Origin of the sequence: Anabaena sp. CA = ATCC 33047 (assembly GCF_963870205.1) — a bacterium.
Lineage (GTDB): Bacteria > Cyanobacteriota > Cyanobacteriia > Cyanobacteriales > Nostocaceae > Trichormus.
In genome coordinates this window covers 199199-250977 of the sequence record NZ_CAWMSA010000057.1, presented here as the reverse complement: position 1 = coordinate 250977, position 51779 = coordinate 199199, and the positions used below count along the sequence as shown (strand labels likewise).

The window sequence follows — 51779 nt, the reverse complement described above, 5'->3', positions numbered from 1 at the left end:
TGGCGCGAGCTATCGAGTGTGAACAGGCTAACATTCATCGCCAGCAAATGTGCGAACAAATCGAACAAGAAGCCGTTACCCTTGTAGAGACGCAATTTATTAATTCTTTATCAGAAGACCGAGTATTAGTCATTATCCAACCGAATTGGCATCATGGTGTAATCGGGATTGTTGCCTCCCGCTTAGTAGAACGTTACGGCGTACCCGTATTCATCGGGACTTACGAAAACGACACCCAAATCCGTGGTTCAGCCAGAGGAATTCCTGAATTTCACGTATTTGAGGCGTTAGAATATTGTCACGACTTGCTGGGTAAATTTGGCGGACACAAAGCGGCGGGGGGATTTTCCTTACCAGCAGCCAATTTACAGAGGTTGCGATCGCGTTTATCTGAGTTCGCTAACCAATGTCTCGAACCGCAACACCTCAAGCCGTTACTGCAAATTGACGCTGAGGCTAATTTTCATCAACTGCATCGAGAACTGTACCAACAGTTAGATAGTCTGCATCCCTGCGGTATTGATAACCCCGATCCAGTATTTTGGACACCGAACGTGAAAGTTGTCGAGCAGCGAATTGTGGGTAAAGGTCACATTAAACTCACCCTCAGCCAAAATATTCAGGGGCAAGAGTATAAAATTAAAGCGATCGCTTGGCGTTGGCGTGACTATTATCCCCTACCCTCGCGATTAGATATCGCCTACAAACTCCGAGAAAATCACTTTAACGGTAACACTACCCTAGAAATGGAGTTAGTCGGGGTGAGATTACCCAAGGATAATTCTATACAATCATCCCCATCAAGAAATACCCCGTATTTACAGCTATTTTATCAACCAAGTACGAAATTAAGAACCAGTTTCGAGTATAATCAACATCATTATACTTGCGGTATCTATCAACATGGTTCTCATCCCGAACTGAGAATTAAAAACTCTGAAGGTAAAGTCTTAGTGATGCAACCAGGGAGTAAAATCGGTTTACTTGGTACTAACCGTCAAGACGCAAAGGAGATTGACCTATCTTTACCCCAGTATGACTGTATTATTCAAGCTGCGCTCACAGCTTTATCATCTGTAAGTCCTGAGTCTTGAGTTTGAAATTGCCTAATCACTCATGACCCAGAACTCAGCAATTTTAATTATAGGTTGCCGTTGCGGAATGCCAGGACAAAAATTACAGCCGGGCCAGCAATGACGATTAATGCAACAGAGGTTAGCTGGAAAACAACTTCCCAATTGATGTTAGCAATAGCGTCAAACATTGTTTTTGATTCCTCCCAATGGTCTTAAAAATTTAATTACTCAGTTGCAATATCCGCATTTAATCATATCTGGCGATCGCCAGTGACATTTAATTTACTTAACAAAAGTATAGGAAAAAACATAAAATGGCAAACTGGCAATGTGTCAAGCAATGTGGAGCGTGCTGTCATCTTGATCCGACAGACAGACCAGAATTAGCAGATTATCTCACCCCTGAAGAATTAGAAATGTACCTGAGTATGGTAGGGGAAGATGGCTGGTGCATTAATTTCGACCATATTACAAGAGAATGCCGCATTTATGCCCAGCGTCCCCGGTTTTGTCGGGTGGAAACAGAGACATTTCAGGATATGTATGGAATTGAACCAGAAGAACTGAATGATTTTGCTATTGACTGCTGTCGTCAGCAGATAGAAGCAGTGTATGGCGATAGAAGTTTAGAAATGCTGCGTTTTGACAAAGCTGTGGGAATTTAAAGTTATGTGAAGTTGATTTTAATCTGAAAGTCACTAACACGCATTGATGGCAACTAATTTGATTATCCCCATGTTTCACGGAAAATAGTTGCAATTTATGACAACCATCTGAGAAAATGAGAAGAATATGAAAATAATCTAGTAAAAAAACTACTGCCTGTGAAACTTGACTCTGCACCTGTTACCGTTTCTCGCATATCTACTTCTGACACCCAGCCAGAACTAACAGCCAGCAATGAATCTCTTGCAACTACGATTCTTGAGCCTGTAGCTAGTGCTGAAAGTCATCAAAAGCAGGACTCACCATTTGTGGTTTTCGGTACTACTTTTATAACTATTTTTCTCGCAGAAATAGGTGATAAGACCCAGTTATCCACGTTGTTAATGAGTGCAGAATCTCATTCACCGTGGATAGTATTTTTAGGTTCGGCGGCTGCTCTAATTACTACCAGCTTATTAGGTGTACTTTTAGGTAGTTGGATTTCTAAACAACTCAGTCCCAAAACCCTAGACAAATCAGCAGGGGTAATGTTGCTATTCATTGCCGTCATGTTGTTCTGGGATGTATTCCAGGGTTAGGTAAGTTTTCACAATTTGGAATTTTGAATTTTTATTATGGATTGGCATCTTTTAGGACTGAGTTTTATTACAGTTTTCATTTCAGAATTAGGCGACAAAAGCCAGTTAGCGGCGATCGCACTTTCTGGTCGTGGTCAGTCAGTGCGTGCAGTCTTCTTTGGTAGTGCTGCTGCATTACTGTTAGCTAGTTTTCTCGGTGCATTAGCTGGGGGTGCAGTTGCAGAGGTATTACCCACCCGGATATTAAAGGCGATCGCAGCTGTTGGTTTTGCTATCCTGGCTGTACGTCTGTTGTTCTTTAACAATGAAGAATCCTCCGAGTCCGAACCAACAGCTTAAATCTACAAGATAAACAAAACAAAACCCTGGTTTCTCCAAGAAACCGGGGTTATTTATTTGTGCTTAGGGAACACCAAAAAATAAATTATCTAAATCGACTATTGGTAGGGTGCGTCAGTATGAATATTTTCTTGGTGTAGTAGGGGCAGGTACACAAATACCTTAGTTGAGCAATCCAAGATATTTATAAACCCGCCCCTACTAGGGGTTCTCGTACTGACGCACCCTACATTTTGGATATTTTTTGATCTGGATGTCCCTTATCTAAACAGTGTTGCTCTATAGGATTTTTATTTGATTTTCGCAAAAATTCAGTACAAGCAACCCAGAAATGAGAATCAAAGTAATTTGAGTAGCTTGCCATCAGGAAAATAAAAATAGTTATACAATTTGGGTAATGTTGTTTTACAACCTTGCCAATATGGAACAATTAATAATTAGAGTCGCTGATAAGGAAAAAGCAGAAATGCTAATGAAGATTCTTTCTGCTTTAGATTTCGTTAGCTCAGTAGAAGTAACCGCAGATAAAACGAATATAAATGATAAAGCGGGATGAATATCCACCCCGCTAACTTAAAAAATCACTTTCGAGGAAACCTAGCCAAGCTTTTTGGGGTTTTTACCTGTCCTACTTAATAATGACTGGCTTCAACTTCTTGCTTCCAGCAACGCATAAACAAAGTACCACCAGCTAATAACTTAATTACCTCTAGGAAGAAATAACCACCGTGCAGTAGATTCATTTGTGGGGGAATTGTCGATACTGTGTCAAATAAATTGAGATGAATTCCCGCCGCACACATTTGCGGTGTTAATAAATAGGTGTCAAAAAAAGCGATCGCTAACAGTGTCACACCCAAAACAACACAGCTAATGTTCCACTGCTCATGAGTTTTGTTCCACACCAGTACACCAGTCAATACTATAGCCGCAAATAACAACTCTAGGCGATTAAACACCCAAAAAATTACATAACCTGCGGTAGCGAAATCCGCTTGTTTCATCATCCCAGATAGGTAAAGACTAGGCATAACTACCCAATCTAACAATAGACTAGCACTCAGCCAAAAAGCCAGCGCAAATAAGACCGCAGCTTGCCAACTTGGCCGCTTGTATTCCAGTTTAGAAATAGTATCCATAAGAATAATTGCCTGTGTTATATCTTTAGTTTGTATCTTTAATAGTAAACTTGACAACAGATATCAATTATCTTTAACAAAGTATAGGTAGCTTTATGTAAGCATCGTGATTTTTGCTATGTATTAATAACAAATATTAAATTTATTGGAAAATCTTTAACTAATAGTCAAAAGTGTAATTGTTGTCTAGTAGATTTATATAAGTCAAGCTATGCGCCTTGCTGTTGTCTTGGGTAGAGCGATCGCCACCACAGCAATCATCACTGGATACATCCCTCAGCCAAGTCAAGCCATTCAATTACAAGATGGCACAGTTTATTTTGCTCAACCGCCACGTTTAGTCGCAGCTACCACCACTTATAATGAAGTCTATGCTTGGGGTGCAAAATATTATTTTACAATCAGCGTTCCAGAAAACGCTGGCGAACCATTACAAAAGATTACAATTAACCAGCGTGAGGGAGTAGACCATATTCATTTTGACCTGAAAAATAGCTTTGCCTTTGTTGGGACACGGGCAAACAAAGGAGAGAAAATTAAATTAAAAGATGTCACCAGCGACAGGAACACCAGAACTATTTCCATCAACTTTGAACCACCAATATCGCCAGGAAAAACCATCACCATAGGTTTAAAACCCTGGCGCAACCCAGCCGTTGCGGGTGTGTACTTATTTGGCGTGACAGCTGTTCCTTTGGGAGAGAAAACCCACAATCAATTTTTGGGTTTTGGCAGATTGCATTTTTATCAAAATAGAAGTAATTATTTTCCGTTTCTATATGGCTGGTAATTGCCGAATTAGTCTCACCCCAGTAGTTATTTTTCCTGAAAAGTCCAAACACCCTCATCCCATTCAGAAGGAGTTGGGGGTGACTGTAACCAATGCTGACAACGCAGCAGGTGGAGAATAGCAGCTTTATCATCCTTATCCACGGCGAGAACTTGGGCAAATTCTGCCCTAGCTCTACTAAACTGTTTTTGCAGATAATACTGACGACCTTTGTGATAATGCTCAATTACTTCCATTTTGTCACTATTAATAGAGTCGGAACGTAAACCCACTAATTCGTAGATAGATACTGGCTCACTCCTACCTTTGACGCGAATGTAGTCTAGTTCTCGCGCCCAAACATTGTTTTGACAAAGTTTGTAAGTGTTATCACTAATAATAATGTCGCAACCGTACTGCTTACTGATGCTTTCGAGTCGAGAGCCGAGATTTACACCATCACCAATAGCAGTAAATTCCATGCGTTTACTAGAGCCGATATTCCCACTAATCACGGTATCAGAATTAATGCCGATACCAATATTGATTTTTTGTTTATGAGCAGCTTGACGACGGTTGTTAAATTCCCGTAAGCGATGGCGCATTTCTACGGCTGTTTGTACTGCCATCCAAGCGTGGTCTGCTAGGGGGAGAGGCGAACCAAACACCGCCATAATTGCATCACCGATGTATTTATCCAGAGTTCCTTTGTGTTTGAAAACTGCATCTACCATTGACTCAAAATAGTCGTTGAGCATACTGACCACTTCTTCCGCTTCCAGATTTTCTGTCAAAGTGGTGTAGCCACGAATATCGGAAAATAAAATCGATACTTCCTTGCGATCGCCTCCCAGTTTAGCATCATCCAATTTCAGCAATTCTTCCGCTAACTCTTGAGTCATGTAGCGGTACATGGTACTTTTGAGCCGTTTTTCGTCGCTGATATCTTCCATCACCACCAGCGCACCACGCACTCGCTGCACGTCACTAGCATCAGCAATGGAATTGATTGATAAATTAATACTATGCTGTTCCTTTTCTGGGTCAGCACCTAAAAGGGTACGGTCTGGGTAATATTGCTGACGGTGTTTGGGGTCTTGTCCCTGTAAAGCTTCTGCACACCACTGACTAAAGTTACCTTCTTTGATGGCGATCGCTTCATTAATGAGTTTACCTTCCAAACGGTCTTCATCTGCCATCCCCAACAAACGTTTAGCACTTTCATTGGCTGCAATAATTGTCCCCGTCTGGTCTGTGGAAATCACACCATTAGAAAGACTGCGTAAAATATCCCTTTGCAATTGCTCTTGTTGCTTGACTGTGGCAAACAACTTAGCATTTTGTAATGCTACTCCCGCTTGAATATTAAAAGCTTCCATGAATTCTTCATCATTGCGGTCAAAACTCGCTTGAAAGCATTCAGGAGCTTCCGGCCAGTCAACTGGATTATAAGGACAAATATCCCCGGATTTCTTTTTATTTACCAATTGGGTGACACCGATTAACTCTTGATCAGCGTTAAAGACTGGCATACACAATAAACTACAGGTACGGTAGCCATTTTGCTGGTCAAGTTGTCTAGCGGTTTCCGAGTCAGGATGGTTGTACAAATCAAAGGGAATATTCAGTTTTTGACCAGATGCGGCGACTTTTCCCGCAAACCCCTTACCAATGGGAACTCGTAACTCCTTAGTCGAACCATCATCTTGAGTAATTTTAGTCCAAAGTTCCTGGCGATCGCTGTCTATTAACCACAGGGTACTACGGTCAGCGTTCATCAGTTCCTTAGCTTCATCCATCACCCGTTTCAGGGTATCTTCCAAGTCCAAGCTGCTTTGACTTAAAGACTTAATCGCCTTCATCATCGCAGCTGCGGCTCTTTGTTTTTGAGTTGCTATGTAAAAAGAGCGGGAAGATTCTAAAATCAGACGAATCGAAGGCGCAAATTCCTGAAATAATTCTTCATCAGCATGAGTAAAGCCGATAGTATCAATACGTTCTGCTAAAGGCGCATCAGGATTGTATACAGATTTTAATTTATTCAGTAATTGTACTACTGCTACTAATTGCCCTTGTTGATTGAGTAGCGGTAAAGCCAGCATCGTGTAGGTACGATAGCCGGTAGTTTTTTCTTTTTCTTGAGCAAATTTAGAACGGGGATCACTATAAAAATCAAACGGAATATTGATGACTTGCTTGAAAGTAGCGACTTCCCCAGCGATTCCCTTATCGGCGGGAATGCGAATTTCCAGAGAGCGATCGCCCTCTCCTTCTGCTACTATTGACCATAGTTCCTGCTTTTCTTCATCTAATAAGAATATCGTTGTCCGATCTGCGCCCAACAATTCCCCAGTTTTTAAGGTAATTGAGTGCAACATTTCTTGCAAGATTTTCTCAAACCCCTGAGAATCCAGCATGGCTAGGGTTTGATGCACAATCTGTAGTTTCTGCTCAACTCCTGTCACAACTTGTTTAAAACTCTCTTGAGTCAGGGGAGCCAGAAAGGTAGAAATCGTACCTTGCCTGTGAACTAAAGCTTCCACTGAAGAAGAATGTACTGGCAAATCTTGATTTTCGTGGTTGTGAACACCGATAATCAAATCAGACTTCTCCCCAAAACTACGCTGTTGCGCTGACATAGTGAATTGTTGATATAGCGGAATAAGATTTTAGAAATTTATCTTTTGTGTTGCTGGAGGCAAAAAGCCCAAGACATTACCCACAGTTTAATCTGTTGTGAGGTTAACGTCATCCTCTTCTAATCATTGTTTAAGCTCGTCTCTCAAATTGTTTACTCAACACCAAATCACTCACAGCTAATCAAACAGCCGTGAGTGAAGAGAAGCGATCGCTTTATTTGTATACTATTCCCTTGAGCTATCACGGAGTTAACTGCATCGGCTTGTGGAAATATTACGTATATCATTCCCTAGAATTCCTGTAAACTAACAACTCTCTTAGCTAATTTCCCTTGGTGGCAGAAACCGATAAAACCATCAGTTTATGAAATCATTTAGATAATAGACTTCATCCTTGTAATTAACAACAGAGGTATTAATGAACTGGATTCAAGTTCTTTCTCAAGATGAACTCCCACCTAATGAGCGTAAAGTTGTCAAAGTCGAACAACGCAAAATCCTACTCATTAACCACAATAACCAAGTTTTTGCGGTTGAAAATTCCTGCCCACACATGAAATTACCCATGCAAAAAGGTAAAATTACTGATGATGGTGCTATAGTTTGTCCCTTCCACCGTAGCGCGTTTGACTTATCCTCTGGTGAACCTACCGAATGGACTCCCTTTCCTCCCGGTATTGGGAAATTAATGGGGATGATTTCCCCAGAAAAAACACTACCCGTTTTTGCTACCCGTGTAGAAGAGGGTAAAATCTGGGTGAGGGTGTAAAGTAGTTCCAATTTCCCACCACATTATCCCATCCTGCCATCTTTTCCCCTATGATTGCTGGCAGGGGTGGGATACACCTATTCTCTGCTTCAACAGATATGATCATAGTCAGCACCAGAACCAAACCGCCAAGCATCAACCCAGCGATGCCAATAATATTGTTGTGTACTGGATAAATTCTTGATCCCAGGTTCTAAGATGGGAGTCATACTAGACAAAGCAGAGTAAAATCCTAAATTGCTATAATGTACCAGCCAATCTAATAAATTAATTAAACCCACCTGTGGTATAGTCTGCGCCACTAAAACCGGATGATTTAAACCTGTTTTGACGAGAGTTTGTGTCAGGGCGGAAAACTGGACGATATCTTGTAAAAACGGTTTTAATACTGGTGTCCCTAGCTGCTGCATTTCTTGAAAAACTGCCGACAATAATTGATTAATTTGCTGTGGTGGAATTGTTTGATTCACACCCACACTCATCGCCTTTTGAAATAACCAAGTTACACTCAAACTCGGTTGGTACGGTTGCAATAATGCCAATGCTTTTGCAGATAGTTGCTCGGTTTGTAGTGCTTCTGAAATACCAATAGTTAACCGCTTCAGATGGCGTACCATTGCACCAAAACCGCCAAAACTCAGAGGGGACTGATTCCCACTACTATCACCAACTGGTAAAATGCGATGCCAAGGGGTTTGCAGGGGACTTTGGCGATAGCTAGGAAAGAAACCAAACAAGGCGCGTTGAAATTTTAGCTGTTGTAATTCTACACCTTGATATTCTGGCAATAGACGCAGATATTCTGTAAACAAATCTTCTAAGCTCAAGCGTTGGGGATGAGCATCCATGTAGGTAAATAAGTATGTAGTTCTGCCATCCCTCGCCGGGAAAGCTTCCCAAAAATATTGACATTGATGCTGCAAAGATGTAAAAGATAAAAGTATATCGCCAGAATTGTTTTCTGCAAATCCTTGAGTGCAACTACCCACAACTAAGCATAAAGCATCTGGTTTTTTTCCTTGCCTTGCTTGTTGAGTAATGGGTGAAAGATTTCCCATTGCGTCGAGTAATAATTTACCTTTGTATTGATTATTAACTATCACCCCGTCTGGGTGGACTACGGCTTGTTGAAAGGGTATGTTTTCTAAGAGTTCACCACCAGCCGCTAGAAATTTAGTTTTGAGTGTAGCTAAGAGATAAACTGGATCTACACCAATATTCAAGACATCGTTTACCCAAACTGCTGCACCGTCTTGAAATTTCACCCTAGCGGGATTGTATTCTGTAGCGATCGCTCGCGTCAATTCTGCCTCAGTCAGCAGATTTAATTCCACAAATACTTCTAACTCTTGCCGGGAAATATTCCACTCCTGTTCCCTCCCCCGCAAAATACCCCGTTCTAACAACGCTACTCGCAATCCCCGCACCGCTAAAGCGCAACCAATTAAAATTCCCAGAGTACCACCACAGATAATTACATCCCAATCTACAACACCCAAAGCCTGTTGACTTTGTTTCACGACTGTGGGTATAGGTGCTGTATTTTCTCTGATAGACTTGAGGATGCTGTCAGCACGACGCAACCCACCTAAAACATCCCCTGGTAATTGGGAAAGAATTTCTTCAGTTAGGGACATACACATTCACCCCAGCAGAGTTACTATGACTAATTTTAACTTTTTCAGGGTATATTCATCAGTGCATTAATTTTAACTCTATTTTATTTTGTACATCATCTAGAATTAACCAAGGTTAATTAGCAAATATAATCTTGTTTTTAAAATTACATTTATTCTGCTTTTTTATCCAATACATAGATGATTAAGTGTTATTTACCAACTAAATATTAAGAGTTTATTCCCGCATTAATACAGTTTAATCATGTTTTCTTGGCGCAACTTTGGCAGAAATTTTGAAAAATATATCTACAGGAATATTATTGATTTTTTATATTGATTGATAGAAAATTCCAATATATGATTAATCATGTTGTTTAAAGGACGAAAAAACACATGTAACAGATAAATTTAAAATTTAAAAACGTCTGGATGTTTAGTTAAATAATCCTAATTTTTAGGTAAACAGCTATGAGAATTGCGTTTATAGTGGGAAATTTTCCTGTTATATCAGAAACATTTATTGTCAACCAAATTATAGGTTTGATTGACAGAGGACATGAAGTAGATATTTATTCTTTGGGAACTTCCAGTATAGCTAATCATGCTAAATTACATCCAAATGTGGAAAAATATCAACTGCTTGAACGTACTCATCGTCATCCCTTAGTTCCTCAAAATTACTTATGGCGTTTTTTAAAAGCTCTAGGTTTAATAATTACTAATATTCACAAGTATCCTGTAGTGATATTGAGAACAATAAATTTTTTTCAGTATGGTAGAAAAGCAGTTTCTTTGCGCTTAATTTACTTAGTTATGTGGCTAATTAAAGCCCCATCCTACGATATTATTCATTGTCAGTTTGGGGAATTAGGACTGGAAGGAATGATTTTACAGGATATAGGTGCTATGAAAGGGAAATTAATTACTTCATTTCGTGGCTACGATATCAGTCGATTTCTTGAAGAAAAAGGAAAGAATGTTTATGATTCACTATTTGCTAAAGGTGACTTTTTCCTAGCTAACTGTGAATATTTTAAAACAAGAGCCATTAAACTAGGCTGTCATCCTCACAAAATTGTAGTACATGGTTCAGGAATAGATTGTAACCGCTTTCCTTTTAAACAAAGACATCCTCATGTAGATGGTAAAATTCGCATCGCGACAACTGGTCGTTTAGTGGAAAAAAAAGGGATAGAATACGGTATTTTAGCTATTGCTCAATTAAATAAATTTTATCAAAATATTGAATATAATATCATTGGAGATGGTGAGTTAAAAGAAAAATTACAGCAACTTATCACTTCATTGAATCTCAATGAAAAAGTAAAATTGCTTGGATGGAAAACCCAGCCAGAAATTATTGAAATTCTGGAGCAAGCGGATATTTTCATGGCTCCTAGTGTGACAGCTAAAGATGGTAATCAAGATGCACCAGTTAATACTTTAAAAGAAGCAATGCTTATGGGTTTACCAGTGATTGCTACGGCTCATGGAGGTATTCCTGAATTAGTTCAAGATGGTATTTCTGGGTTTTTAGTTCCAGAACGAGATGCTGATGCTATTGCTGAAAAATTAACTTACCTGATTGAACATCCAGAAAACTGGTTTGCTATGGGTTATGCTGGTCGGAATTATGTAGAAAAAAACTACGACCTCAACAAGCTAAATGATGAGCTAGTGCAAATTTATTACCAAGTCATCAACAATGATTTATTATTCCAAGATTCAGCTTTACTGCCAGCAATAAGTATGCAGTAGGAAGCAATGAAATAAATTTATGACAGGATATTGATTAACATGATCAATTCATCAGCGATCGCTACCCCGGATGTTACCATTATTGTTTCCCCCAGAGAACGGTTTAGTTGTACTTGTGAAGCCTTAGAAAGCATTTACGAATACACAGATTATCCTTTCCAATTAATTTATATAGATGGTGGTTCGCCAAATCACATTCGGGATTATTTAGCCACACAAGCACAACATAAACAATTTCAACTGATTCGCACAGACTATTATCTCTCCCCCAACCACGCGCGTAACCTTGGGTTGTCTCAAGTCAGCAGTAAATATGTTGTGTTTATTGATAATGACGTTGTAGTTACTCCGGGTTGGCTGAAGCCTTTGGTTGAATGTGCAGAAGAAACAAGTGCAACTATAGTTAGTCCCCTCATTTGTCAAGGTACACCTTTACACACAGAAATACACTGTGGTGGCGGAGAATCTGGAATCAAGGAGGAGACTAAAGGCGAAACTACCAGACGGCGAATCATTGAAAAGATATATAAACAAGGTCGCAAAGTTGCAGATGTGCAACCCCAGTTACAACGCCAAAAAACAGGGTTAGCAGAGTTTCACTGCATGATGGTAAGAACCGAGATATTTCAACAAATTGGTTTGTTAGACGAAGCACTGCTTAACACCAAAGAACACGTTGATTTGTGCATCTTGGTAGCAGAGGCTGGTGGTACAGTTTACCTAGAACCTCAATCTCTGATGACCTATGTGACAAGCAAACCACTAGAACCAACAGATATACATTACTATATGCTGCGTTGGAGTGACGCTTGGATACTAGCCAGCCTTGAACGCCTACGTGAAAAGTGGAATCTCACCGAAGATGAATATTTTCACCATAAATACAAACGTTTGGGATGGCGGCGACATAAATTAATTATCAATCCCCTAGTGCGTAAACTGCCCATTGGTAGGGGAATAACTGAGAACATTTTATTATCTATAGATAAGGTAGTCAACCGTTACATTACTAACCGCTACGCACAACTACATTCTGATCATCTATCAAAGACGAAATCAACATCTGCGATCGCAACATCATCTCATATCATATCCGTTTGAATAGTTATCATATCTGTTGGGCTAGGGAACAGGGAACAAGAAAAGAGAAAAGATTCAGCATCGAAAACTGATCATAAGTAATTAGCCGGACATAATATCAGCAGATTTCCGCAATAGGAAAGTGATTTGTGGCAACTTTTTATGCAATCTGCGCCCATGAATACTTGCAATTTCTGGGATAAAGGACAAAAAATATTGAAGCGACATCAACATCAAAGATTTAATTCTCAGCTACCTCAAGTTATTTATACACCTGAAAGTCAGTTGAGACATCCCCTAGACTTACTCCGACAAATGTGGCGAGACTTGTTAGCTGCGCGTGAACTAGCTTGGCGGTTGATGGTGCGAGATATCAGCGCGCAATATCGACAGTCATTTTTAGGTATAGCTTGGGCTTTTTTACCACCAATTGTGATGGCTGTTAGTTTTACCCTTGCCAATCAAGCCAAAGTTATTAATGTTGGTGTCACAGATTTACCCTACCCAGCTTATGTGATGTTCAGCACTGCATTATGGCAGACTTTTGTCGAAGCTTTAAATGCTCCTGTGCAAGCGGTGACAGTCGCAAAACCGATGTTAGCCAGGGTGAATTTTCCACGGGAAGCATTAATTTTGGCAAAAATCGGGGAAGTATTTTTTAATTTTACCATCAAGCTGATTTTAATAGCAGGATTGTTTATTTGGTTTCGCATTCCTGTGAGTTGGACAGTAATTTTATCCCCAATACCATTAATTCATTTAGTTTTACTAGGAACATTTATTGGAATTTTATTAGCTCCTTTGGGAGTATTATATCAAGATATTTCCAAAGGTTTAACGTTGATTACAGGTTTTTGGTTGTTTCTTACGCCTGTAATTTATCCTGTCCCCACCGAGGGAACCTTTGGGTTATTAGTACGATGGAATCCGGTAACACCTTTATTAGTAACAGTGCGAGATTTAGCTACAACAGGTGTTGTTTCAGAACCTTTTGGTTTTTGGTTGGTGAGTGCAATTACTTTAGTAGGTTTACTCCTAACTTGGATTGCATTCCGTCTAGCTATGCCTTTTGTGGTTGAAAGAGTAAGTTCATAATCATGACTGAATTAATCGAGCCAAAAATTTTTGTTCCACCGGAAGATGCTGAAGTAGTGATTTCAGTTAATCATGTTTCTAAAAAATTTTGTCGAAATTTAAAGCAGTCTTTAGTTTATGGTGTGCAAGATATTGCTACCGAGTTATTAGGAGGTAATCGCAAAGGTGATACTTTGCGCCGCCAAGAGTTTTGGGCAATCAAAGATGTCAGCTTTCAACTAAGACGGGGAGAAGCTCTTGGTTTGGTGGGTTCAAATGGTGCTGGTAAAAGTACATTGCTGCGGATTATTAGTGGTTTAATTAAACCGGATACTGGCTGTGTCAAAGTCAGAGGTAGGGTAGCTCCATTAATTGCTTTAGGAGCAGGATTTAATCCTATTTTGACGGGGCGAGAAAATATTTATGCTAATATGGCAATTCTCGGTTTATCTACCCAGAAAATCAAAAATATATTTCAAGAAGTCATAGATTTTTCTGAAATTGGTAATGCTATTGATGCACCTGTACAAACTTATAGTTCTGGGATGGCCGCTAGACTGGGGTTTGCTTGTGCGGTTCATGTAGAACCAGATATTTTATTAATTGATGAAGTGCTAGCGGTAGGTGATATAAAATTTAAAATGAAGTGTCACAGGAAATTAGCACAACTGCGCGAAAAAGGCACAGCTTTTATTTTAGTTTCTCACAATTCCCATAGCATTCTTAATGTTTGTGAGTCATCAATTTATTTATCACAAGGTGAGTTGATTACATCTGGTGAAACAGAAACAGTAATTCGCAAATATGAGGAAGACTTGTGTTTAAGTGGCACTGAAATAGCTTTAGGAAGACTGGTTTTACCGGAAAAGCCAAAAGCTGAAAGTTTAGGCGTAGATATTACCTCTGTATTTTTTCGGGATGAGCAGGGTAATTTACTAGAAGCACCGCTTTCTGGTGAACCTGCTTATTTATGTGTGGAATGCAAATCTTACCAAAAAATTGAGCAAGCTAATTTAGGTTTATTAGTCACAGCTTTATCAGGAGAAAATGGACTGGTTCAGTATATAACCTCTAACTGCGATCGCGAGGATTTAACTATCCTCCCAGGAACATCAGAAATTAGCATGTATATGCCATACTGTTCCTTTGTTCCTGGTGTATATAGTGCCAAAATCTATATCAGAAGAAATGTACAAACTTTTGATGTAGTTGAATCTTTTAGATTTACTGTCAAGACTAATAAAACTATCAGTAAATGTTTATTTTATCAACCACGTAAATGGCAAGTAATTCATCAATAAAGGCAGGTATTGAACATGAGTCAGCCCCTACTTAGCATCATTATTCCTACTCACAACCGACCTCACCTAGTAAATTATGCTGTTAAAAGTGCGCTAGAGCAAACTATGGAGGATTTGGAAGTAATTGTAGTTGATGATGCTTCTACACAACCGATAGATTTACCCAGTCATCCTAAATTACGGATAATTCGCCTATCGCAGCCTCATGGTGGTGCGGGAACTCGGAACGTTGGATTAGAAGCCGCTTTCGGACGATGGGTAACATTTCTTGATGATGACGATCGCTTGTTGCCCCAGATGGCAGAGGTATCATTAGAGGGGTTATCGCAAACATCCTTACCTGCACCTGTGGCGGTAATCTCTGGTATAGAGACAGTTAACTCTCAAGGAGAAATCCTCAGTCAGCGTTTACCGCCACCAGTACGACTACGTGGCGCACATTTCTTTCTGGAAGAACTAGAACCCGGAAAATCTTACAATACCAAGCAAACCCTAGTAGTTGAACGTGAGGTACTGCAAAAAATTGGTGGTTGGGATAATGATATGCGATCGCGTGTCCACTCAGAACTTTTTTTAAGACTTAATCCTGCCTGTTCAATTATTGGTTTACCCATCGTTACCTACCATTTATATAACCACGAGGGGCTAAGAGTTTCACGCAATCCCATGCTTCGCCAAGAAAGCTTTTTACGTCTAGTGCATAAACATCAAGCACTTTTCCATGCCCATCGGCAAATGTTTGCTAAGTTTGTCTATGAACACGCTCGCAAATGTTACGAACTTGGTTTAAATCGTGAAGCTTTCTATAATTTATGTTGGGCTATGCAAATAGATCCACTACACATATTTCCTCTTGTTTCTGCTAGATTTTATCCAGCAAAAATAAAATTATTTTAATAATAACTTATACATAACCAGTCTTCATAAATTGGGCAATGCCGACAATGTAAAAATAATTTCTTGAAATCATATCAGCTTTTTAATATGAGTTTATTCGCAATGATAAACTGTATTGAATCTAATTTATTGATGACATCTAGTATCATATATGATTTGTAAATAATTTAAGACTTTTAAAAATTAAAAAATATTTTTGTTTATTTGATTTTCCAGTAAATATTATTAAATTAAGCGATGAAAATTATAGCTTTTATCTGTAATTTTGTCTATTAAGGATTATTGTATATGCCAAAAAAAGTTTCTGTAATTATACCTTGCTTCAATGCTGAAAAGTGGCTAAAAGAAGCAATTAATAGTTGCTTAGAGCAAACCTATTCCAATCTTGAAATTATTGTGATTGATGATGGCTCTACAGATAATTCTTTAGAGATTATCAAAAGCTATGGCGATAAAATTATTTGGCGGAGTTTGCCCCATCAAGGAGGTAATTATGCTCGCAATCGCGGTTTTGAGTTATCGCAAGGAGAATATATTCAATACTTAGATGCAGATGATTATATTTGGCCTGAAAAGATAAAAAGACAAGTCAGTTTTTTAGAAACTACAGACGCAGATGTTATTTATGGTGACTGGAGACACCAACGACATTTACCTAACGGTTCGAGTTTTTTAGACAAGAGAGAAATTTCTGGAACACAAGCAGATATTTTAGCGGCTTTACTAGCTAATTGGTGGGTGGCTTTGGCTGCTTTAATGTATAAGAGAAGCGCAGTAGAAAAAAGTGGGGGATGGGATGAAAAGTTAACCGCCGCACAGGATAGAGATTTTTTCCTTTCTGTTGTGATGGCTGGAGCTAAAGTTGTATATCAGCCTGGCTGTTATTCTGTCTACAGAAGATACGGCGCGGTAACAGTTTCAACTGGTTCTAAAAATCGTTGGTTAAAAAACCACCATCTAGTATTAAAAAAAGTAGAGCAACAACTGTTGCAGAAAAACCGACTTTCTCAAAGTTATCGTCAGGCTTTAGCCAAATCCTATTTTGAACTAGCGAGAGAAGCTTTATTTTTTGACTATAGCCAATACTTAATGTTTTTAGACGAGGCTTTGGTAATGTTTCCAGATTTCAAAGCTAATAGTAAGAGAATATTTTATAGGTTAGTGCAAGATATTTTAGGCTTTCGGCAGACTGAACGCATTGCTTGTAGTATCTTGTTCGCCAAAAAGTTTGTTACTGCTAGCCTGGCTTATCCAAAAGCAAAACTTGGCATGACATCATAAGGCTTTGCGTCAGCTTAATTAACTAGCGTCGGGGTTGATGGGGAACAGAAACAATAACTTATATCATGTCCGTTTGAATAGTTATCATATCTGTTGGGGTAGGGAACAGGGAACAGGGAACAGGGAACAAGAAAAGAGAAAAGATCAGCATCGAAAACTTATCATAAGTAATTAGCCGGACATGATATTACAGGCGATCGCTTAAAATTAAGGAACACCAAAAAATTAATTATCCAAATTGACTGTTAGTAGGGTGCGTCAGGATGAATATTTTCTGGGTATACCTGGGGTTGCTCGTACTGACGCACCCTACATTTTGAATATTTTTTGATCTGGAAGTCCTTTATCTGAGAACTAACTATCGTAAACAGATTGATTTTGCCCTTGGCTGTGGCAATGTGGATATAGGTACAGACTCACAATTCACATTGTAGGAAATAATCATGAGTAATCAACTTCCAGACTATAATCCCAGTGGCGTAGGTGAAGTCAATGGGAATCTATTAGGTTTACCCTTTGATTACGAGTCGGCAAACTTAATTGTGTTTGCTGTGCCTTGGGAAGTTACAGTTTCCTATGGTGCAGGTACAGCTAACGGCCCCCAGCGTATTCTTGATGCTTCTATTCAACTAGATTTATTCGACTTTGACAACCCCGATGGTTGGAAACAGGGAATTTATCTGGTAGAAATTCCTGAAGATATTTTAGAAAAAAACCATTACTATCGCAACTTAGCAGCACAAATTATTGAACGACTCGCACAAGGTAAAGCTTTAACAGATACACCAGATTTAACACCTGTTTTAACAGAAATTAATCAAGCTTCTCAACAGGTGAATGAATGGCTATTTACCCAAAGTCAGGCAGCAATGAACAAGGGTAAGCGAGTTGCAGTGATTGGTGGTGATCATAGTTCACCTTTGGGTTACTTTCAAGCTTTAGCCGCTAAATACCCTGACTTTGGCATTCTGCATATTGATGCACACGCAGATTTACGCGACGCTTATGAGGAATTTGAATTTTCTCATGCTTCCATCATGTTTAATGCCATGAAGATACCGCAAATTTCCAAATTGGTACAGGTAGGTTTGCGTGATATTTGTCAGGATGAAGTAGATATGATTAACCAATCAAATAATCGGATTGTGGCATATTATGACCCAGCCATTAAACAAAAGCTATATTCAGGAAGCACTTGGATGAATTTATGTGAAGAAATTATCAACCATTTACCCGAATATGTTTACATTAGCTTCGATGTAGACGGTTTAGATCCGAAACTTTGTCCAACAACGGGGACTCCTGTTCCTGGGGGATTGGAATTAGAACAAAGTTTTTATCTATTCCGAGAATTGGTGAATAGTGGCAGAAAAATCATTGGTTTTGATGTCTGCGAAGTTGGTGACGCTGAGTGGGATGGTAATGTTGGTGCGCGGATTGTTTACAAACTGGCGAATTTAATGGATTTGTCTCAGCGTCAGCAGTAGGAGGTTGGGGGAGTGGGGAGTGGAGAGGATGAGGGGGATGAGAGAGAATTTTGATAGTATGCCCAATGCCCATGTATTGCTTATTACCACCGTTAATGTCATTAATAGATTGATAACAAGTTACAAGATTTTCTGAGGCAATTTTTAGATAAGGGTGAAGGGAAGATAATGAGCCAAATGTTTCAAGAACAAGAGCTTTTAATTGCGATCGCAGTTAGACAGCAAAACCCGACAATTTTAACCGCAGATTTCCTTAAATATACTGGCATCATTCCTAGTGACTGGGAATTGGCTAAACCACCTGTGATGACTAACAATGCGGCTCAAGTAGTTTTCCAAAATGGTGTAAGTGTTATTGCTGAGGTAAATAGAATTATTTTTGCTGAAGCTATTGCTAATAAAGAACCTCAAGACGTACAAGCCCCCGCCATAGCACACAAATATATTGAGACAGTCAAACAGGTAAATTACCAAGGTATTGGGATTAACTTACGCGGCTTTGTACTAGGCGAGTCAAACAATCAAAGCGGACGTAACTACATTTTTAACCAGCTACTGCAACCCGGCGCATGGCAAAATTTTGGTTCGGCTCCTATGCAAGCTTCGATGCGGTTTGTCTACACTCTGGATGAAACACAGCTTTTTCTAGAGGTGAATGAGGCTCAGTTGCAATATCCAGATCAAACAACTAAGCCAGCCGTGCTATTCTCTGCTAATTTTAGCCGAGCGATCGCTCAAGAACAACCTACAGAACGTTTAGCTGCTATCAGTGCAGTCATTGACGAGTGGCAAACCGATTTAGCAACATTAAAGTCACTTGTTGATACCAAGTTCTTTAATGCCGAAGGTTATGCTATCAATACAGCTGCCACTGACACAATTCAGTTTCCCTCAATGGTAGCAGAATAATTTCATGTGACTCAACAATGCACAATTGCTTAACACTTAATTTAGCAATTGTGCATTAAATTTTTCTATCTCAACTTTTATCGGAATTGCAGTGATTTAGGATGCTTGAGGATTTATTTTGCCGTTGACTATGGCAATGTGGATATAGAACGCTATCACATCCAACTCAGGAAATACTCATGAATCGCTCAAAAGTAGTAGCAATTATTACAGGTGCAATTTCTATCTTGCTAGCTGTTGCTTATCTAATTATCGTCCAAATCCTAGATTACCGGGATATGCAACCTGCTCCTATCAGCCACCTACAGCAATTATCCACTGTGCTGGCTTGTATAAATTTATTTTAATTTCAAAAACATACTAAAATCTACTTGTAGGCTGATTCAAATTACAGTAGATTTTGATAAGATATTATGTTTCACCTAGTTACTCACGCAACATCTCGGTGAGATTCAACCATAGACTATAGTCTATGGTTAAAATAAGATATTCATATATATAAGAATTACTTACAGTAAATATCGTTGATTTATTTTGTTTAATAATTCCTTTTTGGGAAATATGAAGGTAAGCTAAATTATAAGAATATTAAGCAAACATAAATTTACTTTATCTACAATACTTAGCTTGACTGGGAGCAAAGTTAAGTTTGCCCCCAGAGTAGCTAATTTTTGCTACAAATCCAGAGGTTAATTTCATGGCTCAGTTTCTACTAGAGACTGTTTGGCTAGTCCCGTGCTATGCCTTAATAGGTGGGCTTTTGGCTATTCCTTGGTCGCCGGGCATTATTCGCAAAACCGGGCCAAGGCCAGCAGGTTATGTCAATATATTAATGACATTTTTGGCGTTGCTTCATAGTGCCATTGCCTTACAAGCGACCTGGAATCATCCACCGCAAGAAGTATTTATTCCGTGGTTATCCACCGCAGGTTTAAACCTCACTATTACTTTAGAAATATCTTCAGTGAGTGTGGGGGCGATGCTAGTAGTCACTGGCTTAAATTTCCTCGCGCAAATTTTCGCCGTAGGCTACATGGAAATGGATTGGGGCTGGGGACGCTTCTATTCTTTGTTGGGATTATTTGAAGCGGGATTATGCGCTTTAGCCTTGTGTAACAATCTGTTTTTCAGCTATGTAATTTTGGAAATCCTGACGTTAGGAACTTATCTGCTAGTTGGCTTATGGTTTAGTCAACCTTTGGTAGTCACTGGTGCCAGAGATGCTTTCTTAACCAAGCGGGTAGGCGACCTATTTTTACTGATGGGAGTCTTGGGATTATGGACTCTTTCAGGAACTTGGGATTATACAGAATTAGCCGCATGGGCGGCTACAGCTAAGGTTGATCCGACTGTGATCACATTAGTAGGTTTAGCATTAGTAGCTGGGCCGATGGGTAAATGCGCTCAGTTTCCTTTGCATCTGTGGTTAGATGAGGCGATGGAAGGGCCGATTCCTAGCACAATTTTGCGGAACTCGGTAGTAGTTGCTAGTGGTGCGTGGATACTAATTAAACTACAACCTGTATTAAGTCTGTCGCCTGTAGTTTCGTCGTTTATTGTCGCCATTGGTGCAGTTACCGCATTAGGTGGTTCTTTAATTGCGATCGCCCAAATTGACGTTAAACGCTGCTTATCTTATTCTGTCAGTGCTTACATGGGCTTAGTGTTCATTGCTGTAGGCGCACAACAAGACGAAGCTGCATTATTGTTGGTACTCACCCATGCTTTAGCATCAGCTATCTTAGTGATGAGTGTGGGCGGAATTATCTGGAACAGCGTCACTCAAGACGTAACCCAATTAGGTGGACTGTGGTCACGTCGTCCCATTTCAGGAATATCCTATATAGTTGGGATTCTAGGCTTAATTGGTCTACCACCTTTAGGTAGCTTTTGGGCATTACTCAAATTAGCCGATGGACTCTGGGAAAATCATCCTGGTTTAGTGGGAATTATCATTGCTGTGAATGCCTTAACCGCCTTTAGTTTAACCAGAGAGTTTGGTTTAATTTTTGGTGGTAAAGCTAAACAAATGACCGAGCGATCGCCTGAAGTTCTGTGGCTGATGGTGTTGCCAATGGTAATATTATTAGGCTTTATCCTCCATCTACCTTTGGTATTACAAAGCTTATCACTACTACCCAGTTGGGCAGAACTCAATAAAGATGTTGCCCTCTTACTAATTTGGTCAAGTATTTTTGGTTGCAGCATTAGCGCAGTCATTTATCTGGGCAATATTCCCAAACCAGTACGTCTACCTTTGAAACCCTTACAAGACTTATTGGCTTACGACTTTTACACCCCTAGACTCTATCGCATGACAATTATTTTCGGTGTAGATCAACTCTCCAAATTCGCCGATATGATTGACCGCTTCGTGGTAGATGGTATCGTCAACTTTGTGGGTTTATTTTCGCTGTTAGGCGGCGAAGGTTTGAAATATAGCACCAATGGACAAACTCAATTTTATGCCTTCACTGTTCTCCTAGGCGTAGGTGTTTTAGGTGCATGGATAACTTGGCCATTCTGGGGAGTCCAGTTTTTAAGTCTGATTTACTAGCACGGGAATTTAGAACAGGTGGGTAAACACCCACCTGAAAACCCAAAGGAAACTTAGATTTATACACAACAAACTTCCTGGGTTTTCTTATTTTGAATTTTGAATTTTGAATTTTGAATTGTTATGCTCAGTGCTTTAATTTGGATACCAATTCTGAGTGCTATAGTTATCGGGTTTTTACCTGGTAAAGTCGTCCCAGCTAGTCGAATTCGATTAGTATCTTTAACTATAGCCGGCGTAGTCTTACTGTGGAATTTGTTTATTCTGCTGAAATTCGACATCAGCAACCCAGGAATGCAATTTCAAGAGTATATACCTTGGAATGATACCTTGGGTTTAAATTATCAACTAGGAGTTGACGGCTTATCAATTTTGATGTTGGTTCTCAATAGCCTCCTCACCTGGATTGCAATTTACAGCAGCAGTAAAGAAACGGAACGCCCCAGACTGTTTTACTCACTAATTTTATTAGTTAGTGGTGGCGTTGCTGGAGCATTCTTAGCCGAGAACTTGTTATTATTCTTCTTGTTTTACGAGCTAGAATTAATCCCCTTTTATTTATTAATTTCGATTTGGGGAGGGGAAAAACGGGCTTACGCTGGTATCAAGTTCCTGATTTATACTGCGGTTTCCGGTGCTTTGATTCTCGCAACCTTCTTAGGCATGGTATTTTTAACTGGTGCTAGCAGTTTTGCCTTTGATGCGGTATCTACTCAGACTATTTCCGCCGGGTTGCAATTCGTGCTTCTAGCAGGAATTATCTTAGGCTTTGGGATTAAAATTCCCCTCGTTCCCTTCCATACATGGCTACCGGATGCTTACGTTGAAGCTTCCGCACCCATTGCGATTTTGTTGGGTGGTGTGTTAGCAAAGTTGGGAACTTATGGACTGTTGCGGTTTGGGATGGGGATGTTTCCCCAAGCTTGGAGTGTAGTTGCACCAACCTTAGCAATTTGGGGGGCAATTAGTGCGATTTATGGGGCAGTAATTGCGATCGCCCAAAAAGATATCAAGCGCATGGTAGCATATAGCTCTATCGGTCACATGGGCTATGTATTACTCGCTAGTGCTTCCAGCACAGCTTTAGCCTTGGTGGGTGCTGTCTCCCAAATGTTCAGCCACGGCTTGATTTTAGCAATTCTTTTCCACCTAGTAGGCGTTGTGGAAGCCAAAGTTGGAACTCGTGAATTAGACAAACTCAACGGTTTGATGAGTCCCATTCGCGGTTTACCCTTAATTAGTGCCTTACTGGTTCTCAGTGGGATGGCGAGTGCAGGTATTCCCGGTTTAACTGGATTTATCGCTGAATTTATCGTCTTTCAGGGTAGTTTCTCTGTCTTCCCCTTGCCAACACTTTTATGTGTAGCCTCAAGCGGTTTAACAGCCGTGTATTTCGTTATTCTCCTCAACCGTACCTGCTTTGGCAAGTTGGATAATAACTTAGCCTACTACCCTAGAGTTTTATGGGCGGAAAAAATACCCGCCTTAGTTTTGGCATCTCTGATTATCTTTTTAGGTGTACAACCTACTTGGTTAGTACGTTGGAGTGAACCCACAACTACCGCAATGGTAGCCGCAGTTCCGCCATTAGAGAAAACTACAGTTTCCCAAGTAGCTTTGAAGTAAGTGGTAGGTGTGTAGGGGACATTTCTACCCAAGAATTCTTTAATTTTGAATTTTGAATTTTGAATTTTGAATTTTGAATTGATTTGTCCCCAAATTATTAAATTTAATTGACAAAAATATATGGTACAAACTCCAGACAAACCGATTACTAAAATTCCGCCGTCACAGCATGAATTTGCTGACATTATTCATCGCCTAGAAGCTGGCGGTTCGATGTTGCCAGATACGCCGGAAAATTTAATGCAAATTATCGGTATTTATAAAGCCTATGCTGTACCGATGGATTTTTACTGGCGTGATTTGCTGTACATTGCTGAACAGGTATTTTTAAACCCGTTTCCCGCTTTTAAATACTTCATTTCACAAGAGTATTTAGACAGACATAACCATTACGCTGGTGATGATGCTGATTTAAGAATTTGGCGCGGTGAAGCGACAGCACACCCGGAACTGTTGGCATTTATGGACAAGGGTGAAACCTTCAAAATGCCAAAGATATTGCATCACTTACTGCACGATCGCATTAACATGGAGTTTGCTGAGGCTTGTATGCAAGCAATGCTTTGGCATCGTCACATGTACGCGCCAGTCAATCAATTTGACGCTTACCTCGACTCAGAAGAATATAAAGCTAACGCTGATAGAGCCATTAAAGCCTATTTTCAAGGCAACCCGCTAATGCTGGGACTTTACAAACTGTTCCCGGATATGTTTTTGGAACAGTGCCGCCAAATGTCATACTACGCTAACCTGGGTCTGTTCTGGGAAGTCATGGCTCCGGTATTCTTTGAAATGTCGGATATCTATGATGAAGGTGGGTTTAAAGGTGTCCCCGATGCGATGAACTTTTTAATCAATGGGATATTTGCGATCGCAGGTCGTCCGATTTACCATCATGTCTATATCCGTGGGGAATGCTACGAAATTATCCCCAAATCTAAAGGCTTTACTTGGTTATATGAAGCTGCATTACCCTATGTAGAAGCAGTCTTTTATCGCACTGCACCATTCCGAGGCACAAAATCTTATAATGCTCAAGCTGGCCAAGTACCTGCTGATCAAAAAGACTTCCATTATGGCATTCTCTACGCCGATGTGTTTCCTGTAGGAACTGCGGGAATTCCACCCACATTATTAATGCAAGATATGTTGCATTTCTTACCTCAATATCTTTTAGATTACTATAAACAATATTGTCGAGGTGAGGAAGATATGTTGATTCAGTTGGGGATTACTTTCCAACGGTCAATGTATAATGTGACATCGGCAGTAATTCAGGCGTTGCGAACTGCCCTTTTATATCCTTTAGATGATCCGAATCCTAAACATTTGCAAGCCAACCGCGAGTTTTTTGAAGCACAACTAAGTCGCTTTACTCGCCCTGAGTATGGTATGCGGAATGCTGCCCGTCTGCGAAATATTCAGAGTCAAGATTATCGATAATCTTCTCAGCCTCCCTAACATTAAAAAATGTCATACCCAAATCCCCGACTTCTTTGAGAAGTCGGGGATTTATGGCATCATCGTTTTATATTAAATAATGTTGAGCTACTAAAAATTATGTTCAGCGAATTAAAACAATACATTAACACAAATTTCAACATTTCCACCAATGATAAATTATTAACTCTATCGAGAATATTTGTCTGGAGTGTATGGTTAATTTACATTGGTTATTTATTATTAAGTGATTTACCTCCAGGATTATCACTATTACATATTACATCCCAAACATTAGAAGAAATATTAAATTTAAGCTGGAATTTTTGGTTAATCCTGCCAATCATATCTCCTAGTGAAGCACCTGTTAACCATCCAGCTTTAGAGGGATTATTTAACATTGTGGTGACTTGGGGACTATTATTTTGGGGTTTTGTGATTGATGGACGTAATCAACGATTTTCTATAGTTACATTCTTAATTGGTACAGCTTTTCTTACTAACTTATTTTTTCTACCTTGGTTGGGATTACGACAACCGAATTCTGAAAAACCTACAAATTCTTTAACGTTTATCGAAAAAATAGGCGAAAGCCGGACTTTACCGACGATTTTAGCTGTGGTTTTTGTCGTTTCGTTAGTTTGGGCAGGATTTGCACGTCCTGAGTATGGTGATTTGACAACACGTTGGCAAGCTTTATTAGAATTATTGTTTAGTGATAGGCTAGCATATTCATTTCTGATAGATATGTTAGTATTTTGGTTCTTTCAGTCGTGGCTAGTTAAAGATGATATGAAACGTCGCCAATGGCATAATGAAAAAGTGCTATGGTTAGTGCGCTTTGTACCTTTTTGGGGACTGATTATATATTTTTGGAAACGCCCTTCACTTTTCAACTAATTAGACAACCTTGTAGAGACGTTACATGCAAAGTCTCTACAAGGTTTTAAGTAAGTAGGCTTAATTAATTGTTAGATAGTGGAACAGGCTTCTAGCCTGTTGACGGGCTGTCAGCCCATCCCACATTTTATATTTCATTGCAACCAGCTACTTAATACTTGCTTTTGTGATTCATCTATATGAAAATTGCTGTAATTTCTCAATACTCAGGGGTTACAATACATACAATGGGCTGGATCAGCAAACTCTCTACCATCAGGAAATAGTCTTTCTTCTCTAAAATTACATTTTTTACACTGATAAATAACTGTATGCGTGAGTGTAGTTGGTGTATAGCAGAGTTCACAGGGTAATCCTTGTATTCTTTCCGTGATATCAAATCCTGGTGTCTGACATTTCGGACAACAACTGCTGATTTTATTGAGTAAGTTACGAGTGGCTTTTTCAATATTTTTCATGCGGGTTGGGTTGTAATGCGCCCGCATATCTGTTTCCAGCTTTACTTTACCATCTGGTGATTTTTCTAAGGCAAATTTTACAGCCTCTACTAACTTTTGTTCTGTGGTAATACCTTTGATAATTTCTATATCTTGATGTTCTGATTCCCCACACCAAATGACTAACCCATGTTCAGGAAATCCAATTTTATCAGCAAATTCATAAGCTTCATCTAAATTACTAACCACTTGATGATTAAAGTTAGTTTCTATAGAAAATTCTTGCCCAATAATTTCGATATCGTTGACTTTATCTAATAAAATGACTATTTCTCTATTAGATTGAATATAGGGAACTAATGGATGCGGTGCAAAACTGCCTTCGCTGGCGATCGCTAAATTTTCTCCGGTGATTTCTAAGGCTTTCTCTGCTTTTAATCTAGCAGCAGCGATTTGAGTACCAGGGCGTTTTACTTCTCTGGTAAATGTGCCGAAAACATCTGTATTAAACTTCTGGGGGACTATAACTTTAAGACCTAATTCCTGTGATAAAAGCGGAGAAATTACCCTTTCTTTCTGGTGCATTGTCGCAATTACAGCCGTGCGATCGCGAAATAATTCCTGATATGTCATTATCAGTTAACCTCCTTTGCTCATCCCAAAATATAAACAAGTATTTTGTTCGTAGTAAGGACTTTAGTCCTTAAGAAAGGGCTAGAGCCGCTTACTACGAACCTTTATTGAGACTGGATATTTCTTATCCTCAAATCAAGCATTGCCTGAAAGTAAAGGAATATTTTCGGCTAAAGGATCGGTGACAATTACACCTTGTTTCTCTGACCAAAATTTACTTAAAAAATGGATTTGTCTCAAACCGACAATTAAATTTAAACCAGGAACAAATAGCCACCAAACTATAAGCGGTGGTTTCATCCCGGCTTGGCGATATAATTCATTAACTGTCTGATATAACTTGAACTGAACTATATAAATCCAGACAACACCTAACAAAGAAACCCACCCAAACCATCCTGGTACATCTGGATCAAAGATTCGCAAAGCTTGGGGAATTGCTACCCCAAACACAAACGGTGCTAAACATAGCGTACCAGACCAACCAAACCCGTTATAGCGACGTAGTTCTTCTTGAATAATCCATTTATACCAGCCGTAGTAGAGCATACCAGTTACTACAGACAGAAAAATCACTTGCCACAGGGGACGGGGTTTACCCAAAGATGTACCGGACATATTTACGCCTGAGATATCATACATATTTTTGTAACATTTCTTAATGTAGAATATCTCAGGCAATCTTGTCTAATTTTCAGGACTTATGCAGCCGTCACATTAGTAGGGTGCGTCAGATGCGAAAATCTCTTGATTGTTACCAAATAATCTGCTCTGACACACCCTACAAGAGTCTTTAATGATGAAACGCAGCTTTATTCCTAACTTTGTTCTTGGGGAATTTGTCCAATTTGGGCGGTGAGTTTTTCTTTATCCAACCTGCGTTTTCTGGCGTACAGTTGAATTGTCACCGCCATCAAAATAATCATCCCAAAAATCACCCAAGCTGTGAGATCCGTCGGTAGATTATTCTTAAACACAGCCAGCATGACGATAACCACCAACATGACTGTCGGTGCTTCGTTTAAAGCCCGTAATTGCTGACTACTCCAGCGACATTCATCGGCGGCTAACTTCTTCATTAACCGCCCACAGTAATGATGATAACCGACTAACAGAGCGACAAATAGCAACTTAAAGTGTAACCAACTCTGTTTTAAAACTTCCGGTTCGGTACTCAATAAACCTATAGCCATCGCTACCGTTACCAACATTCCTGGCGTAGTGATGATGTTGTAGAGGCGTTTTTCCATAATTTGATACTGATTTTTCAGTATCGTGCGGGCTGGTTCTGGTTCTTGGTTAGCTTCTACATGATAGATGAATAACCGTACCAAGTAGAACAACCCCGCAAACCAAACCACAATGCCAATAATATGAAATGCTTTAAACCAGGAATAAGCCATGAATCAAAACCTGCCTTTGTGAATCTCTTCTTTAAATCATTGCCTGTACTATCATTATCAGGTTACGGCAAAACCTCATGCAGCATCGCAGATATGTGAAGAAGTGTAACGTTGACAAGTTAGGGAATGGGGGGAGTTGAGGGAGATGAGGGAGTGGAGGAAGCGGAGGGGGAAGGGGAGAAGATTTTTATCCAGTCAACCATCAACCATCAACAGTCAACAGTCAACAGTCAAAAAAGTTTTCTGAGAACTACTTGACTCTCCAGTTTACTGGAGGATTCAAGATAAAGTTAGTTGTTAGCACTTCTTGGTAGTCAGAAGACTTATATGGATAATGTCACCTTGAAACTGCGCGGTATGAGTTGCGCCGGCTGTGCAAAAAATATTGAAGATGCTATACTTGCCGTTCCTGGGGTTGAGGAATGTAACGTTAACTTTGGCGCGGAACAAGCAACAATTGAGTACGATTCTACAAGAACTGATTTACAAACTATCCAAAATGCTGTGAGTGCAGCAGGTTATTCTGCTTATCCTTTGCAGCCAGAAAACCTGATGACAGGTGAAGATGACGCAGAAATCAGACTTCGCCAGCAAGAATCTCGTGATTTGCGGCTGAAGGTGATAGTAGGCGGGATAATTAGCATGGTGCTGGTGATTGGTTCTATCCCCATGATGACGGGTTTACATTTACCCTGGATGCCAGTTTGGCTGCATAACGCTTGGGTGCAATTATTACTCACTACTCCTGTACAGTTCTGGTGTGGTAAGTCTTTCTTCGTTAATGGCTGGAAAGCTTTTAAACGGCATACTGCGACAATGGATACATTGATAGCTTTAGGTACAAGTGCAGCCTATTTTTATTCGTTGTTTGCCACGCTGTTTCCTGGTTTTTTCGTCAGCCAGGGCTTGATGCCAGATGTGTATTATGAAACTGCGGCGGTTGTCATTACCTTAATTTTGTTAGGCAGGTGGTTTGAACATCGCGCTAAAGGACAAACTTCCGAAGCTATTCGTAAACTCATTGGTTTACAAGCCAAAACAGCGCGCTTGATTCGCAATGGACAAGAAGTAGATGTACCCATTGCACAAGTACAGATTGGTGATGTGGTGCTGGTTCGTCCTGGGGAGAAGATTCCCGTAGATGGTGAGGTAATTAATGGAACGTCCACAGTTGATGAAGCAATGGTAACTGGGGAAAGTTTACCTGTGAAAAAACAGCCAGGGGATGAGGTAATTGGCGCGACGATGAATAAAACTGGCAGTTTCCAATTTCGGGCGACACGGGTAGGAAAGGATACTGTACTCGCTCAAATTGTGCAGTTAGTTCAGCAAGCACAAGGTTCTAAAGCCCCAATTCAAAGATTAGCAGACCAAGTTACTGGCTTTTTTGTCCCTGCGGTGATTGCGATCGCCATTCTGACTTTTATCATCTGGTTCGACTTCATGGGCAATGTCACCCTAGCATTAATTACCACAGTGGGGGTGTTAATCATCGCTTGTCCTTGTGCGTTGGGTTTAGCTACACCAACCTCTGTGATGGTAGGAACTGGTAAAGGTGCAGAAAACGGTATTTTAATCAAAGGTGCTGAAAGCTTAGAACTAGCACACAAAATTCAAACTATTGTTTTAGACAAAACAGGCACAATTACCCAAGGTCAGCCCACTGTTACGGATTTTATCACAGTTAACGGTACTGCTAACAGTAACGAAATCAAGCTCTTGCAACTAGCCGCAACTGTAGAACGCAATTCTGAACACCCCCTAGCCGAAGCGGTGGTTAAATATGCCCAATCTCAAGAAGTTGAACTAGCAGAAGTCAGGGATTTTGCAGCCGTTGCCGGGAGTGGAGTACAAGGAATTGTCAGCGATGCCCTTGTCCAAATCGGTACACAACGCTGGATGGAAGAATTAAGCATTAACACTCAAGCATTACAGCAAGATAAAGAACGTTTGGAATACTTAGGGAAAACTGCCGTTTGGTTAGCAGTTGACGGAGAAATTCAAGCATTGATGGGAATTGCTGATGCTATTAAACCCACTTCTCCCCAAGCTGTGAAAGCTTTGCAAAAACTGGGTTTAGAAGTCATCATGCTCACCGGAGATAATCGCCGCACTGCTGAAAGTATCGCCCGTGAGGTTGGTATTGAGCGTGTTTTGGCAGAAGTCCGCCCTGAGCAGAAGGCAGAGGTGGTTAAGTCGCTGCAATTGGAGAAACAGGGCAGAGTTTCATCTGGAAAATCTCGAATTGTGGCAATGGTGGGTGATGGCATTAATGACGCGCCAGCTTTGGCTCAAGCTGATGTAGGAATTGCAATTGGCACTGGTACAGATGTGGCGATCGCTGCTAGTGACATTACCCTAATTTCTGGTGATTTGCAAGGCATTGTTACAGCCATTCAACTCAGCCGCGCTACGATGCGTAACATTCGCCAAAACCTCTTTTTCGCCTTCATTTACAACGTGGCTGGTATCCCCGTTGCAGCTGGTGTTCTCTTTCCCTTGTTTGGTTGGTTACTCAATCCGATTATTGCAGGTGCAGCAATGGCATTTAGTTCTGTTTCCGTAGTGACTAATGCTTTACGTTTGCGGAAATTTCAACCAAAAGTAACTGTATAGGAGCAAGCCTACAATGTTGAGTAGAAAAATTATTCTTGCCAGTGTTGCAAGTTGGGGATTGATGTTTGGTTTTGCTACAGATAAAACCGTAGCAGCAATTAACCATGAAGTGTCAACAACTGAGTTCCGCCCCATTCAACAACCATTATCTATCAAAGGTGCTGTTACCATTGGTGGACTTGGGTTAATTGGGTTGGAATTATGGTGGTTTCTTGTGAAGAAAACCAAGCCGTAAATTCTCACTGTGTGTTGAAATGGTATAAGAGAAATGGTTATGTTGCGGGGCAGAGGTAGTATGTTAGCCCAAGAACAATCAAAACTCATCGGTGCAATTGCTCAAGAAAGCGGCGTTCCCATTAAAACGATTCGCTATTATGAAGAACTTGGGTTGCTCAAATCATCAGGTAGAACCGAGGGTGGGTTTAGATTATTTACGCCGGATGTTTTAGCCCGGTTACACTTTATTAAACGCGCTCAAAGTTTGGGTTTGACGTTATCAGAAATTAAAGAATTTTTACAAGTTCATGATGGGGGAGAATTGCCTTGTGAACATATTAAAACTAAATTGGAAGAGAAGGTTCAAGATATTGATGAACAAATTCGACAATTACTAATTCTCAAGCAAGAATTAGAAGGATTATTGTCAGGTTGGGAAATCAAACCTGTTGATGATCACACTACAATTTGTCCGATTATTGAACAAGATTGAGTTTGAGGTTTGAGATAACGATGATGTGGCGATCGCTCCCCAGGGGTTGACAAGCTTGTTCCCACGTCTAGGATTGAACGAGTTTCTCTATTCTCAAGTTATATAGTAGCGATCGCACTAAATCTAATCAAAGTTGAAGATGGTTTCAATGGCAAATGCTTTTATGTCCAGTTTTCTAAGTTTAAACCTGGTATTTGTCCAAAATCAGCATTATTTCGAGTTAATAGAATAGCCTGACTCACCAGAGCTATGGCAGCGATTTTCAAATCCATTGTGCCAAGCCTGGGATAAGCTTTCTTAAGCCGTTGAAATTCTTCGGCTGCTGGTTGATCAAATTCTAAGATGGGAATAACACAGTAATTGGTTAGTTGCTTTTTTAACTCCTTGTAGGCTAAAACTTGTCCTTCAACAGTTTGAGCCTTTGCTATGTAACTCATCCAACCTCGCATTTGCTCTTCGTAGCTGATGATGGTGACTGCTACTTGATTAGGATTAATGTTTGCCAATCGCATCAGCAGAGGTTGCGCCTGTACGCCTCCGCGATCTAAAACACTGAGATGATCAGTATCAAAAATATACATTTAAATATCGTCTGATTCTATAAAATTTGAGCGCAGAGATTCACGATACTCATGTCCTAGCTGCATGGCTTCGTTGTATGCTGAGTTGTCAGCAAATGTTCCCGCGATTTTCTGCCACCAAGGGGTTTTGGTGGCAGAAACAACCTCTAGTTTACTTTTGAGACTTGCAACTTCAGCCTCTAGAATCGCTACCCGTTCTTCTAATTGTTTTGACATAAGTTATCTTGACTGCTCCTGTTTCTCTCTTCTCAATTTATATAGTAGCGATCGCACTCATGTTTATCCAAGTTTAGCGGTTGTTTCAAGGCGTAGGCGCAGCCCGCCGCAGGCATCCCTCACAGGGAGTTTACAGGCTTGTTCCTTCATCTCTTGCAAAGACATACGAAAACACTCCAACAAAGGTTGGTATCTCAATTTTAGTACATTAGTTTTTGTTCAAGTTGTACAGCTTCCACTTTAGTTCTCAAAAGAGACTCAAAACTATCATCACCTTCCAAGAGAACCACAAAGTCCTTTAAAGTAAAAAGTACGATTAACTTCTGGCTGAGTGCTTTTTTTATATCAATAATTGCTGCATCCGTATAACCTGATTCAGAAATGAAAATGCCACGAGCATCACTCCTCAAAAATATTCGCATCATATGCTGTGCTACATCTCCAGGGCTTAATGCTTCTTTGCACCATTTCATCTCGACTAAATACAAATGGTTATTAACTTCAATTGCCCCATCAATTTGTTGAATGATGCCTTCGTTATTTTCTCCTGTTATAGTGAATGATTCTCTCACTAAAATATTCTCACTTTCAAAAAAACGATTTAAAATACTTTCTAGTTCTTTGCCTCGCTTTTGAGGATTAGTTTCCTGATATAGCTTTATTAATTCAAACTTAATTTTCTCTCGTTTCTGTCTCTTAGATTTTAGTGCGTCTACTCTTGCTTGCTCTTCGGCTTGACGTTTTTTCCTATCCTCTTGGAGATTTGACTCAATAACTTGCTGCATTCTGGTAAAATAGTCTTTAAAGTTGACTGTCTCTCTCACCTTAGCTACTAACCCCCTAGCTACTGCTTGATCATTTTCCCAGCATCTAGAAAAGTCTTCAAATTCAGTAACTCTTTTGACAATTTCCCTTCTTTCACGCAGTGCATCATCTCCAGCTTCGTTCAGTCGAACTAATATTGTGCGAGCAATTTCATATTTGTTAATACTGCTGGGATCTTTCTGAAGCTGTTCGCTGATATCTGCAAAAGATTTTTGGCTAACTCCTGCACTGGAGAAAAATATTAAAACATCTTTCTTGCTCTTACAAAGTTTTGGAATAGTATCTACTAGCAGATTGAGAAAATCCGGCGTAAAATGGTAGATTGTTGCGTTCATATTTTAATTTTCTTGAACAAATAAAAATATCGCTAATTAGGATATTCCTCAAGAAATAAGATTGAATTTATCAATCTAGGAAAATCGGAGAATCATAGCTTATTTATAGCATAAATTATACCTCTATATCTAGCAAATACATCAACTTCACCTATGTTCGCTCACGGGTTTCAGCCTCGTGACGCAACTGACGAGCGTAGGCTTGACTGTCTGTAATATCCGGTCTTGAATTGATTACACCTTCACTCTGCCAATAAGCGACAAGTTCAGCCCCAGTCTTGGGTGGATTTGCTATAACTTGCCTGACAGTGAGAACACGAAGGATATATTCAGAAAGAGTCATGTTTAGCCGAGAAGCTTCATTACAAAGCTCTTTTTCTAGCTCTGGTGGCAAATCAAGATTAATACTCATTTAAGTGTGACATATAGTTTTACTTGATAATTCATCCTAATCTACTATTTCAATCGCATTACTGAATTGAAGTATGAAATTTAAAAATTTGCTCCTTCTCACTCTCTGCGCGACGGACACTTTGCTCTCTTCCCTACGGGACGCTACGCGAACGAGACGCTTCACTACGTGAGGCTGCGCCAACGCGAACAAGTCGGCAAAGCCGCCCACGCAAGTGTCCTCCTCTGCGTCTCTGCGTGAAATAAATTCATACCTCTCAATCAGCAACGCTACTTAAACAACCGCCGCCTCTGCGATCGCTCCCTGCATTCTCACTAAAGCATCAATCAAACTTTGCAATTGTTGGTCTGCTTTTAACACCGCTAACCCTCGCACTGTCACCTTACCAGGAGAAAAAACAAACCTGGTTTTTAAATGTTCTGGTAAGTTCGCCGCTAATAAATTCCAAGCGGGTTCTTCCATCGGCGTTTCTAAAAGAACGTGCTGTTTATTCTCTGGTTTAATCCGGCTAAATCCTAACTTCTTCGCTAGTTGTTTCAGTTCCATTACCCGCAATAGTTGATTAGCTGGCACAGGTAAATTACCATAGCGATCGCTCCATTCACCTGCTATCTGTGTTAATTCTTCTTTCGATTTCGCCGCCGCTACCGCACGATAAGCACTCATCTTCTGATCAACATCCGGGATATAATCCGCAGGTATAAACGCCGTCAGGTTGAGGTCAATCTGTGTATCGTCAACTTTGGGAATTTCTTGACCGCGAATTTCTCTAATCGCCTCCTCTAACATTTCCATGTATAAATCAAAACCAATCGCTTCCATTTGACCGGATTGTTCTGCACCTAGCAAGTTACCCACCCCACGAATTTCCATATCACGCATCGCTAGCTGATACCCAGAACCGAGTTGTGTAAATTCCTGAATTGCCCGTAACCTTTGCCGTGCTGCATCCGATAATACCCGTTGTTTGGGATAAAATAACCAAGCATGGGCTTGAATTCCAGCACGTCCTACCCGTCCCCGTAATTGGTATAGTTGCGATAACCCAAAACGGTGCGCGTCTTCAATTAAGATGGTATTTACACGGGGAATATCTAACCCAGATTCAATAATGGTCGTACACACTAGGATATCTGCTTCACCATTGCTAAAGGTGAGCATGGTTGATTCTAACTCGCTCTCATCCATTTGACCGTGTGCGATCGCAAATCTCCCCCCAGGGATCATTTCTCGCAGTTTCCCTGTTGTCTCTTCAATTCCTTCCACCCTTGGCACTACATAAAATACCTGTCCACCTCGGTCTAACTCTTGACGAATTGCACTCCTTATGGTATCTGAATTCATCGGTGACAGGTGAGTTTGTATCGGTCGTCTTGTCGGGGGTGGGGTAGTAATCAAACTCATTTCCCGAATCCCCGATAAGGACATATACAAGGTGCGGGGGATAGGAGTAGCGGAGAGAGTCAAAACATCAATTTGGGTTTTCAGGGTTTTAATTTTCTCTTTCTGGTTCACCCCGAAACGTTGTTCTTCGTCAATTACCAACAATCCTAAATCTTTGAAGTTGACACCTTTACCTAAAAGTTGATGTGTCCCCACCACCACATCTAACTCACCCGTGGCTAAACGTTTTTGAATATCACGACGTTCTTCAGCAGTGCGGAAGCGGTTGAGTAAGCCAATATTCACCGGGTAGGGGGCAAAACGTTCTTTGAGGGTGTGGTAGTGTTGCTGAGTGAGAATGGTGGTTGGTGCAAGTAAAGCAGCTTGTTTACCGGAGATGACAGCTTTGAAAATGGCGCGGATAGCTACTTCCGTTTTCCCGAAGCCGACATCACCACATACTAAACGATCCATTGGGCGATCGCTTTCCATATCTCTTTTCACATCTTGTACAGCTTTTAGCTGGTCAGTTGTGGCTTGATAGGGAAAAGAATCTTCCATTTCCTCCTGCCAAGGCATATCTTGGGGATAAGCATAACCTTGTTGTTGCGATCGCGCAGCGTATAATTTCAGCAAGTCTACCGCTAATTTCTTGATGGCTTTGCGGACACGATTCTTCGTATTTTCCCAAGCCTTACCCGTCATTTTATGCAATTCTGGGGCTTTATCGCCTGTACTGCGGAAGCGAGACAATGAGCCTACTTGATCAGCCGCTACTCGCAAAATCCCGTCAGCATACTGCACCACAATGTAATCACGGGTTTCATCGTTAATCGTCAAACTCTCCAACTTAACAAATTTGCCAATCCCATGACTTTTGTGAACTACATAATCCCCCGGACGTAGTTTGTTTGGGTCAACCTGCTTAGATGCAGCCTTGCGCCGCTTGCGGATGTAGCTGGGTGTAGCGAGGGAATGCTGTCCAAAAAATTCCCGGTCGGTGACAACTACGAGGCGGTAAGTCGGTAAAATAAAACCTTCCAGTTCCGCCAGTCCCGAATATTTCAAAGCTACGGGGACATGATTAATTTGCTGCTTGTCAATGGCTTGATAGTCACGGGGGTTGGGGATAAATTGCGCCGGACAATCATGTTCTTGGAGGAGGGAAACAGAACGGGAAGGTTGAGCAGAAATTAACCAAATCGAGAAATTGCGATCGCGTTCTTGTCGCAGGGTGTCCGCCAGTTTCGCAAATTGATGCGGTGTCACTGGTACAGGACGACTAGCTAAATTAATCCCGCCATTTTCCTCAGCTAGTTCTGATAAATATAAAGTTTTAAATCTGGTGACATCACTGAGACAGTCATCAAAAGACCGATGAATTTTAGGTAATTGTAGCGAACCTAATTCATATTCACCAGTTCCTAATGACCATTGTTCCTCAGCATTTTCCACCCAGCGATCGCTATGAGCATGACATTGTTCTGGCTCATCAATAGCGATTAAGGTATCCTCTGGTAAGTAATCAAGTATGGAAGCGGGTTGATCAAAAGCTAACCCTAAAAATCTGCGACTACCTTCGATGTGTGTTGAGTCATCAGTTGCAAGTTCTGAGTCAGAAGTTAACTCAGCCTTGAACTTTTGAAACTCAGGACTATCCTTAAGTGCGTCTAAAATAATCGGCGTGAAGCTAGTTGGCGTGAGGGTAATTTGTGCAACTTTGTCAAGGGCTGAACGTTGAGTATTGGGGTCAAATTCCCGAATTTGCTCAATTTCATCACCAAACCACTCTAACCGCACTGGCAACTCAGAAGATACAGGGAAGACATCCACAATATCACCGCGCCGACTCCATTGGCCTTCTGTTTCTACTAGCGGTACTCGTTCGTATCCCAAAAGAGTGATTTTTTCGCTGAAAGTATCCAGATCAAATTCCATCCCCCGCTTTAGGGTGAGACATAACGGCGTAAAAGCATCTGGCGGTGGTAAATGTGGTTGCAACGCTCCCACAGTAGCAACAATAGCCAAGAGTCTTGGAGTTCCATTATTAGGAATCGAGGACTGGGTATTGGCACGATTTTCTCTTTCTTCCCAGTCCCCAGTCCCCAAATCAGCTAATACCTGCATCTGTCCCCAAGTCATTTCCGTTTCGGGATCGAAAGGTTCGTAAGGGGAAGCTTCCGATGTCGGGTAAAAATGCACAGTTTCCCATCCCATTGCTTCCAACTGTGCGTAGGCGCGTCCGGCTTCTTCTAAAGTGGCGCAAACTACCAACAAATTCCGTTGAGAATTTTGTGCTAAAGCTGAAGCTACTAAGCCTTTAGGTAGGCGAGGAATACCATTTAAGCGTAAATCTTGCTGACGATGTAACTTAGAAAGTAACTCAGTGGTGAGTGGCGATCGCCCCAAGGCACGCACAATAGAAGAAAATGCCATAAGTTCTACTAGCGGAGGAACACTGTCCTGATTCAGAAAATATAGTGACGGCTACGTTCACTATTGTAAATCCTGAGTCATTAGTCATTAGTCATTGGTCATTAGTCATTAGTCATTAGTCATTAGTTTTTCTCCCCCTACTCCCTCATCTCCCTCATCTCCCTCATCTCCCTTATCCACATTTCCCAAGGATTCTTTAGTTTTGAATTTTGAATTTTGAATTTTGAATTGATTTGTCTCCTTATACTAAAGATTAAGCTAAGTTCGCTCTTGAATAGCGGCAGTATATAATATGTCCTCGATTACCTTTGAAATTTTAATTATTCTGGTATTAATTATTGCCAACGGTGTATTCTCAATGTCTGAGATGGCAATTGTCTCAGCCCGGAAGGTTAGGTTACAACAGCTTGCTAATCAAGGCGATGTTAGAGCCAGAGCAGCCCTGAAGCTGGCAGAATCTCCGAATAATTTCCTGTCTACTATTCAAGTGGGTATTTCCCTAATTGGTATTCTGACTGGTGCTTTTGGAGGCGCGACAATTGCTAGCAGGTTAGCTGTGTATGTGGCACGCATACCGTTTTTAGCACCTTACAATGAAGCAGTTGCTTTTGGGATAGTAGTTTTAATTATTACGTATTTATCCTTAATTGTCGGGGAACTTGTGCCGAAGCGTCTGGCATTAAACAACCCAGAACGAATTGCGGCGACTGTGGCTATTCCGATGCGAGCTTTAGCAGCCTTAGCTTCTCCGGTGGTACATTTGTTGAGTGCTTCTACAGAAATGGTGTTGCGAACTTTGGGGATTAGACCTTCGGAAGAACCGCTAGTTACCGAGGAAGAGATTAAAATTCTCATAGAACAGGGGACAGAGGCGGGAACTTTTGAAGCAGCAGAGCAGGATATGGTTGAGCGAGTGTTTCGTTTAGGCGATCGCCCTGTCAATTTCTTTATGACCCCCCGTCCTGATATAGTCTGGTTAGATTTAGAAGACTCACAAGAAGAAAACCGCCAAAAATTAAGCGAAAATGCTTATTCTCGTTATCCAATTTGTCAGGGGGGATTGGATAATGTCTTAGGTATTATCCCAGTCACCGACTTACTCGCTAGGGGTTTTCGCGGAGAGCCTTTAGATTTAACAGTAGGATTACGTCAGCCTGTGTTTATCCCAGAAAGCACCCGTGGCTTAAAAGTTTTGGAGTTATTTAAGCAAACTGCAACACACATGGCTTTAGTTGTGGATGAATACGGCGTAATTCAAGGTTTATTAACTCTCAATGACATTATGAGCGAAATTGTGGGCGATGTTCCCGCCGCCCCAGGAGAATATCAACCGCAAGCTGTGCAGAGAGAAGACGGTTCTTGGTTATTGGATGGAATGTTACCAGTAGAGGAATTTTTTGAACTGTTTGGCATGGAAGAATTAGAGTTTGAGGAACGGGGTAGTTATCAAACTTTAGGGGGTTTTGTCATCACCCATTTAGGGCGTATCCCCACAGCAGCTGATCATTTTCAATGGCAAGGTATGCGAATTGAAGTCATGGACATGGACGGTAATCGCGTTGATAAGGTGCTGGTTGTGCCGAAAATTAATCAAGGGGAGGAATTAGAGGCGAGAAGTTAGACTGACGGTGATGATTCGGCTCATAATTCAGTGCTATTGTGATTTTGGAAACTCAAAGCAATAGATTTATCATGTTAAGAGCGATCGCCTTCGGTGGAGCGCAGTCCATCGCACACCGCATTTTGCAGCGTCTCACTTTGACAATATTCCTCATCCTGACTATCAGTTTAATATTTCCTGCCACTACTTGGGCTGACTCCTCTAGAGTTGGACTGGAACAAGGACATCTGAAAGCTTGTCCACCTTCCCCCAACTGTGTGGTTAGTCAAGACGCTGATGCTAAACACGCTATTGAACCCATTGTCTATCATGTAGACCGGGATACCGCAAAAGAAACATTATTAAAAGTTCTCAGCGTTGTTCCCCGAACCGAGGTGATAGAACAGACAGATAATTACATTTACGCGATTTCTAAAAGCCGCATCTTCAAATTTACTGATGATGTCGAGTTTTATTTCCCACCCAATGAGTCAGTCATTCATATCCGTTCTGCATCTCGCATCGGCGAATCTGATTTGGGTGTTAACCGCAGACGGTTAGAGCAAATTCGTCTAGCGATGCAAGATTTAAACATTTAATTCTTCCTCATCTCCCTTGTCTCCCCACTCCCTACTCCCCATTCCCCACTCCTAAGTCTTCGATAACCGTTTGACTTCTGCACCTGCTAACATTTGATGAGCTTTCGCTAAAAATTGCGGGATTTTGTCAGCATGGGGACTGTGAGCAAGGCATTGTCTTAAGTCTAGTTCATCTAGTTTATCGGCTTTGTTCCCTGGAAACCAGTGACTACCATTACCCAGCAGGTTGTAACGCATTTTGGCATAGTCTACCAAATCGTAGGCGGTGGCTAGATTCCACAACCATAAAATTGTGTGAATATTCATCTGTCCTGGGGTATCTTGCCATTTAGGTAAATTGGTGTGCCAAGTTTTTACCCAATCTTTTCCCAAAATGGCGATCGCTTCCTCTTCCAACCTGGCCAAAATTGGCGGTAAAATCTCGGATGCTTGGTCTAATAGTTCTAAAGTTTTCAGGTGTTCGTCAAAATCTTGGGGTTTAGCTGCGCCCAAACTCAATGTATGCACCTGTGGGTGACTCAGACAAAACAAATCATTGAACACCATCGGACTCAAAGGCGCACAAAGATTAACTAACTTAGCTGGGGGATGATATAGCCTTCCGCCTTTATCAGAAGGACTAATAATAAACACCCCCATATCATGACGGGTAGCGGCGGCAATGGCAGGCCAATTCCATTGATTAATATAATACCAATGCAGATTTACATAATCAAATTGATTGGTATTAATTGTCTCCACAATCAAATCTGTAGCACCATGAGTAGAAAAGCCGATAAATCTAACTTTTCCTTCTGCTTGCAATTGTCGCGCTACTTCTAAACAGCCACCAGGACGAATACTATAATCTAACGTCTCAGCATTATTGATACCATGTAAACCTAGTAAGTCTACATAATCTAACTGAAGATAGCGCAGAGAAGTTTCAAAAGTCTTGCGAAATTCCTTTGCATCTGCCATAGGACAGACTTTCGTCTGCACAATCAACTTTTCGCGGGGGAACTTAGGTAAAATTTGCCCTAACTGCATTTCTGAGCTACCATACCCACGAGCAGTTTCAATATGATTAATTCCCAATTCGATAGCACGGCGAATAGTTGCTGACAAATTCGCTTGGTTATCCGCCGGAATATCTGATTGAGGAACATCTTGCCATTTATATTGATATCTCATACCGCCGCAGGAAAACACCGGCATCTGTAATTCTGTGCGTCCGAATCTTCTGTACAGCATTCGTAATTTTGGAATTATCGCCAATTTTTACTCTACAAAAAAAATCAAGGATACGCTTGGGCGTATCCCCGAATGAGTGTGGAGGAAGCAGAGGAAGCAGAGGAGCAAAGGAGAAGAACTTCTACCCAGTCCCCAGTCCCCAGTCCCCAGTCCCCCTATGAAGCATTTTGTAATTCAGCCGTGCGAACAGATAGCTGTTGTATTTGATTACCCCGTTGTACTTTCACCTGTAAAACTTGACCTAGGCGACTATTTTCGACAAAGTTCTGTAACTGTTCGGCGGTGGTGATGGGTTGTCCATCAATTTGTACAATTACATCGCCGCGACGCATACCAGCATTAGCAGCCGGTGAATTAGGTATAACTCGCATCACTAAAACACCGTTAACTTCTGGGATGGTGAAGGCAGAGTTAGGATCAGTATTATTTTGTTTAGCTAGCTGAGGGGTTAAAGTTACCATCTGCACACCTAAATAGGGGTGAGGAACTCTACCATTGCGTTGCAATTGTTCTGCGATCGCCTTAGCTTTATCTATAGGAATAGCAAACCCAATACCCATAGCATCCGCACGAATCGCTGTATTAATACCAATAACCTCGCCTTTGTCATTCAGCAAGGGGCCGCCAGAGTTACCAGGGTTAATAGCTGCGTCAGTTTGGATAAAGTCTAACCGCTTGTCAGTAATACCGACTTGTGCGCTAGAACGTTTGAGGGTGCTGACAATACCCAAGGTGACAGTGTTATCAAAACCCAAAGGATTACCAACTGCGATCGCCCAGTCTCCTACCTGTACATTACTCGAAGAACCTAAAGGTGCAACTGGTAAATTATTCCCAGCATTAATTTTCACCACAGCCAAATCTGTGACTTCATCAATGCCTTGAACCTTACCGTCAAAGGTGCGACCATCTTTAAGTCTGACAGTCACGCGATCGGCTTTATCCACAACATGGGCATTAGTTAAAATTAAACCACTCTGATCAAGAATAAAGCCAGAACCTAGACCGCGCAATTGTTCGGGCGGTAATTGTCCTGAAAAGCCGTCACCAAAAAATCTGCGGAAAACCGGATCTTCAAAAAATGGGTCGATCCGACGGGTAATAGTGCGTTCTGTATCAATCCTGACCACGGCTGGGCCGACACGATTAACGGCGGCTGTCACAAAGCTACTGTTACCTACAGCCGCAACGGCTGGTGATTGCCGTTGAGCAATCATTTCTGGCGCATCCACTGTAGTAGAATTGGGTGCAGGTGCTGCTTGGGAAGGTAACACGCGCAGACTGCTAACTGTAAGCGCAACTCCTAGAATGATGGCTAATACATGGGTGCTGAGTTGGCGTATAGACCTGGATATTTTGGTAAATCGCATATTCACAACCTAATCTAGAAGCCTAATTGTTACCTAATCGTGAAATTCTATCTAAAGTTTATTTTGGCAAGTAATTGACTATTGCCGGGTTCGGATTTTACCCCTTGACTGTTGACTGTTGACTGAGAAAGAATTTCTCCCCCTGCTCCCCTGCTCCCCTGCTCCTCCGCCCCTTCTTAGCCTCTAGAAACCAATATTGAGCTAGGATCTGAGTAGTACCAGTGCTTTGATAACTCATGAACGGCTCAAAACGATTAGCTAAACAATCTTTGCCCGTATCTCAGCCAGCAGAACACCCCCACAGTCATGATACAGAACATGACCATCACAATCATACAGATCATACTCATGGGCAGACTCAGCCTGGTCATCTTCACATCCACAGTGATGAATCTCTCAAGCAAATTGTCAATCGCCTATCACGGATAGAAGGACATATTAGAGGGATTAAATCTATGGTGCAACAAAATAGCCCTTGTCCTGATGTTTTGTTGCAAATTGCTGCTGTGCGGGGTGCTTTGGATAAGGTAGCTAGAATCGTTTTAGATGAGCATTTAACTGAGTGTATCGCCAGAGCGGCAAAAGAAGGCGATATAGACGTTGAAATTACACAACTGAAAGCCGCTTTAGACAGGTTTTTACCGTGATGAATAAGTTGTGAGTGATAAGGAGTTAAAGGTTAATTAACGGCTCAGTAATTGCAATTAAATAATATATAGCCGCAACACAGAGACAAAAATATTTGTTTCTGTGTTTTGTCGTTGTGAGGATTTGGTAATTGTCTGTCCCCATGTAGCCAAAAAATAATTGTATTAGGCGATCGCTTCCTCATTCGCTACGAAATTGTCTTTCTTAAAACAACTGTGATACCTAACACATCTAACTTAAGTATTATTTGCGTTGTTAATTATGGCATCATCACGTTCAAAGTTAACAAAATAAGGTATTGCCCATAAAAGTCCATGCGGCACAAATTTCTGATACCTGCGTCAACTATACTGATTGTGTTAAGTATGCTTCAGTTAATCTGTTGCGTAAATTCAATCTACCGTCTTGAAAAATAATTACCAGTCAACCAAACCTCTAGTAAGCATCAAAGTATGTAGACTTTATGGCTAGTAAATTCCATCACCAGATGAGGCTATGGAGCTTGTGGGTAGCTAACGCATCATTGAAACTTGTCAAGTTCAGTTTCTTGCCCCAAATTTGGGGACGCAGCCGCCTGTTGAAACGCCTTTTTCCTATCCTCGTTTTGATATCCTTTGTTACGGTATTGTTGGTAGACAATTTTACCCCAGTAGTTGCCCAACTACCCCGTCAGGAAGTTCGTGGGGTGTGGATGACTAACAATGATTTCAACATCCTCAAGGATCGGCGTAAAGTCCAGGATGCAATGAATCAACTACGACGGTTGAACTTCAATACTGTCTACCCTGTAGTATGGAATTCTGGCTATGTCATGTATCCCAGTGCTGTGGCACAACGAGCAGGTATTCAACCCTTTGTATTTCGAGGCTCAGAGGGACAAGATATTTTAGCCGACATCATTAACCAAGCGCATCGTCGGGGTTTGTTGGCTATTCCTTGGTTTGAGTTTGGGTTTATGGCTCCCCCAACCTCAGAATTAGCTCTAAACTATCCACAGTGGTTAACACAAAAGCGGGATGGTAGCCAAACTTCAATTAGTGCGGCTGGTGAAGTGGTATGGCTCAATCCCTTTCACCCCCAAGTGCAGCAGTTTATCTCTAATCTCGTGTTGGAAGTAGTCAGCAAGTATAATGTCGATGGCATTCAGTTTGACGATCACATGAGTTTGCCCCATGAATTTGGCTATGATAAATACACGGTTGCTCTCTACAGACAAGAAACCAAAAACAATCCTCCCGCGAATCCTGATGATCCCGACTGGGTGCGTTGGCGAGCCGATAAAATTACGGCGTTTATCAGACAGCTAAATCAAGCTGTCAAAGCCAGAAAACCCAATGCTATTTTCTCTGTTGCGCCTAATTACTATGACTTTGCCTACAAGCTGCAACTGCAAGACTGGTTGACTTGGGTACGTCAAAATCTTGTGGATGAGTTAATTGTGCAAATTTACCGCCCTGATTTGCAAAGTTTTATCAATAATATTTCTCGTGCAGAAATTCGAGAAGCGCAGCAAGTTATCCCCACTGGTATCGGGGTGATGACAGGATTACGAAATCAACCTGTATCTATACAGCAAATTCAGTCTCAAGTACGAGCAGCACAACAGCGTGGTTTGGGTATAGCCTTTTTCTATTACGGTAGTCTGTGGAATTATTCTTCAGAACCGGATGAACGTCAAGCTAAATTCCAAGCTCTTTTTCCCTATCCGGCAATACGTGCCAGAGTCCAATAAATTAGCACATTAGGGACTTCCAGATTAAAAAACATCCAAAATGTAGGGTGCGTCAGTACGAGTAACCCTAGCTATACCAAGAAAATATTCATACTGACGCACCCTACTAACTAAAATGAAGAATAAAGTGCATCTTCATCAAGTCATATCTTGCGTCAGGTGGGCATTGCCAAAAACATAAAACTAAGGCTTTCAGCAAGTTGCAAGCAATGCCCACCCTACAAAAATTATCATCAAGGAACAGATGCAAGATGTATGTCAAGAAACGGTATGAGTGTCTGTAATTCATCTCACGGTTAACCATAATATGAATTGCAGGACAACAAAACCTACTACCCACTCCGCCATGACAAAGGTTTTACATCCACTTGCAGATTTTCTTAACTGTGATGGGATTGATATTCACCAATCTCCTAACTATTGGTATGAGGGGCGTTGTCTGCAAAGTGGTGATTTATTCAGACTACCACGCACGCCTTTAGCAGAAGCGATCGCCTATGGTTTAATGCGACAATTAGCCGAGGATGAGCGTTATTCCCGTGAAGGTAAAATGTATGGTGTGTTGTTGGTGGAACTACCTACAGGCGAAAACCGGGTACTGAAAGCTTTTTCTGGTTTACTCAATGGTGAAAGTGTGCTTGAGGGTTGGGTGACACCAATTCCAGGGAGGGAACAAGTAGCTTTAGCAGAAGCCGAAACTTTGGCACAGTTGGCAGCAATTAAGCAAGAACTAATTACCCTGAAACAGTTACCAGCTAGACAAGAGTATGAAATACTATCACGGGAGTATGCACAACAGTTGCAACAAATGAGCGATCGCCATCTGACTGACAAACAGCAACGACAGCAACAACGTCAGTATTTTTACGATACACTCACAGGTGAAGCTTTAACTTTGGCTTTAGAACAACTAGACGAGGAAAGCCGTCAGCAGGGAATTGAACGCCGGAGACTCAAACGCCAACGAGATGTGAGTTTGGCAACTCTCAAGGAAGCGATCGCCACCGCAGATATACGCATTCAAGAACTCAAACAACAGCGTAAAGCTATCTCTCGGCAATTACAAGCACAGATGCACGCCGCTTATTCGCTAATGAATTTTTTCGGACAATCTTCATCATTACAGCAATTAATGCCCAATGGTTTACCCACAGGCACAGGCGACTGTTGCGCCCCGAAATTACTCCACTACGCCGCCACCCACGGACTCAAACCCTTAGCAATGGCTGAATTTTGGTGGGGGACATCCAATCAAGATAAACTCCCAGGAGAATTTTATGGTGCTTGTGCAGAACGTTGTCAACCGTTGATGGGGTTTTTGCTGGCGGGTTTAAAACCTAACCCCCCTACCCCCTTCCCCAGAAGGGAAGGGGGAGTTTTAAGTGCATTCGCGCACCGTACCGAAGGTCAGGAAAAGGGAGTTTTAAGCCCCACCCCTTGTAGGGGAGGGGTTTGGGGAGAGGTCAAGATTATTTATGAAGACGAATGGTTGATTGCTGTCAACAAACCTTCTGGGCTGCTATCTGTTCCTGGGCGTTATCTAGAAACCCAAGACAGTGTTATTAGCCGCTTGCGTCATTTGTTACCAGATGGCGAGAATCTGGCGGCGGTGCATCGCTTAGATCAAGAAACCTCTGGTATCCTTTTAATGGCGCGTGATGCCCAAACCTATCGCCAACTCAGCCAGCAATTTCAACAGCGACAAGTCCACAAGGTTTATGAAGCCATCCTTGCAGGTGTTGTCACCACAGACGCAGATGTGATTGAATTACCATTATGGGGAGATCCACAAAATCGACCGTATCAACAAGTTGATTGGCAACGTGGTAAACCCAGTGTGACGCGCTTTCGGGTGATGGGGAGGGAAGGAGAATATACCCGTGTAGAGTTTGTGCCATTGACCGGACGCACACATCAGTTAAGGGTTCATGCTTTGGTAGGATTAGGAGTAGTCATATTAGGCGATCGCCTTTATGGTTGCAATGCTGGGGCGACTCGCTTACACTTGCACGCCAGAGAACTCCGCTTTCAGCATCCACATACACAAGCAATTATTGATTTGCAGACTCAAACGCCTTTTTAATGGTTTTGCATTGAATCATCACAGCGTCTTATCTCAAACTTGACTACCACTGTTCCACTCTGTTGAAATTGTTCTTTGTAGTTCCTCCGCCTCTGAGTCACTTAAAATTCCTGCAAACTTTGCTAGTGGATGTTTTTTGCGTATAGCCTTAACTCGATGTAAAAAATCCAGCACTGTTTGGACTATATCATCGGGAGCTTGTTCAAGTTCCTGAAGCAATTGTTCACGACTTGTCATAGGTTCAAGATTTCTTGGCGAGGCAAATTTGTTTAGCTTCAGTATATCCACATTTTGAATTGGCTGACAGACGCTAACTTGATTTTGGTGAGTCCACGCAGCCGGAAAAAGTTTGTACAGCCCTGATTTTTAAGGGCTAGGGTTAAATAATGAATATAGTGAGTTTTGTCAGCAAGGATATGTTAACTGATATTTACGATGTTGTGATAGTTGGGGCTGGGCCTATTGGTTTAGCAACTGCCATTGGTTTACGCCAGCGTGGAATTGCAAATATTTTGGTAATAGATCAAACTCGCGCCTTTCGTCAGGTTGGGCAAGTTTTGGATTTGCTGCCCAATGGCTTAAAATCTCTGAGATATTTAGATTCTCATGCTTACGAAGCCGTTAAAAACGCCGCCTTTGGTTTATTCAATTCTCAACCCTCCACTCCAGCACAAAACACTCCCAAACCTTCACCTAAATGGGTTTACAAAAATTTTCAGGGGGAGACAATTCGGGAAATTTCCCTGAGTTTTGATGATTGGTTTCAAGAATATGGCGAAGGGCGAGTTTCTATTGCTTGGTACAATTTGCAGACAGCTTTAAGACAACAACTACCTCCAGATATTGTCAAAATTAATCATCGGTGTATCAATGTTGTCGATGAGCCAGATAATAATTGTGTAAGGATAGATTGTGTTTCTGACACTACAGTAGAAGCAAATCCCTATGCCCATTGGGAAAACAGCAAACCCGAAAATCTAGATAAAACTTCCGAAGAATCATTTACTAATAAATCATTCCGGGCTAGGCTAGTTGTAGCCGCAGACGGCATTAATTCTACAATTCGCCGGGTGCTTTATCAAAATAGCCCATACACAGATTTTGCTAAACCTGAATATTCTGGATATGCTGCTATATCTTGTCGGGAGATAGCAAATATTCCCGCAGAAGTGGAAGCAGAAATTGAAACAAAATTTTTGCAGAAATCACCAGTTACTACCATCTGTCAGTATGAGTCATCTAGAAATGAATCTGGTGAGATGCAATCTACAAGAATGATGTTATTCCGCAGTCGCGCCACGGGACAATTTGGGTATCTCGTTCACTCAGCTTTACCTTTGGCAGTTTTAGAAAATCAATCTGGTAATTCTTTGAAAGAACTTGCATTACAAGTCTTTGAAAATGCAGGATTTCCTGATGTTCTCAAACAATTAGTTTGTTTATCACCCCCAGAAAATATAGAACACCGTCCTTATTATATTCATCGTGCCATGATTGCCGATGCTGAAAGTACACCAATTCAACCAACTTGGAGTTTTGACAGAGTTGTTTTAGTCGGAGATGCGGCGCATGGAATGCCGCCATTTATGGCTCAAGGTGCTAATCAAGGTTTAGAAGATGCCTTAGCTGTGGTGACATTAATTGCTAAAATTGCAAAGGAGAATAATTGGCACAATAAACAAGTAATAACGGCAGCTTTTCAAAAATATGAACAGTTGCGTCGTCCCTTAATGGCGTATGTCCAAAAGGCAACATTAAACCCACCTTACACCTCATCTGAAGACTGGCAGGAGTATAGTCAACACCTCTACGGACGCAATTTTGAGCAAGCGTAGCACGCCTTTAAATTCACGCTTCCAGGGAGCATCCCAATTTTGAAAAAATAACCACAGCAACACCAAAAACTCTCTAAAAATCTCTTACCTTCGTGTACTTAGTACCTTCGTGGTTTGTTCATTTCAAGTCTTGAACTCAAGCAAAAAATAAACTTACACATTTGGGATGCTCCCCGCTTCCACCCACTGTATAGGGTCTAATTGATAGTATCTTTTCAGTAACTCATACAGTGCGGAATGCTCCTGTAATAATTGCTGTGGCTTCTCAAAAAATGTCTCTGTCGCCACAGCAAAAAATTCGGCGGTATTAGTTGCACCATAACTATCAATTACTGTTCTCATATCTTGCTGAACATGATAACAAAGTTGATAAAATTCTGCTGTCATCACCCTAGACCACATCTGATAATCTGAGTTATGGGGCAGTATTGGTACACCATCAGCTTTACCATCTTCTTGATCTAACTGATGAGCAAATTCATGCAGTACAACATTACGTCCATCTCTCCAGTTTTGAGTATCTTCTTGCACCTGTTTCCAAGATAAAATTACTTGGTCTTTAGTCCATGATTCTCCTAATCTAGCATCGCGTCTTTCTGTAATTACATAATCACTCACAGCAACAGTTTGATTGACAAAATATGTACTAGGATAAACCAAAATTGAACGTAGTTTAGGAAAGTATTCGCCACGCTCATTCAAGAGTAATAAACAAGCAACAGAGGCAATAGTTAATTTCATTTCTGCCGTTACCTGTAATCCTCTACAACCAATAAATTGCTTTTCTGCTAAAAATATTTGAATATGTCCCCGCAGTCGTTGACGTTCCGCAGGAGAGAGTTGTAGATAAATAGGCAAGTTATTTTCAAGAATCGCATTCCACAAAGCAGGAAAAGAACGTTTTTTAATTCTGTTTCTCCTTTGCTTTGTGAGAATAGGACTAATGAAAATTACAGTAATAATTATCCCCAAAATTAGAAAAATAATAACTGCTTGAAGCATAGATACTTATTAGCTTTTATTTGTAAAAATGAACAGGGGATATGGAACAGGAAAAGAGAAAAAATCAGCATCGAAATCTTATCATAAGTAATTAACCGTACATGATATCTTTTATATCAATTCTCTATGAAGTTGCGTCATCTTAATGATGTAGAGACGTTGCATGCAACGTCTCTACAGTGCATCTATGACTAAGCCACGCAAGCTACATCAAGAAACGGTATTATGTCATATCTTGCGCCATTCTCAATATGCTTAAGGGTGGCATTGCCAACAACGTTAAACTGAGGGTTTAAGGAAATTGCAAGCAATGCCCACCCTACAAAAATTGTTATCTAGCACCTAGACAATAATTGCCCACATACTCAACCCTAAACCAATTGCGGCTAGGTGTTGCCAAAGCAAAGCTCTAAAAGGTTGACGCGCAATTTTTTGTGTTAAAATTATCGTCAACAATACTGCAAAAATTAGAGTTGTACCTTGCAAAAAAGCAATCACGGCTGGATGAGCTACTAATATAGGTAATTGCTCACCATTTAAACCAAATGTGGCAAACGTCACGGGGATAATTTTCCCACCTTCACCTAAACCTAAACGTAAGTAATGAGCTAAGTTACCTCCTAATACTAATGGTAAATAACCATAGGCGAGTTCAATAAATCCTCTAGGTTTGCGGCGGAAGCTGAAGAATTTGATGCCATAATAGCCAACCAATACAAACACAGTCGGAACGATTAAAGCTAACAGTGATATCCCTAAATGTAGCCAAAATTGTGTTAAATCTAACTGTAAACCTAGCCAAGTTTGCAACTCTGGTAAACGATGCAAATATACTCCGCCTAATAGTAACAATAACAAAGCGACTTCGTAGTTACGGGGTACATGAGTTGTCCACAATTCAATTCCAGGGGGACGCAAGTTAAACTCAACGGAACGATGGGGACAGGCTTTTAAACAAGTCATACATAATACACAATCTCGGTTATCTTCTAATTGTGCGGGATGGGAATATAAAGGACAGCCATCGGTTTCCATCCCTTCGCCTTTTTCTACTCCACCTTTATAACATTGATAGGTGGTACAACTTGCTGAACAAATTCCTTGTTGCGCCCTAAGTTCTGTGATTGAAAGTTTAGCAAATAAGCCATTCATCCCACCGATGGGGCAAAGATAACGACACCAAAACCGCCTTTCAAAAATGGCTGAGAAAATCATCGCCCCGGAGGTAATTAATAATAGTAAACAGGCGGAAAGATAGGCGGTGTTTTCCAAATTCCAAAGTTCTTCCCAGAGGAAAATTAAGGTAAATAAACCAAATAAAAACCAACCGCCCCATTTTTCAGCTTTTTCTCTCGGCCAGCGTTTCAGTTGTCGGGGAAATAGCCACAATGATAGTTTTTGGGTAATTTCGCCGTAAATCATGAAGGGACAGACTGAACACCATACGCGCCCTAAAAAGGGAAAGATTAGTAAGATGACAGGCCACCACCAAGCCCAAAATAAGTTTAACGCAAAATTGCGATCGCGTGTTTGTGGCCCTACAAATAACACACCCACAATCAACGCAAACGCCACCACCGTAAAACCATAGTTAATTTTATCCGGCCACCAGTCACTCCGCAAAAATCGCCGCAAACCTGGATAAAGGTTCAACAAATTCACACGAAATTGCTTTTTCTTCGTTTCCGCCGCCCAGAAGATTTCTTCTGTTAATTCCCTACCTTTCCCCGCTTGTACAATTGCCCTTTCTACAAGGTTTTTCAACTCCTTGAGATTCCCAGGAAAAT

The 51779-nt window shown here is 41.0% G+C and carries 45 protein-coding genes (1 of these 45 cut by a window edge); 28 read left to right on the top strand and 17 right to left on the bottom strand.

Annotation, left to right across the window (positions count from 1 at the left end; genetic code table 11):
• On the top strand, window positions 1-1094 hold a 1094-nt coding region (locus AACS98_RS19115), incomplete at its 5' end, for a single-stranded-DNA-specific exonuclease RecJ (RefSeq protein ID WP_232317178.1).
• Window positions 1095-1141: 47 nt separating this feature from the next.
• Here AACS98_RS19115 and psb30 read toward each other — a convergent pair.
• Window positions 1142-1264: a photosystem II reaction center protein Ycf12/Psb30 gene (gene psb30, locus AACS98_RS19110; protein WP_066382765.1), complete on the bottom strand. Its 123-nt coding sequence runs from the start codon at window positions 1262-1264 to the stop codon at window positions 1142-1144.
• A gap of 126 nt (window positions 1265-1390) precedes the next feature.
• Between psb30 and AACS98_RS19105 the strand changes: the two genes are divergently transcribed.
• From AACS98_RS19105 to AACS98_RS19095, 3 genes are all read left to right on the top strand, one after another.
• Complete coding sequence (locus AACS98_RS19105) at window positions 1391-1741, top strand: YkgJ family cysteine cluster protein (RefSeq protein WP_066382764.1); 351 nt, start codon at window positions 1391-1393, stop codon at window positions 1739-1741.
• Window positions 1742-1900: 159 nt separating this feature from the next.
• Window positions 1901-2320 carry a TMEM165/GDT1 family protein gene (locus tag AACS98_RS19100; RefSeq protein ID WP_066382762.1) on the top strand — a complete coding sequence of 140 codons (420 nt, stop codon included), beginning with the start codon at window positions 1901-1903 and terminating at the stop codon, window positions 2318-2320.
• Window positions 2321-2356: 36 nt separating this feature from the next.
• Entirely contained in the window at window positions 2357-2659 is a 303-nt protein-coding gene (locus AACS98_RS19095; RefSeq protein WP_066382760.1) for a TMEM165/GDT1 family protein, read from the top strand.
• Window positions 2660-3291: 632 nt separating this feature from the next.
• Here AACS98_RS19095 and AACS98_RS19090 read toward each other — a convergent pair.
• Window positions 3292-3798: a hypothetical protein gene (locus tag AACS98_RS19090; RefSeq protein ID WP_066382759.1), complete on the bottom strand. Its 507-nt coding sequence runs from the start codon at window positions 3796-3798 to the stop codon at window positions 3292-3294.
• A 211-nt stretch (window positions 3799-4009) separates the two neighbouring features.
• On the opposite strand from AACS98_RS19090, the gene AACS98_RS19085 reads away from it, so the two are divergent.
• Window positions 4010-4588: a DUF2808 domain-containing protein gene (locus AACS98_RS19085; RefSeq protein ID WP_066382757.1), complete on the top strand. Its 579-nt coding sequence runs from the start codon at window positions 4010-4012 to the stop codon at window positions 4586-4588.
• Between the two features lie 26 nt (window positions 4589-4614).
• On the opposite strand, the gene AACS98_RS19080 is transcribed toward AACS98_RS19085, so the two are convergent.
• Window positions 4615-7206 (bottom strand): GAF domain-containing protein, encoded by a 2592-nt coding sequence (locus AACS98_RS19080; RefSeq protein ID WP_066382755.1) that lies wholly within the window; start codon window positions 7204-7206, stop codon window positions 4615-4617.
• A gap of 418 nt (window positions 7207-7624) precedes the next feature.
• Between AACS98_RS19080 and AACS98_RS19075 the strand changes: the two genes are divergently transcribed.
• A complete protein-coding gene (locus tag AACS98_RS19075; RefSeq protein WP_066382753.1) occupies window positions 7625-7975 on the top strand; it encodes a Rieske (2Fe-2S) protein in 351 nt (116 codons plus the stop codon).
• 89 nt (window positions 7976-8064) lie between these two features.
• Here AACS98_RS19075 and AACS98_RS19070 read toward each other — a convergent pair whose 3' ends face one another.
• Window positions 8065-9612: an FAD-dependent oxidoreductase gene (locus tag AACS98_RS19070; RefSeq protein WP_066382751.1), complete on the bottom strand. Its 1548-nt coding sequence runs from the start codon at window positions 9610-9612 to the stop codon at window positions 8065-8067.
• Window positions 9613-10062: 450 nt separating this feature from the next.
• Here AACS98_RS19070 and AACS98_RS19065 point away from each other — a divergent pair, with 450 nt between their 5' ends.
• From AACS98_RS19065 to AACS98_RS19005, 13 genes are all read left to right on the top strand, one after another.
• Window positions 10063-11352 carry a glycosyltransferase gene (locus tag AACS98_RS19065; RefSeq protein WP_066382750.1) on the top strand — a complete coding sequence of 430 codons (1290 nt, stop codon included), beginning with the start codon at window positions 10063-10065 and terminating at the stop codon, window positions 11350-11352.
• Between the two features lie 39 nt (window positions 11353-11391).
• On the top strand, window positions 11392-12453 hold the full coding sequence (locus AACS98_RS19060) for a glycosyltransferase family 2 protein (RefSeq protein WP_066382748.1): 1062 nt from the start codon (window positions 11392-11394) through the stop codon (window positions 12451-12453).
• A 156-nt stretch (window positions 12454-12609) separates the two neighbouring features.
• Window positions 12610-13527, top strand: coding sequence for an ABC transporter permease (locus tag AACS98_RS19055; protein ID WP_082803816.1), 918 nt, complete (start codon window positions 12610-12612; stop codon window positions 13525-13527).
• Window positions 13528-13529: 2 nt separating this feature from the next.
• Complete coding sequence (locus AACS98_RS19050) at window positions 13530-14807, top strand: ABC transporter ATP-binding protein (protein ID WP_066382741.1); 1278 nt, start codon at window positions 13530-13532, stop codon at window positions 14805-14807.
• A gap of 15 nt (window positions 14808-14822) precedes the next feature.
• Complete coding sequence (locus AACS98_RS19045; RefSeq protein ID WP_066382737.1) at window positions 14823-15704, top strand: glycosyltransferase family 2 protein; 882 nt, start codon at window positions 14823-14825, stop codon at window positions 15702-15704.
• Window positions 15705-15992: 288 nt separating this feature from the next.
• Entirely contained in the window at window positions 15993-16985 is a 993-nt protein-coding gene (locus tag AACS98_RS19040; protein ID WP_066382735.1) for a glycosyltransferase, read from the top strand.
• Window positions 16986-17428: 443 nt separating this feature from the next.
• On the top strand, window positions 17429-18472 hold the full coding sequence (speB, locus tag AACS98_RS19035) for an agmatinase SpeB (RefSeq protein WP_066382733.1): 1044 nt from the start codon (window positions 17429-17431) through the stop codon (window positions 18470-18472).
• Between the two features lie 168 nt (window positions 18473-18640).
• Window positions 18641-19381, top strand: coding sequence for a hypothetical protein (locus AACS98_RS19030; protein ID WP_066382728.1), 741 nt, complete (start codon window positions 18641-18643; stop codon window positions 19379-19381).
• Between the two features lie 179 nt (window positions 19382-19560).
• The gene (locus AACS98_RS19025) at window positions 19561-19728 is read left to right on the top strand and encodes a hypothetical protein (RefSeq protein WP_066382727.1); all 168 of its coding nucleotides are present in this window, start codon (window positions 19561-19563) and stop codon (window positions 19726-19728) included.
• A gap of 350 nt (window positions 19729-20078) precedes the next feature.
• The gene (locus AACS98_RS19020) at window positions 20079-21938 is read left to right on the top strand and encodes an NAD(P)H-quinone oxidoreductase subunit F (RefSeq protein ID WP_066382726.1); all 1860 of its coding nucleotides are present in this window, start codon (window positions 20079-20081) and stop codon (window positions 21936-21938) included.
• Between the two features lie 123 nt (window positions 21939-22061).
• Window positions 22062-23564, top strand: coding sequence for an NADH-quinone oxidoreductase subunit M (locus AACS98_RS19015; protein WP_066382724.1), 1503 nt, complete (start codon window positions 22062-22064; stop codon window positions 23562-23564).
• A 120-nt stretch (window positions 23565-23684) separates the two neighbouring features.
• Complete coding sequence (locus tag AACS98_RS19010) at window positions 23685-25007, top strand: CO2 hydration protein (RefSeq protein WP_066382723.1); 1323 nt, start codon at window positions 23685-23687, stop codon at window positions 25005-25007.
• Between the two features lie 117 nt (window positions 25008-25124).
• On the top strand, window positions 25125-25904 hold the full coding sequence (locus AACS98_RS19005) for a hypothetical protein (RefSeq protein ID WP_198161157.1): 780 nt from the start codon (window positions 25125-25127) through the stop codon (window positions 25902-25904).
• A gap of 206 nt (window positions 25905-26110) precedes the next feature.
• Here AACS98_RS19005 and AACS98_RS19000 read toward each other — a convergent pair whose 3' ends face one another.
• The 3 genes from AACS98_RS19000 to hemJ all read right to left on the bottom strand — a co-directional run bounded on the left by AACS98_RS19000 (window position 26111) and on the right by hemJ (window position 28377).
• Window positions 26111-26974 (bottom strand): DUF6671 family protein, encoded by an 864-nt coding sequence (locus AACS98_RS19000; RefSeq protein WP_066382720.1) that lies wholly within the window; start codon window positions 26972-26974, stop codon window positions 26111-26113.
• Between the two features lie 135 nt (window positions 26975-27109).
• Window positions 27110-27616 (bottom strand): hypothetical protein, encoded by a 507-nt coding sequence (locus AACS98_RS18995; protein ID WP_232317177.1) that lies wholly within the window; start codon window positions 27614-27616, stop codon window positions 27110-27112.
• A gap of 176 nt (window positions 27617-27792) precedes the next feature.
• Window positions 27793-28377, bottom strand: a complete 585-nt coding sequence (gene hemJ, locus AACS98_RS18990) for a protoporphyrinogen oxidase HemJ (RefSeq protein WP_066382716.1) — start codon at window positions 28375-28377, stop codon at window positions 27793-27795.
• Window positions 28378-28704: 327 nt separating this feature from the next.
• On the opposite strand from hemJ, the gene AACS98_RS18985 reads away from it, so the two are divergent.
• Genes AACS98_RS18985 through AACS98_RS18975 form a run of 3 tightly spaced genes read left to right on the top strand, consistent with a single transcriptional unit; the run spans window position 28705 to window position 31702 of the window.
• Window positions 28705-30993 (top strand): heavy metal translocating P-type ATPase, encoded by a 2289-nt coding sequence (locus tag AACS98_RS18985; RefSeq protein WP_066382714.1) that lies wholly within the window; start codon window positions 28705-28707, stop codon window positions 30991-30993.
• A 13-nt stretch (window positions 30994-31006) separates the two neighbouring features.
• Window positions 31007-31228, top strand: coding sequence for a hypothetical protein (locus tag AACS98_RS18980; protein ID WP_066382708.1), 222 nt, complete (start codon window positions 31007-31009; stop codon window positions 31226-31228).
• A 60-nt stretch (window positions 31229-31288) separates the two neighbouring features.
• Window positions 31289-31702, top strand: a complete 414-nt coding sequence (locus AACS98_RS18975; protein WP_066382707.1) for a heavy metal-responsive transcriptional regulator — start codon at window positions 31289-31291, stop codon at window positions 31700-31702.
• A 161-nt stretch (window positions 31703-31863) separates the two neighbouring features.
• Here AACS98_RS18975 and AACS98_RS18970 read toward each other — a convergent pair whose 3' ends face one another.
• From AACS98_RS18970 to mfd, 5 genes are all read right to left on the bottom strand, one after another.
• Window positions 31864-32283 (bottom strand): type II toxin-antitoxin system VapC family toxin, encoded by a 420-nt coding sequence (locus AACS98_RS18970; RefSeq protein ID WP_066382703.1) that lies wholly within the window; start codon window positions 32281-32283, stop codon window positions 31864-31866.
• The gene (locus AACS98_RS18965; RefSeq protein ID WP_066382702.1) at window positions 32284-32499 is read right to left on the bottom strand and encodes a hypothetical protein; all 216 of its coding nucleotides are present in this window, start codon (window positions 32497-32499) and stop codon (window positions 32284-32286) included.
• Between the two features lie 200 nt (window positions 32500-32699).
• Window positions 32700-33659 carry a restriction endonuclease gene (locus AACS98_RS18960; protein ID WP_066382700.1) on the bottom strand — a complete coding sequence of 320 codons (960 nt, stop codon included), beginning with the start codon at window positions 33657-33659 and terminating at the stop codon, window positions 32700-32702.
• Between the two features lie 151 nt (window positions 33660-33810).
• The gene (locus tag AACS98_RS18955; RefSeq protein WP_066382698.1) at window positions 33811-34071 is read right to left on the bottom strand and encodes a hypothetical protein; all 261 of its coding nucleotides are present in this window, start codon (window positions 34069-34071) and stop codon (window positions 33811-33813) included.
• Between the two features lie 273 nt (window positions 34072-34344).
• Entirely contained in the window at window positions 34345-37890 is a 3546-nt protein-coding gene (gene mfd, locus AACS98_RS18950; protein WP_066382696.1) for a transcription-repair coupling factor, read from the bottom strand.
• 292 nt (window positions 37891-38182) lie between these two features.
• Here mfd and AACS98_RS18945 point away from each other — a divergent pair, with 292 nt between their 5' ends.
• A complete protein-coding gene (locus AACS98_RS18945; protein WP_066382694.1) occupies window positions 38183-39511 on the top strand; it encodes a hemolysin family protein in 1329 nt (442 codons plus the stop codon).
• A 71-nt stretch (window positions 39512-39582) separates the two neighbouring features.
• Window positions 39583-40089, top strand: a complete 507-nt coding sequence (locus tag AACS98_RS18940; protein ID WP_066382693.1) for a DUF1499 domain-containing protein — start codon at window positions 39583-39585, stop codon at window positions 40087-40089.
• Window positions 40090-40140: 51 nt separating this feature from the next.
• Here AACS98_RS18940 and AACS98_RS18935 read toward each other — a convergent pair whose 3' ends face one another.
• Both AACS98_RS18935 and AACS98_RS18930 read right to left on the bottom strand, forming a co-directional pair.
• The gene (locus AACS98_RS18935; RefSeq protein ID WP_066382692.1) at window positions 40141-41322 is read right to left on the bottom strand and encodes an aldo/keto reductase; all 1182 of its coding nucleotides are present in this window, start codon (window positions 41320-41322) and stop codon (window positions 40141-40143) included.
• A 155-nt stretch (window positions 41323-41477) separates the two neighbouring features.
• Window positions 41478-42692 carry an HhoA/HhoB/HtrA family serine endopeptidase gene (locus AACS98_RS18930; RefSeq protein WP_066382691.1) on the bottom strand — a complete coding sequence of 405 codons (1215 nt, stop codon included), beginning with the start codon at window positions 42690-42692 and terminating at the stop codon, window positions 41478-41480.
• Window positions 42693-42928: 236 nt separating this feature from the next.
• On the opposite strand from AACS98_RS18930, the gene AACS98_RS18925 reads away from it, so the two are divergent.
• The 3 genes from AACS98_RS18925 (at window position 42929) to AACS98_RS18915 (ending at window position 47155) form a co-directional block, all read left to right on the top strand.
• A complete protein-coding gene (locus AACS98_RS18925; protein WP_066382690.1) occupies window positions 42929-43339 on the top strand; it encodes a metal-sensing transcriptional repressor in 411 nt (136 codons plus the stop codon).
• Between the two features lie 464 nt (window positions 43340-43803).
• Window positions 43804-45072 carry a glycoside hydrolase family 10 protein gene (locus AACS98_RS18920; RefSeq protein ID WP_066382688.1) on the top strand — a complete coding sequence of 423 codons (1269 nt, stop codon included), beginning with the start codon at window positions 43804-43806 and terminating at the stop codon, window positions 45070-45072.
• Between the two features lie 346 nt (window positions 45073-45418).
• Window positions 45419-47155 (top strand): RluA family pseudouridine synthase, encoded by a 1737-nt coding sequence (locus AACS98_RS18915; RefSeq protein WP_066382686.1) that lies wholly within the window; start codon window positions 45419-45421, stop codon window positions 47153-47155.
• 33 nt (window positions 47156-47188) lie between these two features.
• On the opposite strand, the gene AACS98_RS18910 is transcribed toward AACS98_RS18915, so the two are convergent.
• Window positions 47189-47392 carry a hypothetical protein gene (locus AACS98_RS18910; RefSeq protein WP_066382906.1) on the bottom strand — a complete coding sequence of 68 codons (204 nt, stop codon included), beginning with the start codon at window positions 47390-47392 and terminating at the stop codon, window positions 47189-47191.
• Window positions 47393-47541: 149 nt separating this feature from the next.
• On the opposite strand from AACS98_RS18910, the gene AACS98_RS18905 reads away from it, so the two are divergent.
• Window positions 47542-48990: an FAD-dependent oxidoreductase gene (locus AACS98_RS18905; RefSeq protein WP_066382684.1), complete on the top strand. Its 1449-nt coding sequence runs from the start codon at window positions 47542-47544 to the stop codon at window positions 48988-48990.
• A 153-nt stretch (window positions 48991-49143) separates the two neighbouring features.
• Here the strand turns inward: AACS98_RS18905 and AACS98_RS18900 are convergent, their stop codons facing one another.
• Window positions 49144-49992 carry a M90 family metallopeptidase gene (locus AACS98_RS18900; protein ID WP_066382678.1) on the bottom strand — a complete coding sequence of 283 codons (849 nt, stop codon included), beginning with the start codon at window positions 49990-49992 and terminating at the stop codon, window positions 49144-49146.
• Between the two features lie 342 nt (window positions 49993-50334).
• Window positions 50335-51779, bottom strand: the 3' portion of a protein-coding gene (locus AACS98_RS18895) for a sigma 54-interacting transcriptional regulator (RefSeq protein ID WP_066382676.1). The gene runs 1081 nt beyond the window's last position; 1445 of the gene's 2526 nt are visible here — the last part of the coding sequence; its start codon lies off the right edge, out of view; its stop codon occupies window positions 50335-50337.

Bases quoted from the DNA above. Each gene is read 5' to 3' on its own strand.
- psb30 (WP_066382765.1), bottom strand. From the start codon at position 1,264: ATGTTTGACGCTATTGCTAACATCAATTGGGAAGTTGTTTTCCAGCTA.
- AACS98_RS19105 (WP_066382764.1), top strand. From the start codon at position 1,391: ATGGCAAACTGGCAATGTGTCAAGCAATGTGGAGCGTGCTGTCATCTT.
- AACS98_RS19095 (WP_066382760.1), top strand. From the start codon at position 2,357: ATGGATTGGCATCTTTTAGGACTGAGTTTTATTACAGTTTTCATTTCA.
- AACS98_RS19090 (WP_066382759.1), bottom strand. From the start codon at position 3,798: ATGGATACTATTTCTAAACTGGAATACAAGCGGCCAAGTTGGCAAGCT.
- AACS98_RS19085 (WP_066382757.1), top strand. From the start codon at position 4,010: ATGCGCCTTGCTGTTGTCTTGGGTAGAGCGATCGCCACCACAGCAATC.
- AACS98_RS19080 (WP_066382755.1), bottom strand. From the start codon at position 7,206: ATGTCAGCGCAACAGCGTAGTTTTGGGGAGAAGTCTGATTTGATTATC.
- AACS98_RS19075 (WP_066382753.1), top strand. From the start codon at position 7,625: ATGAACTGGATTCAAGTTCTTTCTCAAGATGAACTCCCACCTAATGAG.
- AACS98_RS19070 (WP_066382751.1), bottom strand. From the start codon at position 9,612: ATGTCCCTAACTGAAGAAATTCTTTCCCAATTACCAGGGGATGTTTTA.
- AACS98_RS19065 (WP_066382750.1), top strand. From the start codon at position 10,063: ATGAGAATTGCGTTTATAGTGGGAAATTTTCCTGTTATATCAGAAACA.
- AACS98_RS19060 (WP_066382748.1), top strand. From the start codon at position 11,392: ATGATCAATTCATCAGCGATCGCTACCCCGGATGTTACCATTATTGTT.
- AACS98_RS19055 (WP_082803816.1), top strand. From the start codon at position 12,610: ATGAATACTTGCAATTTCTGGGATAAAGGACAAAAAATATTGAAGCGA.
- AACS98_RS19050 (WP_066382741.1), top strand. From the start codon at position 13,530: ATGACTGAATTAATCGAGCCAAAAATTTTTGTTCCACCGGAAGATGCT.
- AACS98_RS19045 (WP_066382737.1), top strand. From the start codon at position 14,823: ATGAGTCAGCCCCTACTTAGCATCATTATTCCTACTCACAACCGACCT.
- AACS98_RS19040 (WP_066382735.1), top strand. From the start codon at position 15,993: ATGCCAAAAAAAGTTTCTGTAATTATACCTTGCTTCAATGCTGAAAAG.
- speB (WP_066382733.1), top strand. From the start codon at position 17,429: ATGAGTAATCAACTTCCAGACTATAATCCCAGTGGCGTAGGTGAAGTC.
- AACS98_RS19030 (WP_066382728.1), top strand. From the start codon at position 18,641: ATGAGCCAAATGTTTCAAGAACAAGAGCTTTTAATTGCGATCGCAGTT.
- AACS98_RS19025 (WP_066382727.1), top strand. From the start codon at position 19,561: ATGAATCGCTCAAAAGTAGTAGCAATTATTACAGGTGCAATTTCTATC.
- AACS98_RS19020 (WP_066382726.1), top strand. From the start codon at position 20,079: ATGGCTCAGTTTCTACTAGAGACTGTTTGGCTAGTCCCGTGCTATGCC.
- AACS98_RS19015 (WP_066382724.1), top strand. From the start codon at position 22,062: ATGCTCAGTGCTTTAATTTGGATACCAATTCTGAGTGCTATAGTTATC.
- AACS98_RS19010 (WP_066382723.1), top strand. From the start codon at position 23,685: ATGGTACAAACTCCAGACAAACCGATTACTAAAATTCCGCCGTCACAG.
- AACS98_RS19005 (WP_198161157.1), top strand. From the start codon at position 25,125: ATGTTCAGCGAATTAAAACAATACATTAACACAAATTTCAACATTTCC.
- AACS98_RS19000 (WP_066382720.1), bottom strand. From the start codon at position 26,974: ATGACATATCAGGAATTATTTCGCGATCGCACGGCTGTAATTGCGACA.
- AACS98_RS18995 (WP_232317177.1), bottom strand. From the start codon at position 27,616: ATGTATGATATCTCAGGCGTAAATATGTCCGGTACATCTTTGGGTAAA.
- hemJ (WP_066382716.1), bottom strand. From the start codon at position 28,377: ATGGCTTATTCCTGGTTTAAAGCATTTCATATTATTGGCATTGTGGTT.
- AACS98_RS18985 (WP_066382714.1), top strand. From the start codon at position 28,705: ATGGATAATGTCACCTTGAAACTGCGCGGTATGAGTTGCGCCGGCTGT.
- AACS98_RS18980 (WP_066382708.1), top strand. From the start codon at position 31,007: ATGTTGAGTAGAAAAATTATTCTTGCCAGTGTTGCAAGTTGGGGATTG.
- AACS98_RS18975 (WP_066382707.1), top strand. From the start codon at position 31,289: ATGTTAGCCCAAGAACAATCAAAACTCATCGGTGCAATTGCTCAAGAA.
- AACS98_RS18970 (WP_066382703.1), bottom strand. From the start codon at position 32,283: ATGTATATTTTTGATACTGATCATCTCAGTGTTTTAGATCGCGGAGGC.
- AACS98_RS18965 (WP_066382702.1), bottom strand. From the start codon at position 32,499: ATGTCAAAACAATTAGAAGAACGGGTAGCGATTCTAGAGGCTGAAGTT.
- AACS98_RS18960 (WP_066382700.1), bottom strand. From the start codon at position 33,659: ATGAACGCAACAATCTACCATTTTACGCCGGATTTTCTCAATCTGCTA.
- AACS98_RS18955 (WP_066382698.1), bottom strand. From the start codon at position 34,071: ATGAGTATTAATCTTGATTTGCCACCAGAGCTAGAAAAAGAGCTTTGT.
- mfd (WP_066382696.1), bottom strand. From the start codon at position 37,890: ATGGCATTTTCTTCTATTGTGCGTGCCTTGGGGCGATCGCCACTCACC.
- AACS98_RS18945 (WP_066382694.1), top strand. From the start codon at position 38,183: ATGTCCTCGATTACCTTTGAAATTTTAATTATTCTGGTATTAATTATT.
- AACS98_RS18940 (WP_066382693.1), top strand. From the start codon at position 39,583: ATGTTAAGAGCGATCGCCTTCGGTGGAGCGCAGTCCATCGCACACCGC.
- AACS98_RS18935 (WP_066382692.1), bottom strand. From the start codon at position 41,322: ATGCTGTACAGAAGATTCGGACGCACAGAATTACAGATGCCGGTGTTT.
- AACS98_RS18930 (WP_066382691.1), bottom strand. From the start codon at position 42,692: ATGCGATTTACCAAAATATCCAGGTCTATACGCCAACTCAGCACCCAT.
- AACS98_RS18925 (WP_066382690.1), top strand. From the start codon at position 42,929: ATGAACGGCTCAAAACGATTAGCTAAACAATCTTTGCCCGTATCTCAG.
- AACS98_RS18920 (WP_066382688.1), top strand. From the start codon at position 43,804: ATGGCTAGTAAATTCCATCACCAGATGAGGCTATGGAGCTTGTGGGTA.
- AACS98_RS18915 (WP_066382686.1), top strand. From the start codon at position 45,419: ATGACAAAGGTTTTACATCCACTTGCAGATTTTCTTAACTGTGATGGG.
- AACS98_RS18910 (WP_066382906.1), bottom strand. From the start codon at position 47,392: ATGACAAGTCGTGAACAATTGCTTCAGGAACTTGAACAAGCTCCCGAT.
- AACS98_RS18905 (WP_066382684.1), top strand. From the start codon at position 47,542: ATGAATATAGTGAGTTTTGTCAGCAAGGATATGTTAACTGATATTTAC.
- AACS98_RS18900 (WP_066382678.1), bottom strand. From the start codon at position 49,992: ATGCTTCAAGCAGTTATTATTTTTCTAATTTTGGGGATAATTATTACT.